Genomic DNA, 57,671 nt, shown 5'->3' with positions numbered 1-57,671 from the left:
GTGTCATAGCCACGGTAGTTATTGCGCTGAGAAATCTGTTTCAGCTGTTCACTTGAGGCCTGTCGCTGCGCCGCTTTCGTGCCCGGGCGAGCAGTCTGTGGGAAGGTTTTACCTGTCGATTTCTCCATCTGGCTCAGTGCCGCCTGACGCTGGCTATCGCGATTAACCGGTTGTTGCGTTGCACTAAGCCCCGTGGCCGTGTTGGTGGAGTGGAAACGCGTGTTGAGCTGGTTTGTCGGGTAGGGGACACCTTCCCGATAGGCCGGGTTGTGCTGCCAGGTACGGTTGGCGTCCGTCAGACGTTGTCCGCTGATTTTATTGAAGTTCTCAACGTTAATATTGATGTTGTTATCACCGTTGCGGTTGTAGCCGCCGTGATTATCCCAGTCACCGTCATGATGATGGTCCCAGTCATCGTCATCATCCCAGTCGATATTGCTGAAGATGGCATAAGTTGTGGCGACACCGAGGCTGAAACCTAAGCCGTTGACGAAGCTGTTGCCAAACTGCTCTCCGGGTGACGGCGGGAGATAGGTTGGCGGATAGGCGGTATTAGGCCAGGTCCCGTAAACCGTATTGGGATTATAGGTGGGGACGTAAACCACCTGCGGGTCGGCAGATTCAATTTTGATCACCGTCGGGGCCGGTGCGGACGTGGTGGTTGACGTTGACTCGGTGGTGCTGGTTTTTGCCGGTGCGGGTTTCGTTACCGTGGTGACCGTCTGCTGAGGCGTAGATTGCAAGGCGCCGGTCTTCTGCGCCAGCGCGCGCAACCGTTGCACCGAATCCATCACATCTTTCGGCTGGGCGAGAAACGCATCGCCCAGATTTTGTACCCACGGCGGATTCTCTCCCATCAGCGACATAAGCTGAGGAAACGCGACCAGGGATTTTACGCTGGGATCCCAGGGCTGGCTGGCAACGGCCTGAATCGCGGCGTCCCCTTCCATTTTGGGGTTGTCTTTGGACCACTGCGCCGCTTGAATCACGTTGGCCGGGTAGGTCGAGGCCATCAGGATCTGTGACAGCAGCGCGTCCGGGTAGAGCGCGATGGGGGCAACCCACTGATCGATTTGCGCGGCAGTGTAGGTTGGCGCGACGACAGGGGCCGGCTGGGCTGCGGTAGGCGCTGACGGTGGTTGCGCGACGGGGGCTGGCGCAACGGGTTCTGTTGCACGACTTTTGACAAACATGACGCCTGAGGCGGCAAACAGCCCGGCACTGCACAGAAGGACAAGCAGATGTGGCTTAAAGGGCAACTTCATAAAATGACTCCAACGAGACAGGCGCTGTGCCGTGAGGCGTTACGGTTGGCGTGAGTATTATTCACCCGTCTTTTACTGTTTTGACTTTTATTGGGAAGCGTCCGGTACGTCCGGATAAAGAGTGTGAGTATTTATTACACAATTATATGCGATGCGGGAAAAGGCGCCGGGAATTCAGAAGGCCGCTCTTACGAGCGGCCAGCAGCTAGTTGCCGAGGTTGACGACAAACAGCACCGTGATGTCGGATATGTTCCAGCCACCGTGCAGCGCGGTAAGCAGTAAACCAATTGCAACGATCAGCGCAGTGATTCGCATCTCCATTGCGTGCGTTCCTGTACAGGCTACGCGGGTTCCTTCTTCACCGGAAAAGGCAGAACCAGGCAAATGAGTACATTGCCGCGTAGGTTACGGAACTGCTTCCGGGCCCGGTGACTGGTTGCTACACCAGCGAAGCAGGCCGGGGGCAACAGTATTACAGCCGAAATGGACTGAAAAGAGGTGAAATGCAGTTTCATCCTTTTACATTCGAAACTGGATGGCGGCTCGTAAACACAAAACATGTGCTTGCGGATCTGCATACTCAGGAGCATTATTCATGCCGAGTGCATTGCCGCAAATCTGCCAACCCGGTGTGCTACCACCGCAAGGCAACAAAATAACCGCTATCAGGCGGTTTTTTTGTCCCCAAAATTCACCTCGCCTCCCCGCTACACCATGCTTAACGATTCAGCAAACTTTTTAATGTTGCTTTTTTGTAAACGGATTAACACTGTGCAGAAATCCTGCTATGCTGCCCGTCGCGGTATCGGGCATTTACCCTACAAACTGCTGTCTCACAGGAGCGTGAAGAGAACGCCCGCCGCATATGACAATGAGAGCGAGGAGAACCGTCGTGCTAGAAGAATACCGTAAGCACGTAGCAGAACGTGCCGCCGAGGGAATTGTACCCAAACCTTTAGATGCAACCCAAATGGCCGCGCTCGTCGAGCTGCTGAAGAACCCGCCTAAGGGCGAAGAAGAATTCCTGTTAGATCTGTTGATCAACCGCGTACCGCCTGGCGTAGATGAAGCTGCCTACGTAAAAGCCGGATTCCTTGCTGCTATCGCCAAAGGCGAAGCCACCTCCCCACTGGTTACTCCTGAAAAAGCCATTGAACTGCTCGGCACCATGCAGGGTGGTTACAACATTCATCCGCTGATTGACGCGCTGGATAACGACAAGCTGGCACCGATTGCCGCTAAAGCGCTCTCTTCCACGCTGCTGATGTTCGATAACTTCTACGATGTAGAAGAAAAAGCCAAAGCGGGCAACGTCTATGCGAAGCAGGTGATGCAGTCCTGGGCCGATGCCGAATGGTTCCTGAACCGCCCTGCGCTGGCGGAAAAAATTACCGTGACCGTCTTTAAGGTGACCGGTGAAACCAACACCGATGACCTGTCTCCGGCTCCGGACGCGTGGTCTCGTCCAGATATCCCGCTGCACGCCCTGGCGATGCTGAAAAACGCCCGTGAAGGCATTGAGCCGGATCAGCCGGGCGTGGTTGGCCCGATCAAACAGATCGAAGCGCTGCAGAAGAAAGGTTTCCCGCTGGCCTACGTCGGTGACGTTGTGGGTACCGGTTCTTCCCGTAAATCCGCCACCAACTCCGTACTGTGGTTCATGGGCGACGACATTCCGCACGTGCCGAACAAGCGCGGCGGCGGCCTGTGCCTCGGTGGCAAAATTGCGCCAATCTTCTTCAACACCATGGAAGATGCGGGCGCGCTGCCAATTGAAGTAGATGTGAGCAACCTGAACATGGGCGACGTGATTGACGTCTACCCGTATAAAGGCGAAGTGCGCAACCACGAAACCAACGAGCTGCTGGCAAGCTTCGAACTGAAAACCGACGTGCTGATTGACGAAGTGCGTGCTGGTGGCCGTATTCCGCTGATCATCGGGCGTGGCCTGACCACTAAAGCGCGTGAAGCGCTGGGTCTGCCGCACTCCGACGTTTTCCGTCACGCGAAAGACGTGGCAGAAAGCAACCGCGGCTTCTCGCTGGCACAGAAAATGGTGGGTCGCGCGTGCGGCGTCGCCGGTATTCGTCCTGGCGCATACTGCGAGCCGAAGATGACCTCCGTGGGCTCTCAGGACACCACTGGCCCAATGACCCGTGACGAACTGAAAGACCTGGCGTGCCTGGGCTTCTCTTCTGACCTGGTGATGCAGTCCTTCTGCCACACGGCGGCCTATCCGAAGCCGGTTGACGTGACCACGCACCACACGCTGCCAGACTTCATCATGAACCGCGGCGGCGTGTCACTGCGTCCGGGTGACGGCGTCATCCACTCCTGGCTGAACCGTATGCTGCTGCCGGATACCGTGGGTACCGGCGGTGACTCCCATACCCGTTTCCCAATCGGTATCTCCTTCCCGGCGGGCTCCGGCCTGGTGGCGTTTGCTGCAGCGACCGGCGTAATGCCGCTGGACATGCCTGAATCCGTGCTGGTGCGCTTCAAGGGCAAAATGCAGCCGGGCATCACTCTGCGCGACCTGGTTCACGCGATCCCGCTGTATGCCATCAAACAGGGCCTGCTGACCGTTGAGAAGAAAGGCAAGAAAAACATCTTCTCTGGCCGTATCCTGGAAATTGAAGGTCTGCCGGATCTGAAAGTTGAGCAGGCATTTGAGCTGACCGATGCATCCGCCGAGCGTTCTGCGGCTGGCTGTACCATCAAGCTGAACAAAGAGCCGATCATTGAGTATCTGACTTCCAACATCGTGCTGCTGAAGTGGATGATTGCGGAAGGCTACGGCGATCGTCGTACGCTGGAGCGTCGTATTCAGGGCATGGAGAAATGGCTGGCGGATCCGCAGCTGCTTGAAGCCGATGCTGACGCAGAGTACGCGGCGGTGATCGACATCGATCTGGCGGATATTAAAGAGCCAATCCTCTGTGCGCCGAACGATCCGGACGATGCGCGTCTGCTCTCTGACGTGCAGGGCGATAAGATCGACGAAGTGTTCATCGGCTCCTGTATGACCAACATCGGCCACTTCCGCGCCGCCGGTAAGCTGCTGGATACCCACAAAGGCCAGCTGCCGACCCGCCTGTGGGTGGCTCCGCCAACCCGTATGGACGCGGCTCAGTTGACCGAAGAGGGTTACTACAGCGTGTTCGGTAAGAGCGGGGCGCGTATCGAAATCCCTGGCTGCTCCCTGTGTATGGGTAACCAGGCGCGTGTGGCCGACGGTGCGACGGTGGTTTCCACCTCTACCCGTAACTTCCCGAACCGTTTAGGTACTGGTGCGAACGTCTACCTGGCTTCTGCGGAGCTGGCGGCGGTTGCGGCGCTGATTGGCAAACTGCCAACGCCGGAAGAGTACCAGACCTTTGTGGCGCAGGTGGATAAGACGGCGGTGGATACCTATCGCTATCTGAACTTCGACCAGCTTTCTCAGTACACCGAGAAGGCTGACGGGGTGATCTTCCAGACGGCAGTATAAACAGCAAAACCGTCTCTACGAGACGGTTTTTAGTGTTTGCACCCTCTCCCGTGGGAGAGGGACGGGGTGAGGGCGTCAGGCCGCAGGGCCTTGCTCTCACCTTTTTATTTTCATTCCTCCCACCTCTCCCGCTTTTTTTCTTTCCCTCTGCTGCGATAATTACCCTAATGGCTTTGCAGAGGAAAACGCTATGGATTACGAATTTTTGCGCGACATCACCGGCGTGGTGAAAGTGCGCATGTCGATGGGGCACGAAGCCGTTGGACACTGGTTTAACGAAGAGGTGAAAGAAAATCTCGCCCTTCTTGATGAAGTCGAACAGGCGGCAAATACGGTGAAAGGCAGTGAGCGCTCCTGGCAACGTGCCGGGCATGAGTACACCCTGTGGATGGACGGCGAAGAGGTGATGGTGCGCGCCAACCAGCTTGAGTTTTCAGGGGATGAGATGGAAGAGGGGATGAGCTACTACGACGAAGAGAGCCTGTCGCTGTGCGGCGTGGAAGACTTCCTGCAGGTAGTGAATGCCTATCGTGAGTTCATGAAACAGAAGTAACTCCCCGAAGCGTCCCTGCTCCGGGCAACACTTACACGGCCGGAATATTGCGGCCGTAGTAGATTTCGCGCATTTCTTTCCAGAGCAGGTCGGTGATGACCTTGCGCTCTTCTTCACTTAAATCTTCCGGTTTCGTGTGGAACATGTAGTGCTTAAGGTCGAACTCCTTAAGCATCATCTTGGTATGGAAGATGTTTTCCTGGTACACGTTCACGTCCATCATGTCATACAGCGATTTCATATCCTCAGACATAAAGTTCTGAATGGAGTTGATCTCGTGGTCGATGAAGTGCTTCATGCCGTTGATATCACGGGTAAAACCGCGCACGCGATAATCAATCGTGACGATGTCCGATTCCAGCTGGTGGATTAAATAGTTCAGCGCGTTCAGCGGGGAAATCACGCCGCAGGTCGACACTTCAATATCCGCGCGGAACGTGCACAGGCCACCTTCCGGGTGACTCTCCGGGTAGGTATGGACGCAGATATGGCTTTTGTCGAGGTGGGCGACGACCACTTCCGGAAGCGGACCCGGGTGTTCAGTTTTGTCGATAAGTTGCGGGTCGACCGGCTCCTCGCTGACCAGAATGGTGACGCTGGCACCCTGGGGCTCATAATCCTGTCGGGCGATGTTCAGAATATTGGCACCGATGATCGAGCAGGTTTCTGACAGGATCTCGGTCAGACGGTTGGCGTTGTAGAGTTCATCGATATAGGCGATGTAACCATCGCGTTCTTCCGCTGTTTTGGCATAGCAGATATCGTAAATACAAAAACTCAGGCTTTTAGTCAGGTTGTTAAAGCCATGTAGTTTAAGCTTTTTCAATTAGCTCACCCCCTTAGTGGATAATGCGTCTTGCAGATACTGCGGCAGAGCAAACGCTGCGGTATGAATAGCCGGATTGTAGTAGCGGCACGTGAGCCCGGCCTGATGGAAGCGGGCCTGGATTATTTCGGTAGAGAGATGACGCAGCACGTCGTTATCCGTTGCCCATGCAAAGGTCATGATCCCGCCGTAGTACGTCGGAATGGCCGCCTGATAGAAGCTGACGTCACCGAAATAGGTGCTGAGCTTGCGATGGCTGTCGAGGGCTTCATCCTGCTGCAGGAAGCAGACACCGTTTTGTGCGACGAAGATCCCGCCCGGGTTCAGGCAGCGCTTGCAGCCTTCGTAGAACGAGGAGGTAAACAGCGACGCGCCAGGGCCGATGGGGTCGGTGCAGTCAGAGATAATCACGTCGAAGGTCTGCGTGGTCTGGTTAACAAAGTTAACGCCGTCGTCGATAACCAGTTTAAAGCGCGGATCGTCATAGCTGCCGGCATTATGGTTGGGCAGGTACTGGCGGCAGAAAGAGACCACGCCCGCATCGATCTCAACCATGGTGATGGTTTCAATGGAACGATGACGTGAAACCTCGCGCAGCATTGCGCCGTCGCCGCCGCCGATAATCAGAACATGCTTCGCGTGTCCGTGGGCCAGCAGCGGAACGTGGGTCATCATCTCATGATAGATAAACTCGTCGCGCTCGGTCGTTTGCACAACGCCATCCAGGGCCATCACGCGGCCAAAGGCGGCGTTTTCGAAGATGATCAGATCCTGGTGATCCGTTTTCTCATGATAGAGCACGTTATCAACGGCAAAGTACTGACCAAACTGGTCATGCAGTGTTTCATGCCACAACGTGTGGTCGGCCATACGCGGACTCCTCCTTTGTTAACATCCGTAACGCTCACAAAAAATGAGCGAAACATGATAGCTAACTATAACCGTGGTTGCACGGGTATAGGTTGAACAGGGGGCGTCGGGAAGGTTATTTCACGTAGGCGAGCAGGCTGAGCGAATCGCGGGCCAGCGCTTTGCATTTTTTAGCCGTGGGAATGCCAATACCGCTCAAGTCACGGTAGCTGTCTTCACCGAGCGCCTTCATGTCAAAGCTGTCGTAATTGCTGAGATCCCACTGGTTCTGCTGGGCGAAAAAGACCAGCGCGCGGCGAATTTGCCCGTTGGGTAAATTCTGGTAGCCACAATCATTTTTCAGGAATACAAAAACCGCCGTTAAATCGGCCATATCTTCCGCTTCATTTTCACTGAGCGCATAGCTGTTCGCACACATTGCCATCAGGCTTCCGAACAAAATTGTCCTGAAAAACGTCTTCATTGCTTCTACCACTTCTTCACGGAAAATTAACGTTAGCACACTTGATGCCAGTGCGACGATCTTTATTATTGCCGCTTTACTTGACCTTCCGGTAAGGGGAGGGTTTATGCTCAAAAGATCGCCTGCTGGAAATAAGGAAATGAACATGCAACGTCGTGATTTTTTAAAATATTCCGCTGTGCTGGGGGTTGCCAGCGCATTACCACTCTGGAGCCGCGCGGTTTTTGCGGCTGAAAGGCCTGCCTTACCCATTCCTGACTTACTGACCGCAGACGCCCGTAGCCGTATTCAACTCGTTGTTCAGGCCGGTAAAACCTCCTTCGGCGGGCACAGCGCTACTACCTGGGGCTACAACGGCAATCTGCTCGGCCCGGCACTTCAGTTACGCAAAGGGAAAGCGGTGACGGTGGATATCCACAATACGCTTGCCGAGGAGACCACGCTGCACTGGCACGGGCTGGAAGTTCCGGGCGAAGTGGATGGTGGTCCCCAGGGCGTTATCAAGCCTGGGGGTAAACGCAGCGTAACCTTTACCCCTGACCAGCGGGCGGCAACCTGCTGGTTCCACCCGCATCAGCATGGCAAAACGGGCCATCAGGTGGCAATGGGGCTGGCCGGACTGGTGTTGATTGAGGATGACGAAAGCCGTCTCCTGCGCCTGCCAAAACAGTGGGGTATCGACGATGTGCCGGTGATTGTGCAGGACAAAAAATTCAGCGCGGACGGGCAGATTGACTACCAGCTGGACGTGATGAGCGCGGCGGTCGGCTGGTTTGGCGATACGCTGCTGGCCAACGGTGCGATCTATCCGCAGCACGCCGCCCCGAAAGGCTGGCTGCGCCTGCGCTTGCTTAACGGCTGTAACGCCCGCTCGTTGAACTTCGCCACCAGCGATAAGCGCCCGCTTTACGTGGTGGCAAGCGATGGCGGCCTGCTGCCAGAACCGGTAAAAGTAAGCGAGCTGCCGATGCTGATGGGCGAACGCTTCGAAGTGCTGGTGGACATCAGCGACGGCAAGCCGTTTGACCTGGTAACGCTGCCTGTCAGCCAGATGGGGATGGCAGTGGCGCCGTTTGATAAACCGCATCCGGTGCTGCGCATTCAGCCGCTACAGGTCACGGCCTCCGGTACGCTGCCGGACACCTTAGCCACGCTGCCAGCTCTCCCGTCGCTGGATGGGCTCACGCAGCGTAAGCTTCAGCTCTCCATGGACCCGATGCTCGACATGATGGGCATGCAGGCGCTGATGAAAAAGTATGGCAATCAGGCCATGGCGGGAATGCACCACGGCCAGATGATGGGCCACATGAATATGGATCACGGCAAAATGGGCGGTATGGATCACGGCGGTCACGGGTTCGATTTCCACAACGCCAACAAGATCAACGGCAAAGCGTTCGATATGAACACGCCGATGTTTGCCGCCACGAAGGGGCAGTTTGAGCGCTGGGTGGTTTCAGGGGAAGGGGACATGATGCTGCACCCGTTCCATATCCACGGCACGCAGTTCCGTATTCTGTCTGAGAAGGGTAAAGCGCCGGAAGCGCATCGAGCAGGCTGGAAAGATACGGTGAGAGTGGAGGGCGGCGTCAGCGAGGTGCTGGTGAAGTTCGACCACGAAGCGCCTGAAGAGTTTGCCTATATGGCGCACTGTCATCTGCTGGAGCATGAAGATACGGGGATGATGCTCGGTTTTACCGTATAAAAAAAGCCGGGTGGCGGCTTCGCCTTACCCGGCCTGGATTGCTAAAAACGGCAACTTTCGTTGCCGTTTTGCTTTTATTTGCCTTCGTCCGGCAATGCATACGCGACAATATAGTCGCCCATCTTCGTGCCAAACGAACCGTGACCACCTGCAGAGATGACAACGTACTGCTTGCCATTCACTTCATAGGTCATCGGCGTGGCCTGTCCACCGGCCGGCAGACGGCCTTGCCACAGTTTTTCACCGTTGGTCATGTTGTACGCGCGCAGGTAGTTATCTGCGGTTGCCGCGATGAACAGCACGTTACCGGCTGTGGAGATTGGACCACCCAGCATTGGCATACCCATATTGAACGGCACCGGAACCGGCATCGGGAACGGCATGCTGTCCTGCGGGGTACCAATACGTTTTTTCCACACGATCTGGTTGGTTTTCAGATCCAGACCGGAGATGTAACCCCAGGCAGGCTGTTTACACGGCAGACCAAACGGAGACAGGAACGGGTTCAGGGTAACGCCAAACGGTACGCCATACTGCGGCTGGATACCGGCTTCGGTCCCGCTGCCTTTCGCGTCTTTCGGCTGCTCCATCGGGTTACCCGGACCGCGTGGGATCAGACGGGAAACGAACGGCAGCGCCATTGGGTTGGCAATCGCCACCTGACGGTTAGGGTCGACGGAAATACCGCCCCACTCAAACATTCCCAGGTTGCCCGGGAAGACCAGCGTACCCTGCTCAGACGGCGGCGTGAAGATGCCTTCATAGCGCAGCTGATGGAACATCACGCGACACACCAGCTGGTCAAACATGGTGGCACCCCACATGTCTGCACCGCTGAGGTCTTTCTTCGGACGGAAGCTCAGGTCAGAGAACGGCTGGGTTTTGCTGACGTAGTCGCCTTTGGCCGCACCCTGCGGAACCGGTTTTTCCGGGGCAGGCACAACCAGCTTACCGTTGCTGCGATCCAGCACGAAGATGTTGCCGGTTTTAGCCGGAGCGTAAATGACCGGCACGGTTTTGCCGTTAACGGTAATGTCCGCCAGCGTCGGCTGGGACGGCATATCCATATCCCACAGATCGTGGTGAACGGTCTGGTAGCTCCAGGCCAGCTTACCGGTAGTCGCGTTCAGCGCCACGATAGCGCTCGCATAACGCTCCTGCTCCGGCGTGCGGTTACCGCCCCAGATATCTGGCGTGGTCACGCCCATCGGCAGGTAGACCAGGTCCAGCTTCGCGTCATACGCGGCTGGTGCCCAGGAGTTCGGCGAGTTGAAGGTAAAGGTGTGCTCGTCAGACGGGATCGCGTTTGGATCTTTCGCGCCCGGGTCGAAAGCCCACAGCAGTTTACCGGTGTTCACGTCGAAACCACGGATAACGCCGGAGGTTTCACGCGTAGAGAAGTTATCCGTTACCGAACCGGCAATCACGATGGTTTTATCGGTGATGATTGGCGGTGAGGTTGGCTCATACAGACCCGGCGTGGTGTCCGGCATGTTGGTCTGAAGATTCAGGATGCCTTTGTTGGCGAAGGTTTCACACAGCTTGCCCGTTTCGGCATTGATGGCGAACAGACGACCATCGTTCACCGGCAGCATGATGCGGCGAGGACAGTCGGCAATGACTTCCGGGCTCGCATTATCCGGGCGCGCTTCGTGATAAGAGACGCCACGACAGGTCACGTGCTGGAACGACGGGTTGGAGTTCAGCTGCGGATCGAAGTGCCATTTCTCTTTACCGGTGGCCGCGTCGAGCGCGAACAGACGCTGGTGCGCCGTACACAGATAAAGCATATCGCCGACTTTAATTGGCGTCACTTCGTTGGTCAGTTCACCGGGATCGTTCGGCATCTTCAGGTCGCCGGTACGGAATACCCAGGCTTCTTTCAGGTTCTTAACGTTGTCCGCGTTGATCTGCTTCAGCGGAGAGTAGCGCTGACCTTCCTGGTTGCGGCCATAGGCAGGCCAGTCGCCGTCAGCAACCTGAGAGATCGCCGCCGCAGGCGTCGATTCTGCGTTCAGCGTACCGTTGATCTCCTGCGGGTCGTTGAAGCCAGCCCAGGTCAGGATACCGCCGCTGATTAACAGCGCTACCACCAGCGCCGCGACCGCACCGCTGGACGGCACAATCAGGCGACGCCAGACGAACGGCAGGATCAGCCAGATGCCGAAGAAGACCAGGATGTCACTGCGCGGCGTCAGCGCCCAGAAGTCGAAGCCGACTTCCCAGACGCCCCAGATCATGGTGGCAAGAAGGAGTGCGGCATACAGCCACAGTGCAGATTGTTTTCTACGCCAGAGCAGGACGGTTACGCCAAGCATAACCAGGCCCGCAATCGGGTAGTACCAGGAGCCGCCGATCGCGACCAGCCAGACGCCACCGATTAACAGGTACAGGCCGCAGAAGGCGGCGAATAACGCTGTTAGTGTCACCAGTAGACGCGGCTGTTTAGAGTTTGTTTCAGCCATAGAAAGTGTACTCGTCAGTTTTTGTTAATAATTTGCTAGCAACTAATTATAGGTATTAACAAGTGTGATCGGAATCACAATATTTGCTTTTTATAACTCATACGCCAGGGTTATCCATTTGCTGATATAATGGCTGGCTTGCGTATCAGTGCTGGATATTAACTCATCCGTATTGAGAGATTTTCATTAAAATCATTTGGTTAGTAATATGAAACATACTGTTGAAGTGATGATCCCGGAAGCCGAGATCAAAGCGCGTATCGCCGAACTGGGTCGTCAAATCACCGAACATTACAAGGACAGCGGCAGCGAAATGGTGCTGGTCGGTCTGTTGCGTGGCTCTTTCATGTTCATGGCAGACCTGTGCCGTGAGGTGCATGTGCCCCATGAGGTCGATTTTATGACCGCCTCCAGCTACGGCAGCGGCATGTCCACCACCCGTGATGTGAAAATCCTGAAAGATCTGGATGAAGATATTCGTGGCAAAGATGTGTTGATCGTTGAAGACATCATTGACTCCGGCAACACCCTGTCAAAAGTGCGCGAGATCCTGAGCCTGCGTGAGCCAAAATCGCTGGCGATTTGCACCCTGCTGGATAAGCCTGACCGCCGTGAAGTGCAGGTGCCGGTGGAGTTTGTTGGTTTCTCTATCCCGGACGAGTTCGTCGTCGGTTACGGTATTGACTACGCGCAGCGTTATCGTCATCTGCCATACGTTGGGAAAGTGGTATTGCTGGACGAGTAATTGCGGTTTGTTGCCCGGTGGCGCTGCGCTTACCGGGCCTACGAATGGGCACATGTAGGCCGGGTAAGGCGCAGCCGCCACCCGGCTTTGTTTATTTATGGTTTACGTGCTTAAGCTGAAGGTTGGCAATGCCTGAACGGTAACGCTGCTCCAGCGTTTCGCGGTTGGTGGCGGTCACTTCCAGGTTGCGCAGCAGACCATCATGAATACCGTACGCCCAGCCGTGGATCGAGACCTTCTGCCCGCGCTTCCACGCCGACTGCATGATCGTTGAGTGGCCAAGGTTATACACCTGCTCCATCACGTTGAGTTCGCACAGGGTATCCATGCGGCGCTCCTGCGGCATTTCGCCCAGCAGTGAGCTATGTTTGAACCAGATATCGCGAATGTGGAGCAGCCAGTTATCAATGAGCCCCAGCTCCGTGTTTTCAACCGCCGCCTGCACGCCGCCGCAGCCGTAGTGGCCGCAGATGATGATGTGCTCGACTTGCAGAACGTCAACGGCATACTGAACAACAGAAAGACAGTTGAGATCGGTGTGAATCACCAGGTTGGCAACGTTGCGGTGAACAAACAGTTCGCCGGGCTCAAGGCCGGTCAGGCGCTCCGCCGGTACGCGGCTGTCGGAGCATCCAATCCAGAGAAAGCGTGGGTTTTGCGCCTGCGCGAGTTTTCCAAAAAATCCGGGGTCTTCCTCCACCAGCATTTTTGACCATAGTGCATTATTGCTGATGAGTGTATCTATGTTGTTCATGGAGGTTAGCGACCTGTAACCGAGTAATTGCGTTGCGCTACTATAGGGTAACCCGACTTTTAATGAAACCACACAACGTGTGTCAGAACTGAAGGTAAGTTAATTTCATGGCAATTGCACTGGAGCTTGAGCAGCTTAAAAAAACCTATCCGGGCGGCGTTCAGGCGCTGCGCGGAATAGATCTAAAAGTAGAGGCCGGGGATTTTTACGCGCTTCTGGGGCCGAACGGGGCGGGGAAATCCACCACCATCGGGATCATCAGCTCGCTGGTGAATAAAACGTCCGGACGGGTGAGCGTCTTTGGTTACGACCTGCAAAAAGATGTGGTAAACGCCAAGCGCCAGCTGGGGCTGGTACCGCAGGAGTTCAACTTCAACCCGTTTGAGACGGTGCAGCAGATTGTCGTTAACCAGGCGGGTTATTACGGCGTTGAGCGTAAAGAGGCGCTTGAGCGTAGCGAAAAGTATCTGAAACAGCTCGATCTGTGGGAAAAGCGTAACGAACGTGCGCGGATGTTGTCCGGGGGGATGAAGCGCCGCCTGATGATTGCCCGCGCGCTGATGCACGAGCCGAAGCTGCTGATCCTTGATGAACCCACCGCAGGCGTGGATATCGAACTGCGTCGTTCTATGTGGGGTTTCCTAAAGGATCTTAATGACAAAGGCACCACCATCATTTTGACCACCCACTACCTTGAAGAAGCAGAGATGCTGTGCCGCAACATCGGCATCATTCAGCACGGCGAGCTGGTGGAAAACACCTCGATGAAGAATCTGCTCTCCAAGCTGAAATCCGAAACCTTTATTCTGGATCTGGCGGCGAAAAGCGCCCTGCCGAAGCTGGAAGGGTATCAGTATCGCCTGGTCGATACCTCGACGCTGGAAGTAGAGGTGCTGCGCGAGCAGGGCATTAACAGCGTGTTCTCCCAGCTGAGCGCGCAGGGTATTCAGGTTTTAAGTATGCGTAACAAAGCGAACCGACTGGAAGAGCTGTTTGTCTCTCTGGTGCAGGATAAACAAGGAGACAAGGCATGACGCATCTTTACTGGGTCGCGCTGAAAAGTATCTGGGCGAAAGAGATTAACCGTTTTATGCGCATCTGGGTGCAAACCCTGGTGCCGCCAGTCATCACGATGACGCTCTATTTCATCATCTTCGGTAACCTGATTGGCTCCCGGATTGGTGAGATGCACGGCTTTACTTATATGCAGTTTATCGTGCCGGGGCTGATCATGATGGCGGTGATCACCAACGCCTATGCCAACGTGGCGTCGTCGTTCTTCAGCGCCAAGTTCCAGCGCAATATTGAGGAGTTGCTGGTGGCACCGGTGCCAACGCATGTGATCATTGCCGGTTACGTCGGTGGCGGCGTGGCGCGCGGTCTGTGTGTTGGGATCCTGGTGACGGCCATTTCGCTGTTCTTTGTGCCGTTCCAGGTGCACTCATGGCTTTTCGTGGCTCTGACCCTGCTCCTGACGGCGATCCTCTTCTCGCTGGCCGGTCTGCTGAACGCCGTGTTTGCCAAAACGTTTGACGACATCAGCCTGATCCCGACCTTCGTGCTGACGCCGCTGACCTATCTCGGCGGGGTGTTCTACTCCCTGACGCTGCTGCCGCCGTTCTGGCAGGCGCTGTCGCACCTGAACCCGATCGTCTACATGATCAGCGGTTTCCGCTTTGGCTTCCTCGGCATCACCGATGTGCCGCTGTTTACCACGGTGGCGGTGCTGGTAGTGTTCATCATCGTCTTCTACCTGCTGTGCTGGTATCTGATCCAGCGCGGACGTGGGTTGCGTAGCTAACCTTCTGCCCGGTGACGTTCTGGTTGCCGGGCACTTTCTTTGACAGTTATCACCGTAAACTAACCTTCACCTGGATAAACTACTCGCCTGCTAAGGAGAGACGATATGCTGGGATGGGTTATCACCTGCCACGATGAACACGCGCAGGATATGCTGGATAAGCTTGAAGCTAAATTTGGTCCGCTGGCGCAATGCCGTGCGGTGAATTACTGGCGCGGTTTAAGCACCAACATGCTGAGCCGCATGATGTGCGATGCGCTGCATGAAACCGACACGGGCGATGGCGTGATCTTTCTGACCGATAAGTCCGGCGCGGCGCCTTATCGTTCCGCCGCGCTGTTAAGCCACAAGCACGAAAACTGCGAAGTTATTTCCGGCATCAGCTATGCGCTGCTGGAAGCGATGTACCCGCTGCGTGAGACGCTGAGCAGCGCCGAATTTCGCAATACCCTCGTTAATATGCAGGTTCCGGGCTTAAGTAGCCTGTGGCATCAGCAGCAGAAAAACCCGCCTTTCGTCCTGCTTCACGATCTGTATAAGCATTAAACGTTGGTATTGATGTCGCATTTGTTACAATGGCGACTGATTTCCCGTATCGATTTATATCCCATGCTCATGCGCGTTGTTTTCCTGCTGTTACTGCTGATATCCGGCGGCGCATCTGCCAGTCTGATCAGTCAGCAAGGGCTTCCCGCCCGATATATGCAAACCACTGAAGATGCTGCCATTTGGGCTCAGGTAGGTAACGACGTGGTGAACGTCGGCAATATCCGCGCCGGGCAGATCTTAGCCGTTGTTCCCACTGCCGCCGATTATTACGAATTTCGCTTCGGCTTCGGAACCGGATTTATTGATAAAGGACATCTGGATGAGGTGCAGGGAAAACAGCGCGTTGAAGACAGCCTGGGCGATCTGAACAAGCCGCTCAGTAACCAGAACCTGATTACCTGGAAAGATACGCCGGTCTTTAACGCCCCCAGCAGCGGCAGCGCGCCTTTTGGCACGCTAAGCGCCAACCTCCGCTATCCGATCCTGACTAAACTGAAAGATCGCCTGAACCAGACCTGGTATCAGATCCGTATTGGTAACCGCCTGGCATGGATCAGCAGCCTGGATGCGCAGGAAGATAACGGGCTTCCGGTCCTCACCTACCATCATATTTTACGTGATGAAGAAAACACGCGCTTTCGACATACCTCAACGACCACCAGCGTAAGGGCGTTCAATAACCAGATGGCCTGGCTGCGCGACCAGGGCTACACCACGCTGACGATGTATCAGCTGGAAGGGTATGTGCGTAATAAAATGAACCTGCCTGCTAAGGCGGTGGTGATCACCTTTGATGATGGCCTGAAATCGGTCAGCCGCTATGCGTACCCTGTTCTGAAAGAATATGGCTTCAACGCCACGGCGTTTATCATTTCGTCACGTATCAAAGGCCATGCGCAGAAGTGGGATCCTAAATCACTGCAGTTTATGAGCGTCCAGGAGATCAAGGGTATTCAGGATGTCTTTGACATTCAGTCTCACACCCATTTCCTGCACCGCGTGGACGGAAATAAACATCCTATTTTATTGAGTCGTACCTATCACGTGATCCTGTTTGACTTTGAACGCTCCCGCCGCGCGCTGGCGCAGTTCAACCCGCGGGTGCTTTATCTGTCGTATCCTTTTGGTGGCTATGACAACAAAGCGATAAAAGCGGCGAACGACGCCGGTTTCCATCTGGCGGTGACCACGGTAAAAGGGAAGGTGAAGCCGGGGGATAATCCGTTCTTACTGAAGCGCCTGTATATCTTAAGAACGGATTCGCTGGAGACGATGTCGCGGCTGATCAGCAATCAGCCGCAGGGGTAGCTTATTCGTAGGTGATGTTGAAGGTAATAGTGGTACCGAAACGGCCTACGGTAACGGGTTCGCTGCCGATCTTAACCAGTTGAGCCCAAATGGTTGTGTCCAGAACGGTAGGCGGGGTACCGTCATAGTCGGTTACAGCAATAGGTAATTTCCAGCTATCTGCTTTCACGGGGTAATTGTCTCCCGGGTTACTCAAAATCCTGACGCCGACGCCTCCGGCCGCGGCTACGCCATCTTCCTCAACGGCGTTAGTAAAATATGTCTTATCAGCGGTAGTATGCGCGGAAGATAACGTATACATAACTTGTTTTGTGTTCGCGCATGTACCCGTAATCTTAAACGCCACTTTGCTGGTCGTACCACTCTCGACGTCTGCAGGGCTCCATTCTCCCAGATCCACCGTTGTCGGGGCGCGCAGTACGCATGCTGGACGGTTTAAGGGAATGCTGAATGACATCTGGGACATATTTACCGTGGGACGTGGATGATCGCTAACTGAGCCATTTGGACTACCAAGAAGAATTTGGCCAATCGGACCGCTACTTGCGGTCAAGAAGTTTTGATCGAGGGGTATCCCCTGAAAGGCATTGGTCTGCCAGAACTCCATGCTGACATGCCAGGTTTTCCCATCGACAATATATTCCTGATCGTGTTCGAGATCGCCGGTAAGGTAAAACTGTCCATTTGCATTGGGTGGAAACCAGGCCGTTACACCTTTACCATCCGGATAAAATGCCAGGGTATAAAAAATCCCAGGGACGTTAGTACGAAAAATGGCTTTTCCATCAATCTCCCCTGCATGCATAGCACTGTTAGTCAACTGCCAGACGTCTTCAGTGTCATCACCTACCGAACAAGAGGATCTCAACGATGGGGTTGTCTCCATAATGATGGCGTTACTGATCTGCACGGGGGACGTTACCGTACCTGGGGGTAAGGGGGTAATCACAGGTTGTACGCCTGGAGACATAATTAACAACGGATCGTTGCTATTAAATCGACATTCTACTGCTGCATGCGAGGCGCCAGAAATCCCGAACGTCACGAACGCTAATATCTTAAAGAGTTTCTTCATTATAAATCCTTTTATTCGTAGCTAACATTGACCAGAACGCTACTCACCACAGTGCCGCTGGTGATAGTGCCAACGTTCTGGTAACGTGCGTAAAACCCATAATCCTTTATATAACTCTCGCTACTTCCACTGACATCGTAAATAATGTTAGACGTTCCGTCAGTTTTCAAAACATTGGTTTTGTATTTTTCAGAGAAAATAACGATACCCACATTTTCAGCCGCACCGGCTGTGGCTTCGTTTTTAAACACCTGCTTTTGGTTATTCCAGAAACCATTCTGCGGTGCAAAACTGAATTTTAGTTGGCTAATACCTGTGCTTTCTCCACCGCTCGCGTAGCAGTTATCTACGTGAATAGTGAAGGGCGTGCCTGCTACATCATCGGTCGGCGTTAAACGGTCGCTCTTATCGCTATTATAAAACCAGTCTCGGGTCGCGGTAGGCAAATAGATCTCCCCGCCGTTTTCGACGCTGAGCTGGCATGTGTTATTAACAATGTTTGCCGTCAGGTTTACATCCATACCTGAACCTGCCTGGCATAAGCCAGGCAGAGTGCTACCAGCCAGACCGATAAGCAACATCAGACCGGGCTGGTGTAAAATAAACGGTGATTGTTGCATAGTGATCCCTGGAATTATTGATAGGCGATAGTAAACGTGACCGGTGCGGAAACAGCACCAGTGCCAACATCAGTAATGCTTTGACCCTGTCCGACTACGATACGGGAATTCATCAGGAACTCACCGGTGCCATTGGAAATGGTCACTTCCTGTGCTGCCGGAGGGATGTTGCAGCTCATCAGAAGACCGGTATCAACAACGCCCGACCAGATCTCAAAGCCTGTCGCTAAACCGCCAGAATACGAGTCGCCGTTTTTACTTGTGCCACTGCATTCTCCGCCGGCGCCTTTAGCGGCAGCTACCGTTGCCTTTGCTACCCCAGAACAGTTGGAAAAGGCAATTTTGAGCGGCTTAACGCGAGTTTTGTTCACCAGATCGGATTTGAATACTTCGCCAAATGCAATTTCACTGGATTCAGTACCTGCATCGTTAAGTACTTTTGCTGTACATGTGCCTGATACGATTTTGGTTTTAATCGTCATCTCGACGCTGCTGGTACCAGTAATCGCTGCACTTGCCATTCCAGAGAACAGAAGGCCAGAAACGGTCAGGGCGATAAAAGTGGATTTAAATTTCATGATGTTGCTCCGTTTTCCTGCACCAATTACTCGTAACTAAATTCAAAAGTCGCTACAGCCTGAAAATCACCCAGCGTCATGCTGTCTGTTCTGGTTTCACGCATTGTGGCCACCAAAGAAACTTCTTTATTCTGGATTTCTGTTGTACTCCAGACCAGGCGCTCCGCATCCACGGTAGAGTTAGGGGTGAATGGAGCACTTGGGGAGCTAGCTCTGGCGATTTGAACCGCAGCGTACTCTGCACCTCCGCTGGCTTTTTGTATCTGGTTAGCAAGGCCAGAGAGCAAATTCGTGTCTTGTGTTCCTCTAATTGTGGTTTTCAGTGATTTCAACGATGCAGGGCACTCAACGATCATGATTTTGAAAGTGGCATTTGCATTACCCGCTTTGATGTCGTCGATACGCGCCTGGCCATTGTTACCAATGGTCAGCGTTTGCTGCGAGTCGGAACCCGTACCACCAGCCAGTTTCATATCACAGGTGGTTTCGCGAATATTGGCGGTGAAGTTCACATCCAGAGTGGTGCTTTCTTCGGCTAACGCTGAGCCTGATAACGCCAGCATCACCATGGCAAGTGCTGACAGGTTAAGATTTTTTTTCATGCTTACTCTCATCTATTTTCCTGAATAATTACATTTGGCACTGTTGGTTATGAAGTACCGTTGTAAGTCCTACTTTTTGAGCATTTGGTAAAACCTGATAGCGGACGTCACATTGACTGTCTTTATTATTTCCCCAGACCACATGCAGGACACCCCGGTCATCGACGCCACGGATATAGGCTTGTCCGGCCTGACCGACGGTACCGACAGATTCATTTTTTTCGTTTAATACATCGGCACCCAAAGGAATAAATCCTTTATCGGTTCGCTGGAGTTCTAATATTATTGAACGACCTTCGTCCGTTTCAAAATTAACCAGCACGACAGCGCCGCTACGAGGCACCTTAACTTCACTGGTGTTCTTTATTTCAACGTCATTTTCCAGCGTGCTAATATCCAGATAAACGCGGTTTTCACGATAAGCCGACATATAAGGGAAAATACCGTAGCCAGAATCGCCAATTTGGCTACTGCCGAAACCAATACCTGCGCCTTTCGCTCCGCTGGCTTTGACCAACGCCAGTGAGTCGTTGTCCCCGATGCTGCCTGGCGCAAATGCGACGCCCCCTGAATGCACCACCATTCCCCCGCTATAAGAGGCGGAATACTGCTTGCTGTTATCGTCTGCGAAGGAGGCAGATAAACTAAGAGGGCCATAGGCGCTATTCAGTGAGCCATAACCGCTTATCTGGTTCAGGTTGCCGTAATTGCCTCCGTTTGATGCGGCATTGACGGAATAACTAACCTTATTATCTTGTGTGTTGCCGCCCGCGGAAGTATTAAAGCTCGTGCCGCCTTTAAGATCGGAACGTAAGCCCATATTAACGTTAGAAAAACCGCCTGAACGCGAACCGTCATGTGAAAACACGTTGAATGGAATACTCAGACTTAAATATACGCTGTCGTCTTTTGTTCCATACTGGTCATACGTTCGCTGGAATGACAGGCTGTAACTGCCATAGGTGAAGCTATTGTTATATCCAATGTTGTAGTTGGACGTTGATCCTGTGGCGTTCCAGTAGTCTTCCCATGTACCGCTTACGAACAGAGAACCATAATTATTCTCTCCAGAATTCAGCGGCTGGTTGAGACTTAACTGAACCTGGTTTTTGGTTCGTTGATAGTCTGCATAGAGTTTTTCGTTGGTATCATAGCTGCGGTTAGAGTATTTCTGCCGCTTGATACTGTCCTGGAGCTGTGCCGCATCGTTAAGGCTGAGGTAATCCTCCGTCGAGAAGCGATAGGCCGCAACGTTAAGGGACGTATTTGTCGCTTCAATCATTTTACTGAAGGTCAGGCGATAACTTTGACCGCTAAGCGTGTCAAGACCCTCAATATCAGCATGGGATTGCGTGACATCGGCTGCAAACGCACCGATCGAGGTGTTCATCGCCAGGCCTAAAATGCCCGCGTAAAAATCCATATCGCTGTATTGCGCGCCGATATAGCCTGTAAAGGTGTTATTCAGACCATAGTAAAACGTGCCATAACCGATTTTCGGCGTATCCAGCAGGGAATCGTCGTTGAGTTCGCCTACGCCCACATCCCAGCGCGTTGCCCCCGGACGGAGCATCTGGGTAACGGATGAAAAAGGAACGGTAAAGGAACGTTTGCTGCCATCAGCTTCTTCAATCGTTACCTCTAAGTCATTACCATAACCTGTTGTGCTCAGGTCATTGATCTCAAACGACCCCGGTGGTACGGATGTTTCGTAAATCTTATTACCACTTTGAGTGACGCTAACTTTGGCATTGCTGTTCGCGACCCCTCGGATTACTGGCGCGTAGCCTGTCGACCCCATCGGCAACATGCGATCATCGCTGTACATACGCGTACCGCGCAAACTCAACGAGTTAAAGGCTTCGCCGCGCGTATAGGAGTCGCCGATGACGAACTGTGCGCTGAGCGGGGTAATATCCCGCTGCAAATAGATATCCTGGCTGTTATATTTCGTACCGTTATCTTTGTCCCAGTTGAAGTTTCCGCGGGAACGCAAGCGCCAGGGCCCCATATTGAGCCCGTAGCGTAAATTCAGATAGGCGCTTTCCGAGGTATTGCCGTTGCCTTCGCTATGCCAGGCGTTCATGTCATAAGAGAGCAAGGCGGCCGGAACGCCGTTATCCCACAATGAGGGGTCGACATAACCCGCCGGACGTTTCAGGACATAGATCTGCGCAAAATTGAGATCCAACGTCTGCGTACTGCTTTCATAGCTTATTGAGGAGCCGGGGAACGCCTTTTTAACATTGATGCAGGTTGTGTCATCTACCGCTTCTTCAGCGAGTGCGCTGGTGTCGACACCCGACTGCGTCAGCAGCAGTTTGGTTATGCATGGCGTTGCGCGAGGGGTGCCGTTATCTTTAAACGTCACTTCAACTGTTGATTTTAATTTACCGTTCAGGTTGATATTGGTGCGATAAATGCCTGGCAGGATCGGGTTACCATGAGCGAAACGGTTAATATCAACATTTGAGCTACCGTTCAGAAGAAACTGTTCGTTAAACTCAATGGCTTCTTCATTATCAGGTAACTCTTCAGCTGAAGTGGTATTTTCTGCACAAGCATAAAAAGGTAATGCTGCGCTTATAGCAAGGCATAAGAGAGAACGTTTAAATAACATGGCAGATCCACTTAATCAGTGTAGAGAGTAATACTCTCTACAGAGTTAATGCTATCGATTATTATATGTACAGAGGTCTTTCTTTTATTTAAGTCCGGCTTCGAAATCGTCTGTTCCGCCATAGTCATTTATGGCTTCATACTGCACGTTGCCATTTGCTGTGGAAGCTAAACCTTTTACTGTCATTGTGGTGTCGCTAAACGGTTTCACCGCCTGATGCTCAACCTCATATGTTTTTGGGCCGGATTTAATGGTTACTTTAGAAACAGAGACGTTATACGGTGAGTTATTGTGCGCGATGAGCTTAACCGTATTTCCTTCTTTCTTCTGCGTCCAGGTCAAATTTTTAGCGGCATCGCCGGGCGTGCCTTTTAATCCGTCAGGACGGAAGAAGAACTTAATGCGGGTTCGGAATGCGAGTTGGAGCTGATTAAGGCTCTCTTTATCCGTGTTTTTAGTTTTTGGCGGAATTTCCAGAACATTGAACCAGAAAAGCGATTCACGATCCTGCGGTAATGGCGTGCCTGTGTAGGTAATACGTACGGACTGGCCTTTTTTCGGGTCAATGCGTGATACCGGCGGGGTAATAATAAAAGGGAGCTTCAACTCCTGCGGGTTGACGTCAACGCGGCCATCATCAAGCCATGTTTGCACTAAAAGAGGTTTATTACCGTGGTTATCGAGATTCACCACAACATCTTTAGTTGATTGTGGATATACGATACGCGTGCCGGAAATAACGATATCCGCGCATGCATTTGACGCGGAAAAAAAAGCAGTGACGAGCAATGCGGCTTTTAAGCCTTTACTGAATACTAAATGAGACATTTTTCCACTTCCTTTTGGAATCAAACAAGCAATCCCTCATTAATAATGAGAGATTGCTCAATTAGTTAAGGCTTACGAATTTCTTATTCGTATTGCATGGTAAAGGCAACTTGCGCCTGCACGGTACCAGCACTTACTGGGTTAGACGTTGCATCCCAACCCTGACCCTGGGTGTAGGCTACGCGATAGTAGAGGTTAGCCGCGCCAGCCGTACTAATATCAGCCTTCTGAGTGTTGTTAACCTGGTCAACTTTGATCTGATCGGTTGCGGTACTGCTGGCGTTTGACAGCACCAGGTTTACGTTCTTAGCAGAACCCAGAGCATTGCTTGGCGGAACCAGCAGACCACCTTCAGTTGAAGAGCTACCAGCCCATGAATCGAACTGTGCAGAAACTTTCTTAACAGTTTCATTATCACAACCGGTCAGTGACAGAGAGAATTTCTTCTCGCCCAGGGTGCTGGTAGTACCCAGGGCGCTTGAGAAATCAGCTACTTTCACTGTGTCGAGGGTTACGTCGAAATCGTTACCTTTCTGGTCGATTTTCTGATCCAGGGAAACCTGACAGGTGTTGTTAGAAACCATACCGTGGAAAGTGATGGTACCGGTATCAGATCCTGCTGCTACTGCGGAACCCGCGCTTAGAGCCATTGCTACAGCCACAGCCATGCCATATTTCTTAAAAGACATTTTTATATCCATATATAAAAGTTAATAGTACCGACAAGACATATAACATTTTTATATCTGTGATATGCCTTGCAATTGAAATATTCTATTTCGGCGCGGATTTTAATTGCCTGCAGATGGAAATAAAAGGCTTCGTTGCTTATTAAATATAAATGTTGTTTTTAGATTTGATTAAAGGATTCATTGGGTGAATATCTTTAGAAAAGCAATAAAGTGTGGTTTATATTTGTGGGGTGAATAGATTGAGGATGTCCCTGTATTACATCGCAGGGATACATTAGACAAGGAATTTACTCATCGAAAAAGAATTTCGATGAGTAAAATTATCTTTAAGCAACCTGAACTGGAATCGCCTTCGCGGTGCGTTTCATCTCGTTGTCGCCTTCGAAATAAACGACTTTGGGCTGCCAGCGGCGCGCTTCTTCGTCAGACATCATGACGAAGCTGGCGATAATAACGATATCGCCGACGTCCGCGCAGTGTGCCGCCGCGCCGTTGACGGAGATAATTTTAGACCCGCGCTCGGCGGCAATCGCGTAGGTGGAAAAACGCTTGCCGTTATTCACATTCCAGATATCAATGGCTTCATTTTCGAGAATACCCGCCGCGTCGAGAAAATCCTGGTCAATGGCGCAGGAACCTTCATAGTGCAGGTCGGCCTGGGTGACTTTCACTCGGTGAAGCTTACCTTGCAGCATTTTGCGAATCATTACGTATACCTATAATTATCAAGGGTGAAAGAACTACGCCAGCTCAACCACTTTATTATCGATAAGGCGTGCCTGGCCGAGCCATGCCGCCACCAGAATCACCGCGCGTTTGCTGGTTTCCGTCAGCTCAAGCAGGGTATCAGCATCGCGGATTTGAATATCATCAGCGCGGAAGCCTTTGTCGTTCAGCGCCTGCTCTGCAAGGGCGACGATCTCTTCCGCGGCCAACTCTTTCGCCAGCAGCTGTTCTGCCATGGTGTTCATCACCTTGCTTAAGCCCGGCGCGATTTTACGCTGATCGGCGGTCAGGTAACCGTTGCGTGAGCTGAGCGCCAGGCCATCTTTGGCTCGTACGATCGGCACGCCGACGATTTCGATATCGTAACCCATATCGGCAACCATCTTGCGGATCAGCGCCAGCTGCTGGAAATCTTTTTCACCGAAACAGGCGATATCCGGCTGCACCAGGTTGAACAGCTTGCTGACGATGGTGGAAACGCCGCGGAAATGGCCCGGACGGCTTGCTCCTTCCAGCATGGTCGAAATCCCCGGGACATCCACATAGGTCGCCTCTTCCGTACCCTGCGGGTACACATCGGCAGGTGCCGGAGAGAACACGATATCCGCATGACGTTTTTTAAGCTTTTCGCAATCTTCCTGAAGAGTGCGCGGATAGCGTGCCAGATCGTCGGCGCGGTCAAACTGCATGGGGTTCACGAAGATACTGACCACCACGATATCTGCTCGCGCACGGGCTTCGTCGACGAGCTTCATGTGGCCGTCATGCAGGTTGCCCATGGTCGGGACCAGTGCGATACGTTTACCTTCCTGACGCGCGCGGCGGATATGCTGGCGAAGCAGCGGCAGGGTTTCAATGATTAGCACAACGAGACTCCTTAATGGAAACTGTGTTCTTCACCCGGGTAAACACCGGATTCAACGTCGGCAATATACTGCCTGACCGCAGCGCGCATGTCGCCCGCTTCAGTGAGGAAATTTTTGGCAAATTTCGGGATATGCCCGCCAGTAATACCAAAGGCGTCGTGCATCACCAGAATCTGACCGTCGGTCACGTTGCCTGCACCAATACCAATCACCGGAATGGAGAGTGCGTCGGTGATGCGTTTCGCCAGCTCAACCGGCACGCACTCAAGCACCAGCAGCTGGGCGCCTGCGGCTTCCAGCGCCAGGGCATCCTCAAACAGCGTCTGCGCTGCGTCGCCGCGGCCCTGCACCTTATACCCGCCAAAGATGTTGACGGACTGCGGGGTCAGGCCCAAATGACAACACACCGGCACGGCGCGTTCGGTGAGCATTTTCACCGTCTCCACCAGCCAGGCGCCGCCTTCAATTTTGACCATGTTAGCGCCAGCGCGCATCACTGCCGCCGCGTTTTCAAATGCCTGCTCTGGCGTGGCATAAGCCATAAACGGCAGGTCGGAAAGCAGAAGGCAGCTTGGCGCACCGCGGCGTACCGCACGGGTGTGATATGCAATATCTTCAACCGTGACCGGCAGGGTGGAATCATGTCCTTGTACCGTCATCCCTAACGAATCTCCGACCAGCATGACGTTGATACCCTCTTCGGCAAACAGTTTGGCGAAGCTGTAGTCATACGCGGTGATGGTGGCGAAGCGTTTTTTTTCCTGTTTGCATTTCTGCAGTAAGGAGATGGTGGTTGGTTTCATACTGTTTCCTGATAGCCCAAAAGCGAATCTTTGCGCATTCTAACAGTAACATTCGAGGGAACAATGATTTTAGGCAACCGGTTAGCCACAATTATTTTGTGGTTAACCGGTGAGGGAAGAGGATCACCAGCGAGCGGGTCTTTCCGCGTTCAGGTTGTCCAGAACGGCCTTGAGCGGGATGCCTTCCGGGAAGGTGAGATCGGGCGCCACTTCAAAGAGCGGCCAGAGCATAAAGCCACGATTTTTCATGTCGTAATGCGGTACGGTGAGGCGTTCAGTGTTAATCACCTCATGGCCGAACAGCATAATATCGAGATCAAGCGTGCGCGGCCCCCAGCGTTCGGCTTTGCGTACGCGCCCCTGCTGCAGTTCGATGCGCTGAGTGTTGTCCAGCAGCGTTTCGGCATCGAGGGATGTTTCCAGCACCACGGCGGCGTTCAGATAATCAGGCTGATCCTGCGGGCCTAGCGGCGGCGTGCGGTAAAAGGAGGAGACCGCCACGATACGGCTTTGCGGGATCTCACCCAGCGCCTGTACGGCAGCATTCACCTGCTCCAGTGGAGAGGCTAAATTGCTGCCGATGGCGATATACGCGAGGGTCATGCTGTCCCTTCACGACGCGGTGCGCGTTTGCGCGGACGACGATGACGGCGACGCGGGGCAGGTTCTTCATCCAGCCCGGTCAGCATATCTTTCTGCTCCGGCGGGGCGGAAACCTGGAATTCGGCCCACCACTGCGCCAGGCGCTGCAGCTCCTGATTGCGTTCAGTTTCCGCACGCAGCGACAGCAGGTCGAAGGCGGCGCGGAACTTTGGATGCTCCATCAGCTTCCAGGCACGTTTGCCCTGACGACGGGACATGCGCAGCTGAAGCTGCCAGATATCGCGCACCAGGGTGGTAATACGTTTCGGAATAGCGAGCGTACGGCACCCTTCGTCCAATACATCGTTCGCGGCCAGCGCGAAGGCATCGTAATAGGCGAGGCCGCTCTCCTGGGTGATTCTTTGAGCCGTTTCCAGCAGCGGGTACCAGAACATTGCCGCAAACAGGAATGCCGGGTTCACGCGCATATCGTTATGGATGCGGGTGTCGGTATTTTTCAGCACCTGCGCAATCATCCGCTCCATTGGACTGTCACCGTTTTCGGTGAAGTAACGGGTAATGGTCGGGAACAGCGGCTGGAACAGGTTGTATTCGCGCAGCAGATTGTAGGTTTCGAACCCGTAGCCGGCCTGCAGCAGCTTCAGCGCCTCTTCAAACAGGCGTGCAGGCGGCACGTCGTTAATCAGCGTCGCCAGACGCGGGATCGGCTCTGCGGTTTCCGGGCTGATGCGCATGTTCAGCTTGGCGGCAAAACGCACGGCGCGCAGCATGCGCACCGGATCTTCGCGATAGCGCGTTTCCGGCGTGCCGATCAGGCGGATCAGACCCTCTTTCAGGTCCTGCATGCCGCCGACGTAATCACGCACGGTGAAATCCGCCACACTGTAATAAAGGCTGTTGATGGTGAAGTCGCGACGCTGGGCATCTTCTTCGATAGAGCCGAAGATATTGTCGCGCAGCAGCATACCGTTCTGGCCGCGCTGTGACGTGGTGCGGTCGGATGCACCCGCTTCGTGGTGGCCGCGGAAGGTCGCCACTTCGATGATTTCCGGCCCAAACATCACGTGAGCCAGACGGAAACGGCGGCCAACGAGACGGCAGTTGCGGAATAATTTACGCACCTGCTCGGGCGTGGCGCTGGTCGTCACGTCGAAATCTTTCGGTTTTTTGCCCAGCAGTAAATCACGCACCCCACCGCCAACGAGATAGGCCTCGTAGCCCGCTTTATTCAGACGATAGAGTACCTTGAGGGCATTTTCACTGATATCTTTGCGGGAAATATTGTGCTGCTCACGCGGAATAACCGACATGTGTGGCTGTGCAATAGCGTCGTTCGCCATGCTCTCTTCGCGGCTTAGCACTTTACGGCAAAAATTAGCGACTCGGGTAAAAATGGTACACCTCGTAGTGTGTTTTGTTATGAAAAAAGCGGCTAATCATAGCTCAGCGCAACGCATTTGAGAATGCTGGATTTTTGGCACTGCCGCGAGCGTCCAGTTGGCAATGGCTATTTTCAGCAATTCGTCAATGCGCAGATCCTGCCATTCGTTGGTTACATTCTGGTTGAGAAATCGCAGCGCGTCGATCAAAACAGGACGCGGATCGCCGTCTGGCAGGGCCGGGGCGTGGTTCTGCTTGGAGAGCTTAACGCCCTGCGCATTGACCGCCAGCGGCAGATGAATGTAATCCGGCGCGGTCCAGCCAAACTGATGATAAAGCGAGATTTGCCGTACGGTCGGTTCGACCAGGTCCGCCCCGCGCACAATTTCCGTCACGCCCTGGAAATGATCGTCGACGACCACCGCCAGGTTATACGCAAACAGACCATCACGACGGTGAATAATAAAATCTTCACATGCCAGACGTTCATCCGCCCTAATCTCACCGGAGAGCCGATCGTGGAAGCGAGTGATGGGCGCGCGCTGTAGCAAGCGTACGGCGGCATTTTCCGGGGGAAGATTCAGCGTGCGGCAGTGGCCGTCATACACACCTCCCACGCTCTGGATACGCGCGCGGGTGCAGGTGCAGTTATAGGAGAGCCCCTGAGCGCTGAGCCAGGCCAGACGTTCCCGATAAGCCTCATGTCGTTGTGACTGCCACAGAACGTCGCCGTCCCAGTGAAGACCGTAATGTTCCAGCTGACGTAGAATGGTGTCTGCAGCACCGGGAACTTCACGCGGAGGGTCAATATCTTCGATGCGGACGAGCCATTTACCCTGACTGGCGCGAGCCTGCAGGTAGCTGCCAAGCGCGGCAATTAATGAGCCGAAGTGTAATTCACCGGAAGGAGATGGCGCAAAGCGCCCAATATAGTGTGATTCAGACATATCAACAGTAACAAGGCGGGAGAGACTCCCGCCTTTGAAGTGTATAAACAGCGCTGGCGTTAGCCGGCCATCTGTTTTTCGCGGATTTCGGCCAGCGTTTTACAGTCGATGCACAGATCGGCGGTTGGACGCGCTTCCAGGCGACGAATACCGATTTCAACACCGCAGGATTCGCAGTAGCCAAAATCTTCGTCTTCGACTTTTTTCAGCGTTTTCTCGATCTTTTTGATCAGCTTGCGTTCGCGGTCACGGTTACGCAGTTCGAGGCTGAACTCTTCTTCCTGAGCGGCACGGTCTACCGGATCCGGGAAGTTAGCAGCTTCATCCTGCATATGCGAAACGGTGCGATCCACTTCATCCCTGAGTTGATTACGCCATGCTTCAAGAATACGCTTGAAGTGCGACAGCTGGGCTTCGTTCATATACTCTTCGCCCGGCTTCTCTTGATACGGCTCCACCCCAGCGATGGCGAGAATACTCAGGGACGATGTTTTACGGTTTTGCCCTTCTTGCATGTTGCTTCTCCTTAACACGCACTATCGATCCCCGTGTTGGGGGAAAAATCAGGTCGCTATAAATAGCAGATGCTTTTCCGTATGGCAATTATCTAAACGTAACACTTGACAAGCCTGTGAGGAAAAGCGTATTTGCGCACGCGGCCAGAACACTTATTCATCAATCGTCTAATCCCTTATAAGACAATGGGAAGAGACGATCTCAGAGTCATATTATCGGCAGAAAGTTCCGCTTTATAAGCTAAAACCTCTACCCCCTGCTTTTGTGCCTCATTCAACAGTTGTGCGTATTTAGGATCGATATGGCGGGCAGGGGAAAACCGTTCAATCGCTGTATGCAACACCGCAAACAGCAATACGGCGCGTTTGCCCGCCGCCGCAACACTCATTAGCTCTCGCAGATGCTTCTGCCCGCGTAGCGTTACCGCATCCGGAAAGAAGCCGTTTTCCTGTTCCGCTAACGTCACTGATTTTACTTCAATATAGCACTCAGGACGGCCTTCCGCCTGTAACATGAAGTCAATTCTGCTGCCTTCATCGCCGTATTTCACTTCTGTTTTATGCGTACCGTAACCCACCAGTTCGGGAATGGCGCCATTCGTCAGCGCTTCCTTAACAAGCTGATTTGCACGCAGAGTATTAACACAAATAAACGCCCCGTTTTGCGTTTCGGTTATTTCCCAGGTATGGGGATATTTGCGTTTAGTATTTTCTGAAGTGGAATACCAGACCGTGTCACCCGGTGCGGCGCAACCGGTCATGGCGCCGGTGTTGGGGCAGTGCAGGGTGAGCTCTTCGCCTTCCGGCGTCACCACGTCGGCGAGGAAGCGTTTGTAGCGTTGGATCAGCGTGGCGGACTGGAGTGCAGGACTAAACTTCATCGGAATTCCTTGTGGTGTCGCCCAACGTCCAGCGCTGTAGCGGCCTGTAGCGGGTGCGTCCCCGTGCAAAGACGGATTCATAAAGCGCGAATTCATTAACCGGAAAAGCCCAGTGAAAACCCGGCGGCGGAATAGCAACGGCCTGACCGGCATCGCGCAGCAGCGTGACGTGCGGATGAAACGGCTGCGGGCTCTGGTAACAGCCGCTGCGCGCTGCCTGCGCGCGCAACATATTGGCGAGCTGTAACAACCCGCGCGGCGGCTGGCGCGTACCCAGCCAGACCACGCGCGAACGCAGCCACTGACCCGCATCGTCAAGGTGCAGCGTAAACGCCGGCTGGACAATACGCCCGGCCATGGCGGCTAATGCCCGCTGTTTTTCGGCGCTCACGTCACCCAAAAAGGCCAGCGTCAGGTGCAGGTTTGCCGCCGCAACGGGCCGGCCCGCTTCCGGTGGAAAATGTTCCGCGCGCCAGCGAACGATTTGCCGCTGTAGGGTGGTGGGCAATTCAATGGCAAAAAACAGCCGTTTCGACTCAGACATACGGGGGACTCGGTAATGATATGCGCCGATGCTACAATGTACGCCGACTAATGTTAACCCTCTGGAGCTGTTAGTGTCCTCATTGCCGGTCGCCGTCGTTCTTCCTGAGCTTCTCGCTGCCTTACAACATGCCCCGCAGGTTTTGCTTAACGCGCCTACGGGGGCGGGTAAATCTACCTGGCTGCCGCTGCAGATCCTTAAAGAGGGGAAGATTGCCGGGAAAATTATCCTGCTGGAGCCGCGCAGGCTGGCCGCGCGCAACGTGGCGCAGCGCCTGGCGGAACTGCTGAATGAAAAACCGGGCGAAACGGTAGGCTACCGGATGCGCGCCGAAACCTGCGTCGGCCCGTCCACGCGGCTTGAGGTGGTCACCGAGGGCATTCTTACCCGCATGCTGCAAAACGACCCGGAGTTGAACGGTGTCGGGCTGGTGATCCTGGATGAATTCCACGAGCGCAGCCTGCAGGCCGATCTGGCCCTCGCGCTGTTGCTCGACGTTCAGCAGGGGCTGCGCGACGATCTGCGGCTGCTGATTATGTCGGCGACGCTGGATAACGAGCGACTACGACAGGCATTACCCGATGCGCCGGTCATCAGCTCAGAAGGACGGGCATTTCCTGTTGAGCGTCGCTATCAGCCGCTTCCTGCCCATCAGCGCTTTGACGAAGCGGTAGCTATTGCCACTGCTGACCTGCTTCGCCAGGCGCCCGGCTCGCTGCTGCTGTTTTTGCCCGGCGTGGGGGAGATTCAGCGCGTGCAGGAGCGGCTGGCCTCCAGGGTGGGCAGTGACGTACTGCTTTGCCCGCTCTATGGCGCCCTGTCGTTGACCGAGCAGCGTAAAGCCATCCTTCCCGCCCCGGCGGGGCAGCGTAAAGTCGTCCTGGCAACCAACATTGCCGAAACCAGTTTAACCATCGAAGGCATTCGCCTGGTGGTGGATAGCGCGCAGGAGAGGGTGGCGAGCTTTGATCCGCGCACCGGGCTGACTAAACTGCTGACACAACGCATCAGTCAGGCGTCAATGGTGCAGCGCGCGGGCCGTGCGGGGCGTCTTGAGCCGGGTATTTGCCTGCATTTGACCAGCGCGGAGCAGGCTGAACGGGCGGCACAGCAAAGCACGCCGGAGATTTTACAAAGCGATCTCTCCGGGCTGGTGATGGATCTCCTGCTTTGGGGCTGCCCGGATCCTGAACAGCTCACCTGGCTTAATCCACCGCCTGTCGTGAATCTCGCCGCCGCGCGCAGCCTGCTCACCCAGCTTGGCGCGCTGGAAGGTGAACGTCTGACGGCGCGCGGTCAGAAAATGGCGGCGCTGGGCAACGATCCGCGTCTGGCGGCGATGCTGGTGGCCGCGCAGGGCGAAGATGAAATTGCCACAGCGGCGAAACTGGCGGCTATTCTTGAGGAGCCGCCGCGCGGAGGCAGCAGCGATCTGGGGCAGGCGTTTTCGCGCAATCAGGGAAACTGGCAGCAGCGGGCGCAGCAGCTGTGCAAACGCCTGAACTGCCGGGGCGGTTCACCTGACGGCGATAAGATTGCCTCCCTTCTGGCGCTGGCCTTCCCGGACAGGATTGCGCGCCGCCGCGGGCTGGATGGACGCTACCAGCTGGCAAACGGCATGGGGGCGATGCTGGACAGCGATGATGCCCTGACGCGACATGAATGGCTGATCGCGCCGCTCCTGCTTCAGGGCAGCCAGTCTCCTGATGCCCGTATATTACAGGCGATTGCCGTGGACATAGATGCCCTGACGCGTACCTGCCCGCAGCTGCTTCAGCAATCGGACATCGTGGAGTGGGACGATGCCCAGGGTACGCTGAAGGCGTTTCGTCGTAGCCAGATTGGCAAACTGACGCTCGGGACGAAACCGCTGGCGAAGCCGTCGGAGGAAGAGTTACACCAGGCGATGCTGAACGGCATTCGGGAAAAGGGCCTTAACGTTCTGAACTGGACGCCGGAAGCTGAACAGTATCGCATTCGTCTGCACTGCGCCGCGAAGTGGCTACCGGAATACGCCTGGCCCGCGGTGGATGATGAGACGCTGCTCGCGACGCTTGAGCAGTGGCTGCTGCCGCAAATGAGCGGCGTGCACTCTCTGCGCGCCCTTAAGGCGCTTGATGTTAAGACCGCGTTACAGAATTTACTGGACTGGTCATTACGTCAACGTCTGGATAGTGAGCTTCCTGGGCATTACACTGTGCCCACCGGGAGCCGGATTGCCATTCGTTATCATGAGGATAATCCTCCGGCGCTGGCGGTTCGGATGCAGGAGATGTTTGGTGAGGCAACCACGCCGTCTATTGCCGAAGGGCGGGTGCCGTTGGTGCTTGAGCTGCTCTCACCTGCGCATCGTCCGTTGCAGATCACCCGCGATCTGGGGGCGTTCTGGGCGGGAAGCTACCGTGAAGTGCAGAAAGAGATGAAAGGGCGCTACCCCAAACACGTCTGGCCGGACGATCCGGCGAATACGGCGCCGACGCGGCGGACGAAGAAGTATTCCTGACAGGAAAGTCTTGCTGTTTATTTTGAGAGATTTCTTCTTTCACAGGCCTGTGGAAGAAAAGAAAATCTGGCCTTTGCGCCTGAAAGTTGCGGAGAAAAAGCATGGCGGGGAATGACCGCGAGCCAATAGGACGTAAGGGAAAACCCGCGCGTCCGGCGAAAGAAAAGGTAAGCCGTCGTCGCCTCAGAGATGAGGAGTATGACGATGACTATGAAGACGATTATGAGGATGAAGAACCCATGCCGCGTAAAGGAAAAGGCAAAGGGCGTAAGCCTCGTGGGAAGCGCGGCTGGTTCTGGCTGCTGCTGAAGCTGTTCATTGTTTTTGTTGTGCTGATCGCGATTTACGGCGTTTATCTGGATCAGAAGATCCGCAGCCGTATCGACGGGAAAGTCTGGCAATTGCCCGCGGCAGTGTATGGTCGCATGGTGAACCTTGAGCCGGACATGTCCATCAGCAAGAACGAGATGGTGAAACTGCTGCAAGCTACGCAGTATCGTCAGGTCACGAAAATGACCCGCCCGGGCGAATTTACCGTCCAGGCGAAGAGCATTGAGATGATCCGCCGCCCGTTCGACTTCCCGGACAGCAAAGAGGGGCAGGTGCGCGCGCGTCTGACTTTTGACGGCGATCGGCTGGAAACCATTGAGAACATGGACAATAACCGCCAGTTCGGTTTCTTCCGTCTTGATCCGCGTCTGATCACCATGCTCTCGTCCGCCAATGGCGAACAGCGCCTGTTCGTGGCGCGTAACGGCTTCCCGGATCTGCTGGTGGATACCCTGCTGGCAACCGAAGACCGCCATTTCTACGAGCACGACGGTATCAGTCTCTACTCCATCGGCCGTGCGGTGCTGGCGAACCTGACTGCGGGCCGTACCGTGCAGGGGGCGAGTACGCTTACCCAGCAGCTGGTGAAGAACCTGTTCCTCTCCAGCGAGCGTTCTTACTGGCGTAAAGCCAACGAAGCGTACATGGCCGTGCTGATGGATGCGCGCTACAGCAAGGATCGTATCCTTGAGCTGTACATGAACGAGGTGTACCTCGGCCAGAGCGGCGATAACGAGATCCGCGGCTTCCCGCTGGCGAGCCTGTACTACTTTGGCCGTCCGGTGGAAGAGCTCAGCCTTGACCAGCAGGCGCTGCTGGTGGGCATGGTGAAAGGGGCGTCCATTTATAACCCGTGGCGCAACCCGAAACTGGCGCTGGAGCGTCGTAACCTGGTACTGCGTCTGCTGCAACAGCAGCAGGTGATTGACCAGGAATTATACGACATGCTTAGCGCACGTCCGCTGGGCGTGCAGCCGCGCGGTGGGGTGATCTCTCCGCAGCCTGCTTTCATGCAGATGGTGCGCCAGGAGCTGCAAAGCAAGCTCGGTGATAAGGTCAAAGATCTCTCCGGCGTGAAGATCTTCACAACCTTTGACTCGGTAGCCCAGGACGCTGCAGAAAAAGCGGCGGTGGAAGGCATTCCGGCGCTGAAGAAACAGCGCAAGCTCTCCGATCTGGAAACCGCGATGGTGGTGGTTGACCGCAATACCGGCGAAGTTCGCGCGATGGTGGGCGGCGCAGAGCCGCAATATGCGGGCTACAACCGCGCGATGCAGGCGCGTCGTTCGATTGGCTCTCTGGCTAAACCAGCGACCTATCTCACCGCGCTGAGCCAGCCGAATTTGTATCGCCTGAACACCTGGATCGCCGATGCGCCAATCTCCCTGCGTCAGCCTAACGGCCAGGTCTGGTCACCGCAGAACGATGATAAACAGTTCAGCGGCCAGGTGATGTTGGTGGATGCGTTAACCCGCTCCATGAACGTACCTACGGTTAACCTCGGTATGGCGCTGGGTCTGCCGGCCATTGTCGATACCTGGCAGAAGCTGGGCGTACCGAAAGATCAGCTGCACCCTGTTCCGGCGATGATTCTGGGGGCGCTTAACCTGACGCCGATCGAAGTGGCGCAGGCGTTCCAGACCATTGCCAGCGGGGGTAACCGCGCACCGCTCTCTGCCCTGCGTTCGGTGATTGCCGAAGATGGCTCCGTGCTGTATCAGAGCTTCCCGCAGGCTGAACGTGCCGTTCCTGCGCAGGCGGCCTACATGACGCTGTGGACGATGCAGCAGGTTGTGCAGCGCGGTACCGGTCGTCAGCTGGGGGCGAAGTATCCTGGTCTGCATCTGGCGGGTAAAACCGGGACCACCAACAACAACGTCGATACCTGGTTTGCCGGTATTGATGGCCGTGAAGTGGTGATCACCTGGGTAGGTCGTGACAACAACCAGCCGACCAAACTTTACGGGGCGAGCGGGGCGATGTCGATTTACCAGCGCTACCTGGCGAACCAGTCACCTGTGCCGCTGAACCTGGTCGCGCCGGAAGATATCGTCGATATGGGCGTGGATGGTTCCGGGAACTTTATCTGCGGCGGCGGGATGCGAACCCTCCCGGTCTGGACGACCAACCCGGACTCACTGTGCCAGCAGAGCCAGCCTGAACAGCCAACGGGCAACCCGTTCGATCAATCTTCTCAGCCGCAGCAGCCGCAGCAACAACCGGCCCAGCAGCAGAACGAGAAGAAAGACAGTGATGGCGTGGCCGGCTGGATCAAGGATATGTTTGGTGGGAATTAATTAATTCCCTGAATAAAAAGCCGCTTTAATATAAAGCGGCTTTTTTGTTTTTTACATTCTGCAATTTTTAAAAAAATTAAATATCTAATTTAGAATTTTTAAGTTCTCATTTTTTTCATCTAAAACATGCATTTGAAATCTTCTACATGTTGCGTAACTTTATCCTCTCTGGACACAATGAAGAATAATCTGATGTAATCGCCATAAGAAATTCACTGGCTCAAAGGATATTCCTATTTAGTCAGTCATGTGTAACATGCTGGATAACATTTCGACTCAAAATATTTGTAGTGCGAATGGATGCCACAATTGTCAAATATAAGGATATTTTTCATGAACAAAAAAATTGTCGCTACATTTTTAGCCGGAAGCGTTATGGCCGCGCTGTCTCTGCCTGTATTTGCATCAAACGATTCCGGTACGGTGAACTTCGCCGGAAAAATTGTTGCCGATACCTGTGAAATTAACGTTGATGGCACAGGGACTAACGCTTCCACCGTCACTTTCGCAGATACCTATCCTTCGGATTTTGGCGCTGACGGTACGGTTGGCACCTCAAAAGCCTTTAAGATTGAAGTGAAAAAATGTGACCCGCTGGTCGCTAAACTGAACCTCAAGTTTAGCGGCACGACAACAGACGCCGCTAACAAGCGTTTGAAGAACGATCTGACTGGCGCAGGCAATGCGACCAACGTTGGCATCATCGTCAGCAATGAGAACGGCGCTAAAGGCGATGTTGTTTTCGACGGTTCAGTACCGGATGCGGGTACCGATGTGAACAACGACGCAACCGGGGCAACGGCTTCTGTCTTTAACTACACCGCGAAAGTGATTCAGGTGGGGGATACCGCGCCAACCGCGGGCCATTACTCCTCCTCTGCAACATTCGAGGTTGTCTATCGCTAAGCAATGACGGGCAGCCTGAACGGCTGCCTTTTTGGAACATTGTATGAAGACTTTATTTAAATTGTTATGTGGTTGTTTAATTATTTCCTGCTGTTCAGTACAGGCAAGTGTTGTTCTCGGTGGTACGCGAATTATTTATCCATCGAATAAATCAGAAGTTCAGATAGCACTTAAAAATAAAGATCCGCATACACGTTATCTGGTGCAAAGCTGGGTCAGTTACCCCAATGATGCGAAAGCGCCGTTTATTATTACTCCCCCTGTTTACAAATTGCAGGAAAATCGTCAAACCCTTTTGCACGTTATTTTTACCGGCGATAAAAAAAGCCTGCCCGCAGACCGGGAATCTCTGTTTCTGGCAAACGTTAAATCCGTATCGGCACTCTCGCCGGAGCTGAAAGAGAAAAACACGCTGCAATTTGCGATGAAAACGCGCCTGAAGCTTTTCTGGCGTCCGGCTCAGCTGAAGGAAAGCGATGCCCTGGAAGCCTACGCAAAAATCACATTCCAGCGTCAGGGCGACACGCTAATTGCAAACAACCCGACCCCGTTTTACGTCTCGTTTGGCGAGCTTGCCGTTGGTGGGAAAAGTGTTCCGGTGAAAGAGACCAAAACCACGCCAGGCGCCATTTCAATGATGGTGGCTCCGTTCAGCGAGCAGCGTTTCGCGTTACCGAATTCAGCAAAGGGCGCGGTGACCTGGACGGCAATCAATGATTTCGGTGGGCAAACCCCACAGCGCAAGCAGGCTCTTTAAATCATCATGTTGGTATTTTATGTCGTCACCTCTGCTTCACAAACAGGTACTGTACGGGATCGCGCTGACGCTGCTCGCCGCGATCCAGCCTGCCTGTGCTGATGACGAATTTAACCTGCGGATCCTTGAGCTGGATACGCCCCTCGAAAATACCTCTACATTAAAAAACTTCATTAACGATAACGGGCTACTTGCCGGAAGCTACCTTACGACTGTTATGTGGGATCGGGACGTTGTGGATAAACGTCCCATCGCTTTCGTGCTGTCTGACGATAAACAGCGCCTGCTGCCGGAGCTGACGAAAGCGGATCTGCGCGATTACGGCGTGAAAGTCGACACGATCCCGGACTTAAAAGATCTGGATGACGGCGCTTACGTCCGCGATATCTCCCATTTCATTGAAAATGCCCGTTACGAATACAATCAGGATGACCAGGCCCTGAAGCTGGTCATCCCGCAGGCGTACCGCGACCATGCTGCCGCTGGCGCGATACATCCAAAATTCTGGGATGACGGCGCGCCTGCCGCCTGGACAAGCTATCAACTCAGCGGTTCTCAGCAGCACTACAGTTCGGGCAAAACCTCTTCGACCTGGCTTGGCCTGGAGTCGGGGATTAACCTTGGGGCGTGGCGGCTGAGGAATAACAGCACCTGGAGCGACGCTTCTGGCTGGGAGGGCATTGCCAGCACGTTACAACGCGACATCAAAACGCTGAAAAGCCAGCTTGAGATTGGTCAGACATATACCAATGGTGAACTTTTTGACAGCGTCCAGATGACCGGCGTGAAGCTGGAAACGGATACTTCTATGCTGCCTGTTAGTCAGCAGGGCTTTGCGCCCGTCGTGCGCGGTATTGCCAATAGCGATGCGAAAGTCACTATCAAGCAAAACGGCTACACCATCTATCAGACAAACGTCTCACCGGGGCCGTTCGAGATCCGCGATTTAAGCCAGGTAACATCCGGAGCCGATCTGGAAGTGACCGTCGAAGAGGCGGACGGCAGCGAGCATAGCTTCATCCAGGCCAGCGCGTCGGTGCCGGTGTTACAGCGGGAAGGCGGCTTTAAGTATTCGCTGGCCGCAGGGCGCTATCGCGGTAATGAAGGTGAAGACGAACCCACCTTTGCGCAAGGCACAGCCATCTATGGTCTGCCTTACGGCGTCACGGCGTATACCGGCGCGCTGGGTTCATCACTGTATCACGCGCTACTGCTGAGGCTCGGTGCCGATCTGGGGCATTTCGGCTCCGCCTCTGTCGACCTCACGGCCGCGCGTACCGCGTTTGATGACGGGCGTGACGATGCCAGCGGTTTATCCTGGCGGGCGCAGTATTCAAAAGATATTCCCGACACGGATACCACCATCACGCTTGCCAGCTATCGCTACTCCACATCGGGGTTCTACACCTTTCAGGAAGCTATCGATCAGCGTGACAGCGAAATCGATGACGGCATTTATACCTACCGCAGAACTAATAACCGCCGTAGCCGCATGCAGCTCAACCTGTCCCAGCGTATTTCAGACTGGGGCTCGGCCTATCTCAACGGCTATCAGCAGGACTACTGGGATATGGACGGCCATGAGCGTAGCGTCAGCGCGGGGTTCAGCTCCAGCTGGCGCGACATCACCTGGTCGATAAGTTACAACCTGACCCGCACGCCAGATGCCGATACCGACCGGCAAATGGCGTTGACGGTCAACATTCCGTTATCAAAGTGGCTGCCGAATTCCTGGGCAACCTATAGCGCGAACTCCGCCAGCGGTGGGTTTGTCTCGCATCAGGTCGGGCTCGGCGGTACTGCTCTCGAGGACAATAAGCTGAGCTATAACCTCCAGCAGACCTATGCCAACCAGGATACGGGCTACGGCGGCAGCCTGTCAGGACGTTATCGCGGGGCTTCCGGTGAGGTAGGGATGGGGTACAGCTACGGTGGTAACAATCGGCAGTGGAACTACAGCGCTCAGGGGTCAATCGTTGCTCACGAGCATGGCGTGACGCTGGGGCAACCCGTACGCGACGCCTTCGCCATTGTGCACATTAAAGATGGTGATAACGTCAAAGTGCAAAACGGGCGCGGTATCACGACGGACCGTTTTGGTAACGCGATTGTTCCTTCTCTGACGGCCTATCGGCACAACATCATCACCGTGAATACGCAGGATCGAGAAGATATTGATATCGACGCGGCAACGCTGGATCTCGTGCCGACAAAAGGCGCTGCGCTGAGCGCAACCTTCGATGCGCGCGTTGGACGACGCGCGCTGGTGACTCTGCGTTACGCGGGTAAGCCCGTGCCGTTTGGTGCCGTGGTGGCGCTGGATAACACCTCGGCCATCGTCGGGGATGACGGCGAGGTTTACCTCACCGGGCTGTCCGGCAAAACAACGTTTAGCGTGCAGTGGGGAGAAGAGCGCGATCGGCAGTGCCAGGGGACGCTGGACATTTCCACGCAGAGCCCGACAGGGATCGTGAAAGCCACGGTCAACTGCTATTAACAGAGGTATTTCATGCATCTACGTCGTTCGGTCAACACTTTTCTTTTACCCGTTCTGCTCGTGCTGACGGGGGCCTTTTTCCATACAGCCAGAGCAGACTGCACCTTTAACGGCAGTTCTGATGTGGATGCCGTGGTGACGTTTCAACTTCCTCCGGTGATCGTTGTTGCGCCCGACACGCCCGTCGGCACCGTCATTTATGACGCCAGCGTTGAGAGTAAAGCGGTGACGGTGGACTGTAGCGGTGATGCGCAAGTACGGCGAGGGTATCTGTACCTCACGGATACCGATGCACGAGAAGATGTCATGCCCGGGGTTTATCAGACTAATGTGCCGGGTATTGGCATCCGCGCGGCTGCGTCGAGTGAACGCTTTCCCGGTTACAATGAAGAGGATATTGTCCGGCCTATCCACTATCTGGGTTCGATACATGGTTATTCGCAGAGCACATCGACGTTTCGCGCCGCTGCACAGCTGGTCGTGACGGGCGATATCCAGGAGGGGGATTTGGATACGTCGCGATTAACGTCAATGGATATCTTGGGCAACGCGGCGATCGGTGAAATGCGCTTTTCTCCTGCCAGCGTCCACATTACGACCAATACCTGTAATCTGGTCGACCGGAACATCTATGTGCCGCTAAGAACGGTCAATACGCAGGATTTTACCGGCCAATATTCCGACGTACTCACTGACGGTAGCTTTAAGATTGAAATCACCGACTGCGCGGCAGGGACGAAGGTTGATTATCAGTTCACGAGCGCGGGCTCGACGGGCGTAACGAACGGCAATATTTTGGGCATCGCTAGCGGAGACTCTGCCGCCGAGGGCGTTGGCATTCAGATCCTCGACCAGAATAATACCGTGCTGCAGTTTGATCGGAACTACACGGCGATAACCAGCACGCAGGACAAGGTTCCTGTCGAAATTCCCCTCAAGGCGCGCTACGTCAAAACGGGAGAGGTTAAAGCGGGCAAAGTCGACTCCGTCGCCACGTTCGAGGTGTTTTACCGTTAATTCTCTCTGCCCGTTTCGGCGGGCTTAAGCGATCATTTTGCTAACCTCATTAACCCTCTCTTTTCATCTGGTTAATTCTTAAACCCTTAAATCTTGTAGGGCCGCTTACTGCTTGCTATGCAACCAGCGTTTCGCATATTATTCTGCGGTCATAATAATAATTCTCGTTTACGTTATCATTCACTTTTCCATCAGAGATAAACATGGCGCTTTCCAATACTGCTCAGCCAATTAACACGTCGCTGCGTAAAGTCGCGGTTGTCGTAGCCACAGCGGTTGCCGGCATGTCTGCATTTGCTAACGCTGCCGAAACCCCGAAAAAAGAAGATACTATTACCGTTACCGCTGCACCTGCTGCACAGGAAAGTGCCTGGGGACCTGCTGCGACTATCGCCGCTCGCCAATCTGCGACCGGTACCAAAACAGACACCCCAATTCAAAAGGTTCCACAGTCTATTTCTGTGGTAACTGCCGAAGAGATGGCGCTGCATCAGCCACGTTCGGTGAAAGAAGCCCTGAGCTACACGCCGGGCGTTGCGGTGGGTACCCGAGGTGCTTCGAATACCTATGACTACCTCGTGATCCGCGGTTTCGCGGCCGACGGCCAGAGCCAGAATAACTACCTCGACGGCATGAAGCTGCAGGGCAACTTCTACAACGACGCGGTGATAGACCCTTATATGCTGGAGCGCGCTGAAATCATGCGCGGTCCGGTTTCCGTTCTGTACGGTAAAAGCAGCCCGGGCGGCCTGCTGAACATGGTAAGTAAGCGCCCAACAACCGAGCCGCTGAAAGAGATCCAGTTTAAAGTGGGTACCGACAGCCTGTTCCAGACCGGCTTTGACTTTAGCGATGCGATCGATGATGACGGCGTTTATTCATACCGTCTGACGGGCGTTGCACGCTCGAACAATTCGCAGCAGGAAGATAAGGGCGAGCAGCGTTATGCCATCGCGCCATCCTTCTCCTGGCGTCCGGATGATAAAACCACCTTCACGTTCCTCTCCTACTTCCAGAACGAGCCTGAAACGGGCTACTACGGCTGGCTGCCAAAAGAGGGGACGGTTGACCCGCTGCCAAACGGCGATCGTCTGCCGACTAACTTCAATGAAGGCGCAAAGAACAACACCTATTCCCGTAACCAGAAAATGGTGGGATACAGCTTCGACCACGAATTCAACGACACTTTCACCGTGCGTCAGAATCTGCGCTTTGCCGAGAACAAAACCTCGCAAAACAGCGTATACGGCTACGGCATGTGTTCCGATCCGCTCTATTCGAGTAATCCGGCATCCAGCCCTTGCGCGAGCATTCCTCAGTCACAATGGGGGCATACGCTGACTCGCCAGTATGTGATCGATGACGAGAAGCTGCAAAACTTCACCGTTGATACGCAGCTTCAGAGCAAGTTCGCGACGGGGGCTCTCGACCATACCCTGCTGACAGGCGTTGATTTCATGCGCATGCGTAATGACATTAACTCCTGGTTCGGCTACGCCGGCTCCGTTGCGCCATCCGATATTTACGATCTCGATCGTGGCGATTTCGATTTCGGTTCACACCCTGGACCGTCTGGTGCTTACCAGGTGCTGAACAAGCAGAAGCAGACCGGCGTTTACGCTCAGGATCAGATCGAATGGGATAAAGTGCTGGTGACACTGGGCGGCCGTTACGATTGGGCCGATCAGGAGTCCTACAACCGCGTATTAAATACCACCGCCAAGCGTGATGATACTCAGTTCACCTGGCGTGGCGGCGTTAACTACCTGTTCGACAACGGGGTAACTCCTTATTTCAGCTACAGCGAATCCTTTGAACCGGCTTCCCTGACCGATGCTCAGGGTAAACCGTTCTCGCCGTCTAAAGGCAAACAGTACGAAGCGGGCGTGAAATACGTGCCGAACGATCGTCCGATCGTGATCACCGGTGCAGTGTATCAGCTGACCAAAACCAACAACCTGATGGCTGACCCAACTGGCTCACCCTTCTCCGTTGAAGGCGGCGAGATCCGCGCCCGTGGCGTAGAGCTGGAAGCGAAAGCGGCGCTCTCTGCCAGCGTGAACGTTGTCGGTTCTTATACCTATACCGATGCGGAATACACCACCGACACCAACTACAAAGGCAACACGCCGGCGCAGGTGCCAAAACATATGGCATCCCTGTGGGGTGATTACACGATGTTTGACGGCCCACTGTCTGGCCTGACGCTGGGTACCGGTGTGCGTTATACCGGCTCCAGCAAAGGTGACCCGGCGAATAGCTTCACTGTTGGAAGCTATACACTGGTTGATGCACTGGTCAGATACGATCTGGCGCGTGTAGGCATGGCCGGATCAAACGTCGCGCTTCACGTGAACAACCTGTTCGATCGTGAGTACGTTGCCAGCTGCTTCAACACCTACGGTTGCTTCTGGGGTGCTGAACGCCAGGTTGTCGCCACCGCGACCTTCCGCTTCTAACCTCTTTATGGGCACGGTTCGCCGTGCCCTTTTTATTTAAGTTGGCTGACATGCAGGATAATAAAACGCAATCCGACACCACCTTTACGCTCAATAATCTCTCCTTTCGCGTACCCGGGCGCACCCTGCTGCATCCGCTCTCTCTGACGTTTCCTGCCGGTAAAGTGACGGGCCTGATTGGCCACAACGGTTCCGGTAAATCCACACTGCTCAAGATGCTGGGACGCCACCAGCCACCTTCTGAAGGGGATATTCTGCTGGACGATCGGCCGCTGGAGGGCTGGAGCAGTAAAGCCTTTGCCCGCAAGGTGGCCTACTTGCCGCAGCAGCTGCCACAGGCGGAAGGGATGACGGTGCGTGAGCTGGTAGCGATTGGCCGCTATCCGTGGCACGGGGCGCTTGGCCGCTTCGGCGTCTCCGACCGGGAGAAAGTAGAAGAGGCGATTGCGCTGGTAGGGCTAAAACCGCTGGCGCATCGCCTGGTGGATAGTCTGTCCGGCGGTGAACGTCAGCGGGCGTGGATTGCGATGCTGGTGGCGCAGGACAGCCGCTGCCTGCTGCTGGATGAACCGACCTCGGCGCTGGATATCGCCCATCAGGTCGACGTGCTGGCGCTGGTGCATCGCTTAAGCCAGCAGCGCGGCCTGACGGTGATCGCTGTCCTGCACGATATCAACATGGCGGCACGCTACTGTGACTACCTCGTCGCGCTGCGCGGCGGTGAAATGATCGCTCAGGGCACGCCGTCTGAGCTGATGCGCAGCGAAACGCTGGAACAGATTTATGGTATTCCGATGGGTATTCTGCCTCACCCGGCCGGGGCTGCACCGGTGAGCTTTGTCTACTGATGCTGGATTCAACATACATTAGCCGCCGTCGCCTGCTGACGGCCATGGCGCTCTCGCCGCTGCTGTTGAAGATGGCCCCGGCCCGCGCCGCCGCTATCGATCCGCACCGCATCGTGGCGCTGGAGTGGTTACCCGTCGAGCTGATGATGGCCCTGGGTATCACGCCCTACGGCGTGGCCGACATTCCCAACTACACCCTGTGGGTGAATGAGCCAAAACTGCCGGACTCGGTCATCGACATCGGTCTGCGCACGGAGCCAAACCTTGAGCTTCTCACGCAGATGAAACCGTCTTATTTATTCTGGTCTGCGGGGTATGGCCCGTCGGAAGAGATCATGGCGAAGATTGCGCCGGGACGAGGCTTTTCCTTTAGCGACGGTAAAAAGCCGCTGACCATGGCAAAAAATTCCATCCACGAGATGGCCCAGTTCCTCAACCGGGAAGCGGAAGCAAAACAGCATCTCGATGAGTTTGACGCGCTGATTGAGTCTCTTAAGCCGCGCTTTGCCCGCCGTGGCGATCGGCCTTTGCTGATGGTGACGCTGCTGGATGCCCGCCATATGCTGGTCTTTGGAAAGAACTGCCTGTTCCAGGAAGTGCTCGACAACTTCGGCATTCGCAACGCCTGGGAAGGCGAGATGACGTTCTGGGGAAGCACCGCCGTGGGCATCGACCGCCTGGCGGCGTTTCGCGACGTCGACGTGCTGTGCTTTGACCACGGCAACGAGCGTGAAATGCAAACCCTGATGGCGACCCCGCTCTGGCAGGCGATGCCGTTCGTGCGCGAGCAGCGCTTCCTGCGCGCCCCTGCGGTATGGTTTTACGGCGCGACGCTGTCGGCAATGCACTTTGCCCGCGTGCTGGACAACGTGATGGGGGGCAAAGCATGAGTACGCGTATTGCTCGTTTCCCGGCGCTGCTGCTGGGGCTGATTTTTCTGGCGGCGCTGGCGCTAACCGGGTTCAACCTCTCCACGGCACTGCCGCGCGAGCAGTGGGCGGCCGCGTTTGCCGCTCCGGATATCGACAATATTCAGCAGATGTTGTTCCACTACAGCCTGCTGCCGCGTCTTAGCATCTCCCTGCTGGTCGGGGCGGGGCTGGGGCTGGTGGGCGTGCTGTTTCAGCAGGTGCTGCGTAACCCGCTGGCGGAGCCAACCACGCTGGGCGTGGCGACGGGGGCACAGCTGGGGATCACCATCACCACCCTCTGGACGCTGCCGGGGGCATTAACCTCGCAGTTTGCCGCGCTGGCAGGTGCCTGCGTCGTGGGCGCGCTGGTCTTTGGCGTGGCCTGGGGAAAACGTCTCTCGCCGGTCACGCTGATCCTCGCCGGGCTGGTCGTCAGCCTCTACTGCGGCGCGATCAACCAGCTTCTGGTGCTGTTTCACCACGACCAGCTGCAAAGCATGTTTATGTGGAGCACCGGCACGCTCACCCAGACCGACTGGAGTATCGTCCAGCGCCTGTGGCCACAATTGTTTGGCGGCGTGGTGCTCACGCTGCTGCTGCTGCGCCCGCTCACTCTAATGGGGCTGGATGATGGCGTGGCGCGCAACCTGGGGCTGGCGCTGTCGCTGGCTCGTCTGGCGGCGCTCACGCTGGCGATTGTGCTGAGCGCTCTGCTGGTTAACGCGGTTGGCATCATCGGGTTTATCGGCCTCTTTGCGCCGCTGCTGGCGAAAATGCTCGGGGCGCGTCGCCTTCTGGCACGTCTGCTGCTGGCGCCGCTGATCGGGGCGCTGATCCTCTGGCTTTCCGATCAGATCATTCTCTGGCTGGCGCGCGTCTGGATGGAAGTGTCTACCGGGTCGGCAACGGCGCTTATCGGTGCGCCGCTGCTGCTGTGGCTGCTCCCGCGTTTGCGCAGCATCAGCGCCCCAGCGATGGACGCGGGCGATAAAGTCTACGCTGAACGTCAGTCGGTGCTGTGGTTCAGCCTTGCCGGTCTGGCGGTGTTGCTTATCGCCTCGTTTGCCGCCCTCGCGTTTGGGCGCGATGCCGCAGGCTGGCACTGGGCAACGGGTGACTTACTCAACGAACTGCTGCAGTGGCGCTGGCCGCGTATTCTCTCCGCGCTGATTGCCGGGGTGATGCTGGCGGTGGCGGGCTGTATTATTCAGCGTCTGACCGGTAACCCGATGGCAAGCCCTGAAGTGCTGGGGATCAGCTCCGGCGCAGCCTTTGGCGTGGTGCTGATGCTCTTCCTGGTGCCGGGCAATGCGTTTGGCTGGCTGATGCCTGCCGGGAGTATCGGTGCGGCGGCCACGTTGATGATTATTCTGGTTGCCTCTGGCCGCGGCGGATTTTCTCCGCACCGCATGCTGCTGGCCGGTATGGCGCTCAGCACCGCCTTTACTATGTTGCTGATGATGCTGCAGGCGAGCGGCGATCCGCGCATGGCGAAGATCCTGACCTGGATTTCCGGCTCAACGTACAACGCCACCGCCAGCCAGGTTGCCTGGTCAGGAAGCGTTATGATCGTGCTGCTGGCGATGGTACCGCTGTGCCGTCGCTGGATGACCATTCTGCCGCTGGGGGGCGAAACCGCGCGTGCGGTTGGCTTAGCGCTGACGCCAACGCGCGTCGCGCTTCTTCTGCTGGCGGCGTGTCTGACGGCAACCGCCACCATGACCATCGGTCCACTAAGCTTTGTAGGGTTGATGGCGCCGCATATCGCCAGAATGATGGGTTTCCGACGGACGATGCCACATATTGTGATGTCGGCCCTGACGGGCGGGGTCATTCTGGTGTTTGCCGACTGGTGTGGAAGGATGGTGCTGTTCCCGTATCAGATCCCGGCGGGTCTGCTGTCGACCTTCATTGGTGCGCCGTACTTTATTTATCTGTTGAGGAAACAGAGCAGATAAAAAAAAGCCGGGTGGCGCTGACGCTTACCCGGCCTACGTTTCTGGCGCGGTTTACAGTTTCGCAAACACCTTACGCGCCGCGTCGATGGTGTTATTGATATCTTCTTCGCTGTGCGCCACGGACATAAAGCCCGCTTCGAACGCGGACGGTGCCAGGTACACGCCTTCTTCCAGCATCAGGTGGAAGAAGCGCTTGAAGCGTTCAACGTCGCACTTCACCACATCCTGATAGCGGGTCACGGTTTTCGCATCGGTGAAGAAAATCCCGAACATCCCGCCCACGTGGTTAACAACCAGCGGAATTCCCGCTTCTTCTGCGGCTTCCAGCAGACCGTTTGCCAGCTGCGTGGTACGGTCCGTCAGGGTTTCATGAATACCCGGCTGCGCCACTTCGGTCAGACAGGCGAAGCCTGCAGCCATGGCAATTGGGTTACCGGAGAGCGTGCCCGCCTGGTAAACCGGTCCGGTTGGCGCCAGGGCTTCCATCACGTCCTTACGACCGCCGAAAGCACCGACCGGCATGCCGCCGCCGATGATTTTGCCGAGGCAGGTCAGGTCCGGCTCAACCTCATAATAAGACTGGGCGCCCGCCAGTGCCACGCGGAAGCCGGTCATCACTTCATCGATGATCAGCAGCGCGCCGAACTCATCGCACAGCGCGCGCAGGCCCGGCAGGAAGTCAGGCTGCGGAGGGATGCAGTTCATGTTGCCCGCAACCGGTTCAACGATAATGCAGGCGATCTCCTGCGGATACTGCTCGAACGCCGCGCGAACGGTGTTCAGATCGTTGTAGGTGCAGGTCAGGGTGTGCTTCGCGAAATCAGCAGGTACGCCAGGCGAGTTTGGCTGGCCGAGGGTCAGCGCGCCGGAGCCCGCTTTCACCAGCAGGCAGTCCGCATGGCCGTGGTAGCAGCCTTCGAATTTGATGATTTTGTCGCGACCGGTAAAGCCGCGCGCCAGACGGATGGCACTCATGGTGGCTTCGGTACCGGAGTTCACCATACGCACCATGTCCATGGTCGGCACCAGTTCGGTAACCAGCTCCGCCATTTTCACTTCCATCTCGGTCGGCGCACCGAAGCTCAGGCCGCGCTGCGCGGCTTCGATGACCGCGTTACGAATGGCAGGATGGTTATGTCCGAGAACCATCGGCCCCCAGGAACCGACGTAATCGATATAGGCTTTGCCATCGACATCATACAGATACGCGCCGTCAGCACGTTCAATAAACAGCGGCGTGCCGCCCACGCCGGTAAAGGCGCGTACTGGCGAGTTCACGCCACCGGGGATTAGCTCGCGGGCTGCACTGTAGAGGTTTTCAGACTTGCTCATGGCGTCGTTCCTGGTTCGTATAAAATGATTAAGCCCACTATTCTAAGTGATTCGGGGAAGGTTATGAAATTTTTAGCCTGGTAATGCTTTAAGATTTGTTAAGTAATTTTCAGGAGACAGTGAGGCAGTCTCTGGTAAAATCCACGCGGCTTTTGTATGACGAATAAGTACAGGACATGAAATCAGATTCTCCGTCTTTTGAAGAACAACAGTTTACGCGCGCCAAGCATCGAATCAGTATCCGCCGGCTGCTCAATCGCGATAAAACGCCGCTGGCGATCCTGCTGGCCGCTGCCGTGGTGGGTACCCTTGCAGGGCTGGTTGGCGTGGCGTTTGAAAAAGCGGTTAATGCCGTACTCAACTGGCGAGTCGGTACCGTAGCCGGTTTTGCCGATCGCGAATGGCTGGTCTGGGTAGCGGCATTCGGCCTGTCTGCGCTGTTTGCCATGGTGGGGTATTTTCTGGTGCGTAAATTCGCCCCGGAGGCGGGCGGGTCTGGCATCCCGGAAATTGAAGGCGCGCTGGAAGAGCTGCGCCCGGTGCGCTGGTGGCGGGTGATCCCGGTTAAGTTTATTGGCGGCATGGGGACGCTGGGCGCAGGGATGGTGCTCGGCCGGGAAGGGCCAACGGTGCAACTGGGGGGGAACGTCGGCCGCATGGTGGGCGATCTGTTCCGCATGCGCAGCGCCGAGGCGCGCCATACGCTGCTGGCCACCGGTGCAGCGGCGGGGCTTTCTGCGGCGTTTAACGCGCCGCTGGCCGGTATTTTGTTCATCATCGAAGAGATGCGCGCGCAGTTCCGCTACAACCTGATCTCCATTAAAGCGGTGTTTACCGGCGTCATTATGTCGAGCATCGTCTTTCGCATCTTTAATGGCGAAGGGGCGGTGATTGAAGTCGGTAAACTGACCAACGCACCGGTTAATACCCTGTGGCTGTACCTGATCCTCGGCATGATTTTTGGTGTGGTGGGCCCGCTGTTTAACACCTTTATCTTACGCGCTCAGGATATGTTCCAGCGCGTTCACGGCGGCAATACCACGAAATGGGTGCTGATGGGCGGCCTGCTGGGCGGCATTTGTGGCGTGCTCGGCTTTATCGAACCGAATGCCGCGGGCGGCGGTTTCGGGCTGATTCCCATTGCCGCAGCCGGGAATTTCAGCGTGGGTTTGCTGCTGTTTATGTTTTTCTCCAGGGTCATTACGACGGTACTGTGCTTCTCCTCCGGCGCGCCCGGCGGGATTTTTGCCCCGATGCTGGCGCTGGGAACGCTGCTCGGCACCGCGTTTGGTATGGCGGCTGAGGCAGGTTTCCCCGCTTACCACCTGGACGCCGGCACCTTTGCAGTGGCCGGGATGGGGGCGCTGCTGGCCGCCTCCCTGCGCGCGCCGTTAACCGGCATCGTGCTGGTGCTGGAGATGACGGATAATTACCAGCTCATTTTGCCAATGATCATTACTTGTCTCGGCGCGACACTATTAGCCCAATTCCTGGGTGGAAAACCGCTATACTCCACCATCCTCGCGCGTACCCTGGCAAAACAAGAGGCGGAGCGGGCCGCCACGCAGAATACTTGAATGAATTACCAGGGTATTAGATAATGACGAAAAGAATTGGGTGAATTTTACCCAATAGCAGTATTCATGGGAGCATAAGATGAGTGATGACGTAGCTGTGCCGCTGGAGTTTACCGAAGCAGCAGCCAACAAAGTGAAAACCCTGATTGCCGACGAAGACAATCCGGATCTGAAACTGCGTGTCTATATTACCGGTGGCGGCTGCAGCGGCTTCCAGTACGGTTTTACCTTTGACGATCAGGTGAACGACGGCGATATGACCATCGAGAAGCAGGGCGTCGCGCTGGTAGTTGACCCGATGAGCCTGCAGTATCTGGTGGGCGGTTCGGTGGATTACACCGAAGGTCTGGAAGGTTCGCGTTTTGTGGTGACCAACCCGAACGCAACAAGCACCTGCGGGTGTGGTTCTTCGTTCAGCATTTAAGCCTGAATGCGGATTGTAGGCCCGGTAAGCGAAGCGCCACCGGGCTTATAAACGACGCCTATCTTGACGTTTCATCCAGCGCAAACGTCGGCAGCTTCAGGTGCCAGCGTATCGCCGCTAAACGTATCACCAGCGTCACGACCATCCCCAGCATCGCGGCGTTTTCCAGCGGAAGTGCAAACGTGTAGTACGCGGTCGCGTGGACAATGCCGCCCGCAATACAGGCCGTTGCGTAAATTTCAGTACGCAGGATCATCGGCACCTCACGCGCCAGAATGTCGCGAATGATGCCGCCGCCCACGCCGGTTAATACCCCCATGCAGATCGCCACCATCGGGCCGGTGCCCGCATTAAACGCCTTATTGACGCCAATACCGACAAACACGGCCAGACCGACGGCATCCAGCACCGGCAATATCCATTTGGGTAATCGGCGGGGCTGGCGAACCAGCACAATGGTTAACAGACAGGTGACCATCGCGACCACAAGATCGGTAGGATCTTTCACCCAAAACACCGGGCCATTTGCCAGCGCCATATCGCGGATTGTCCCGCCGCCAACGGCGGTCACCACGCCAAGCACCAGCACGCCAAACGGATCCATGCGTAGTTTTCCGGCGAGCAGGACGCCGGAGATAGCAAAAACGGCTGTACCAAGAATATCCAGCCAATAAACGAGCATCGTTAAATCCTCGAACGTATGTTAATGACCCTCTGCCAGGGCGGCACAGAGCTGTTTTGCGGCGAGGATAATACGCGGGCTGGCGCGTTCAAACCAGTCACCGTTGAGTGGGATCACCGGAATTTTTAGCTGGCTCTGCCAGAATTGTTTAATTTTAGGAATCTCGCTCGCATTTCCGACCACGACGATGGCCTGCGGCTGGCGCGCCAGAACCTGCTCACGGCTCACCTGAGGCCACGGTACCCGGCTGGCAGCAAAGATATTTTCACCGCCGCACACTTCCAGCACCTGGTTCTGAATCGAGCCTTTTCCGGTGGTAAACAGCGGCTGGCTGCCGAACTGCAGGAAGATGCGCTTTTTGGCTGGCGTATCGTATTGGGCTTTCAGCGCGGCATAGTCGCTGAGCATCTGGTTCGCCGCACTCTCGGCTTTTTGAGGCGCAGGGCTATAAGGGGCCAGGGCGCGCAGAGCCTGAGCGACCTGCTCAATACTTACCGCGTCAACCCACATGACCTTGATGCCAAGCGAGGTGAGCTGGTTAACCTGCCGCTCGGCGTTACCGCCGCGCCAGGCCAGCACGAGATCCGGCTTAAGCGCCACAATGCGCTCAAGATTCATCCCTTGCCAGGTTGCCACTTGCTCAATGCCGGCCGCCTGTGGGGGGTAATCTGAAAAGCTGCTGACGCCAATGGGGGTGATCCCGGCGGCAAACGCCAGTTCGGTATTAGCGGGAGAGAGGGTAATCACACGCGGCGCGGCGAACAGCCACGCCGGTGCAAGCAGCAGCAGGGCGGCCAGCGCCCTGATAGACCGTTTAGCCACGCGCCAGGTTCTGCACCAGGCGTTCCACCATCACGGTGGACTGTTTTGCCGCAACGGCCAGGAACTCGTCGAAGCTGATGTGAGACTGCTGGTCTGCCACGTCAGAGATGGCGCGAACCACCACGAACGGTACGCTGAAATTGTGGCAAACGTGCGCAATCGCGGTCGCTTCCATCTCTACGGCAACCGCCTGCGGGAAGTTATGACGGATTTTCGCCAGACCGACGGAGCCATTGATGAACGCATCACCGCTGACAATCAGGCCGCGTACCGCGTTGAGATTGAGCTCAGCAATGCAGGCTTCAGCCGCCGCTATCAGTTGATCGTCAGCTTTAAACCCTGCCGGGCAGCCCGGAAGCTGGCCATACTCGTAGCCGAACGCGGTGACGTCAGCATCGTGGTAACGCGCTTCGTCGGAGACAACGATATCGCCCACTTTCAGCGTCGGTGCCAGACCGCCTGCTGAGCCCGTGTTAATGATGACGTCCGGCTTGCAGCGCTCAAGCAGCAGGGTCGCACCCAGCGCAGCAGCCACTTTACCGATGCCTGATTTCAGCAGAGCCACCTCAACACCGTTCAGCTGTCCGGTGTAGATCTCACAACCCCCGAGAGAGAGGGTCTGACGGTTCTCAATTTTGTCACGCAGGAGCGTAACTTCTTCTTCCATTGCACCAATAATGCCGATTTTCATAGATTTACTCGCGATGTGCCTTGTTAAGAGGCATAGTCTATCATGCGGTTAAGGGGAAACGCATTCTCACGCGGGGGAGCACATGTCACCAATCGATTTTCGTACCAAAATTAACTGGCACCGACGTTTCCGTTCGCCGCAGGGCGAAAAGAGCGAACATGAGATCCTGCGTATCTTCGAAAGCGATCGCGGCAGGATTATTAACTCGCCCGCCATCCGGCGTCTGCAGCAAAAGACCCAGGTATTCCCGCTGGAGCGTAACGCCGCGGTGCGCACGCGCTTAACCCACTCCATGGAAGTGCAGCAGGTCGGGCGTTATATTGCCAAAGAGATTTTAAGCCGCCTCAAAGAGCAGCGTTTACTGGAAACCTATGGCCTGGATGAGCTGACGGGGCCCTTCGAGAGCATCGTTGAGATGGCCTGCCTGATGCATGACATCGGCAACCCGCCTTTTGGCCATTTTGGCGAGGCGGCTATTAATGACTGGTTTAAACAACGGCTTTATCCGTCGGATGCGGCAAGTCAGCCACTCAGCGATGACCGCTGCATCGTGCGCGATTTACGCCTGCGTGAAGGCGAAGAAGGGCTGAACGATCTGCGCCGCAAAGTGCGCCAGGATCTCTGTCACTTTGAGGGCAACGCGCAGGGGATCCGGCTGGTGCACTCCCTGATGCGCATGAACCTGACCTGGGCGCAGGTTGGCTGCATTTTGAAATATACGCGTCCCGCGTGGTGGATGGGGGAGACGCCTGCATCCCACAGCTATTTAATGAAAAAACCGGGCTATTACCTTTCCGAAGAGGCCTATATAGAACGGCTGCGTAAAGAACTTTCCCTGACGCCAAACGGCCGATTCCCATTGACGTGGATTATGGAAGCCGCCGACGATATTTCCTATTGCGTGGCTGACCTGGAAGATGCCGTTGAGAAAAGAATATTCAGCGTCGAGGAGCTTTATCAGCATCTTTATGCGGCATGGGGAACCCATGAAAAAGGATCGCTGTTTGCGCAGGTTGTCGAAAATGCCTGGGAAAAATCGCGCTCAAATACGTTGAGCCGCAGTACGGAAGATCAGTTCTTTATGTATTTGCGGGTCAATACATTAAATAAACTGGTGCCGTATGCCGCCTCGCGCTTTATTGATAATTTGCCGCAAATCTTTAGCGGGGAATTCAATCATGCGCTGCTGGAAGATGACAGCAGTTTCAGCCAACTCCTTGAGCTTTATAAACATGTGGCGATGCGGCATGTGTTCAGCCATCCTGATGTCGAGCAGCTGGAACTGCAGGGATACCGTGTAATCAGTGGATTACTGGAAATTTATTCACCGTTGCTGCAACTCTCCGTCGAGGAGTTTAGCGAGCTGGTGGAAAAAGAACGCGTGCGGCGAATTCCTATCGAATCCCGGCTTTATCAGAAACTTTCTACCCGCCATCGGCTGGCGTATGTCGAAGCGATGGGTAAGCTGGATCGCCACGCTCTGGAATGGCCGGTGATGGAATATTATTATCGCTGCCGTCTAATCCAGGACTATATCAGCGGCATGACCGATTTGTATGCCTGGGATGAATACCGCAAGCTCATGGCCGTGGAATAATTCCGGAGTTTTGTAAAGAAGGCCAATAAATTTTTACCTTTTCCATAAACTTATGGCCGGAACTAAGCGGTATAAAATGAATCTGAGTTACACAGCAATTTTGCGTTACCTGTAAATCGAGATTGAGAAACATGAAAAAAACCACATTAGCAATGAGTGCACTGGCTCTGAGTTTAGGTTTAGCGCTGTCTCCTCTGACTGCTACTGCAGCCGAGACCGCGTCGTCGGCAGCAACCGCGCAGCAGATGCCAAGCCTGGCACCGATGCTCGAAAAAGTGATGCCATCGGTGGTGAGTATTAACGTTGAGGGCAGCACGACCGTCAATACGCCGCGCATGCCGCGTAACTTCCAGCAGTTCTTCGGTGACAATTCACCGTTCTGCCAGGACGGTTCGCCATTCCAGAGTTCTCCGTTCTGTCAGGGCGGTGGCGCAGGGGATGACGGCCAGGGCGGCGGCCAGCAACAGAAATTCATGGCGCTTGGTTCCGGTGTGATTATTGATGCCGCAAAAGGCTACGTGGTCACCAACAACCACGTTGTGGATAACGCCAGCACCATTAAAGTTCAGCTGAGCGATGGTCGTAAATTCGATGCTAAAGTGGTGGGTAAAGATCCGCGCTCCGACATCGCGCTGATCCAGATTCAGGATCCGAAGAACCTGACGGCGATTAAAATTGCCGACTCCGATGCGCTGCGCGTGGGCGATTACACCGTCGCTATCGGTAACCCGTTCGGTCTGGGTGAAACCGTGACCTCCGGTATTGTCTCTGCGCTGGGCCGTAGCGGCCTGAATGCGGAAAACTATGAAAACTTCATCCAGACGGATGCGGCCATTAACCGTGGTAACTCCGGCGGTGCGCTGGTGAACCTGAACGGCGAGCTGATCGGTATCAACACCGCTATTCTGGCACCGGACGGCGGTAACATCGGTATCGGCTTTGCTATCCCGAGCAACATGGTGAAAAACCTGACCGCGCAGATGGTGCAGTATGGCCAGGTGAAACGCGGTGAGCTGGGTATCCTCGGTACCGAACTGAACTCTGAACTGGCGAAGGCGATGAAGGTTGACGCCCAGCGCGGGGCATTCGTCAGCCAGGTGATGCCGAACTCCTCTGCGGCGAAGGCGGGCATTAAAGCGGGTGATGTGATCACCTCTCTGAACGGTAAACCGATCAGCAGCTTTGCCGCCCTGCGTGCGGAAGTGGGCTCGATGCCAATTGGCAGCAAAGTGACCCTTGGCCTGCTGCGTGACGGCAAACCGGTTAACGTAAGCCTGGAGCTGCAGCAGAGCAGCCAGAATCAGGTGGACTCCAGCACCATCTTCAGCGGAATTGAAGGCGCAGAGATGAGTAACAAGGGCCAGGACAAAGGCGTGGTGGTGAACAACGTGAAAGCAAATTCACCTGCTGCCCGTATCGGCCTGAAAAAAGGCGATGTGATCATGGGGGCTAACCAGCAACCGGTGAAAAACATCGCTGAACTGCGCAAAATTCTCGACAGCAAACCGTCCGTGCTGGCGCTGAATATCCAGCGCGGTGACACCTCAATTTACCTGCTGATGCAGTAATTCTCTTAAGCCCCTGTACGCAGGGGCTTTCTTGTTTCTGTGACGCCTACCGCAACTCCATACTTTCCCCTCTCACTTTGTGCATTCGCACAATGCAGTCGCTGCTGAACTTCCCTATGCTTGAGCTCTGCTCACAGGAGGGTTACATGGCTGGCTGGCATCTAGATACCAAAATGGCGCAGGATATCGTGGCGCGCACCATGCGCATCATTGATACCAATATCAACGTAATGGATGCCCGCGGGCGCATTATTGGCAGCGGCGATCGCGAGCGTATTGGGGAATTGCACGAAGGAGCCCTGCTGGTGCTCTCTCAGGGCCGCGTGGTTGATATCGATGATGCGGTAGCGAAACACCTGCACGGCGTGCGTCAGGGGATCAACCTGCCGCTGCGTCTGGAAGGGGAAATTGTTGGCGTCATCGGCCTGACGGGCGAACCGGAATCCCTGCGTAAATACGGCGAGCTGGTCTGCATGACGGCGGAAATGATGCTGGAGCAGTCGCGCCTGATGCATCTGCTTGCCCAGGACAGCCGCTTACGTGAAGAGCTGGTGATGAACCTGATTCAGGCGGAAGAACATACGCCTGCACTCAGCGAATGGGCGCAGCGTCTGGGGATCGATCTGAACCAGCCGCGCGTGGTGGCGGTGATTGAGGTCGATAGCGGACAGCTTGGCGTAGACAGCGCGATGGCCGAGCTGCAGCAACTGCAAAATGCGCTGGCGACGCCGGAGCGCGACAACCTGGTGGCGATCGTCTCGCTGACGGAAATGGTGGTGCTCAAACCGGCGCTCAATGCGTTTGGCCGCTGGGATGCTGAGGACCATCGTCGTCGCGTGGAACTGCTGATTTCCCGTATGCAGGAGAACGGCCAGTTGCGTTTTCGCGTTGCCCTGGGCAATTACTTTACCGGGCCGGGCAGCATCGCCCGGTCCTGGCGTACCGCGCGCACCACCATGATGGTGGGCAAGCAGCGGATGCCGGAGAGCCGCAGTTATTTCTATCAGGATCTGATGCTGCCGGTGCTGCTCGACAGCCTGCGCGGCGGCTGGCAGGCCAATGAGCTGGCGCGGCCACTGGCGCGCCTGAAAGCCATGGACAACAACGGCCTGCTGCGCCGGACGCTGCAGGCGTGGTTTCGCCATAACGTGCAACCGCTGGCGACCTCAAAAGCGCTGTTTATTCACCGCAATACGCTTGAGTACCGGCTAAACCGGATCTCGGAGCTGACGGGGCTGGATTTGGGGAACTTTGACGACAGGCTGCTGCTCTATGTCGCGTTGCAGCTGGACGAACAGAGATGACTGAGTGCGGTCTGGTGCCCTCACCCTATCCCTCTCCCACGGGGCTGAGGGATCCCCAGTAATATGGTCATGCCTCCATGACCATATTACTGTACTCTTTTCCCAGCTTTTTCATC

At 55.2% G+C, this 57,671-nt stretch carries 49 protein-coding genes (1 of these 49 running past the window's edge); 23 read left to right on the top strand and 26 right to left on the bottom strand.

All coding sequences use genetic code 11. From position 1 onward, the window contains the following. On the bottom strand, window positions 1-1,265 hold the 5' portion of the coding sequence (locus IM299_RS11015; RefSeq protein ID WP_193357484.1) for a DUF3300 domain-containing protein. The gene continues 283 nt to the left of window position 1, outside the view; 1,265 of the gene's 1,548 nt are visible here — the first part of the coding sequence; its start codon is at window positions 1,263-1,265; its stop codon lies beyond the left edge, outside the window. A gap of 893 nt (window positions 1,266-2,158) precedes the next feature. Here IM299_RS11015 and acnB point away from each other — a divergent pair. Both acnB and yacL read left to right on the top strand, forming a co-directional pair. Next, complete coding sequence (gene acnB, locus IM299_RS11010) at window positions 2,159-4,756, top strand: bifunctional aconitate hydratase 2/2-methylisocitrate dehydratase (protein WP_045631164.1); 2,598 nt, start codon at window positions 2,159-2,161, stop codon at window positions 4,754-4,756. Window positions 4,757-4,946: 190 nt separating this feature from the next. Next, window positions 4,947-5,309 carry a protein YacL gene (yacL, locus tag IM299_RS11005; protein WP_041911228.1) on the top strand — a complete coding sequence of 121 codons (363 nt, stop codon included), beginning with the start codon at window positions 4,947-4,949 and terminating at the stop codon, window positions 5,307-5,309. 31 nt (window positions 5,310-5,340) lie between these two features. On the opposite strand, the gene speD is transcribed toward yacL, so the two are convergent. From speD to IM299_RS10990, 3 genes are all read right to left on the bottom strand, one after another. After that, a complete protein-coding gene (speD, locus tag IM299_RS11000; RefSeq protein WP_028015535.1) occupies window positions 5,341-6,135 on the bottom strand; it encodes an adenosylmethionine decarboxylase in 795 nt (264 codons plus the stop codon). Continuing rightward, window positions 6,136-7,005 (bottom strand): polyamine aminopropyltransferase, encoded by an 870-nt coding sequence (gene speE, locus IM299_RS10995; protein WP_048957891.1) that lies wholly within the window; start codon window positions 7,003-7,005, stop codon window positions 6,136-6,138. Window positions 7,006-7,120: 115 nt separating this feature from the next. Further along, on the bottom strand, window positions 7,121-7,468 hold the full coding sequence (locus IM299_RS10990) for a YacC family pilotin-like protein (RefSeq protein ID WP_014882582.1): 348 nt from the start codon (window positions 7,466-7,468) through the stop codon (window positions 7,121-7,123). A 145-nt stretch (window positions 7,469-7,613) separates the two neighbouring features. On the opposite strand from IM299_RS10990, the gene cueO reads away from it, so the two are divergent. Continuing rightward, window positions 7,614-9,173: a multicopper oxidase CueO gene (cueO, locus tag IM299_RS10985; protein ID WP_193357483.1), complete on the top strand. Its 1,560-nt coding sequence runs from the start codon at window positions 7,614-7,616 to the stop codon at window positions 9,171-9,173. A 74-nt stretch (window positions 9,174-9,247) separates the two neighbouring features. Here cueO and IM299_RS10980 read toward each other — a convergent pair whose 3' ends face one another. Beyond that, a complete protein-coding gene (locus IM299_RS10980; protein ID WP_045631166.1) occupies window positions 9,248-11,638 on the bottom strand; it encodes a glucose/quinate/shikimate family membrane-bound PQQ-dependent dehydrogenase in 2,391 nt (796 codons plus the stop codon). Between the two features lie 208 nt (window positions 11,639-11,846). On the opposite strand from IM299_RS10980, the gene hpt reads away from it, so the two are divergent. Next, the gene (hpt, locus tag IM299_RS10975) at window positions 11,847-12,383 is read left to right on the top strand and encodes a hypoxanthine phosphoribosyltransferase (RefSeq protein WP_008501948.1); all 537 of its coding nucleotides are present in this window, start codon (window positions 11,847-11,849) and stop codon (window positions 12,381-12,383) included. 91 nt (window positions 12,384-12,474) lie between these two features. Here hpt and can read toward each other — a convergent pair whose 3' ends face one another. After that, window positions 12,475-13,137 carry a carbonate dehydratase gene (gene can, locus IM299_RS10970; RefSeq protein ID WP_008501947.1) on the bottom strand — a complete coding sequence of 221 codons (663 nt, stop codon included), beginning with the start codon at window positions 13,135-13,137 and terminating at the stop codon, window positions 12,475-12,477. 107 nt (window positions 13,138-13,244) lie between these two features. Here can and IM299_RS10965 point away from each other — a divergent pair, with 107 nt between their 5' ends. The 4 genes from IM299_RS10965 to IM299_RS10950 all read left to right on the top strand — a co-directional run bounded on the left by IM299_RS10965 (window position 13,245) and on the right by IM299_RS10950 (window position 16,795). Further along, entirely contained in the window at window positions 13,245-14,171 is a 927-nt protein-coding gene (locus IM299_RS10965) for an ABC transporter ATP-binding protein (protein ID WP_041911223.1), read from the top strand. Beyond that, entirely contained in the window at window positions 14,168-14,938 is a 771-nt protein-coding gene (locus tag IM299_RS10960) for an ABC transporter permease (RefSeq protein ID WP_008501945.1), read from the top strand. Before IM299_RS10965 ends, IM299_RS10960 begins: the two co-directional genes overlap by 4 nt. A 105-nt stretch (window positions 14,939-15,043) precedes the next feature. After that, entirely contained in the window at window positions 15,044-15,484 is a 441-nt protein-coding gene (locus tag IM299_RS10955) for a PTS sugar transporter subunit IIA (RefSeq protein WP_041911222.1), read from the top strand. Between the two features lie 63 nt (window positions 15,485-15,547). Beyond that, window positions 15,548-16,795, top strand: coding sequence for a polysaccharide deacetylase family protein (locus IM299_RS10950; protein ID WP_153656823.1), 1,248 nt, complete (start codon window positions 15,548-15,550; stop codon window positions 16,793-16,795). A gap of 1 nt (window position 16,796) precedes the next feature. On the opposite strand, the gene IM299_RS10945 is transcribed toward IM299_RS10950, so the two are convergent. The 16 genes from IM299_RS10945 to thpR all read right to left on the bottom strand — a co-directional run bounded on the left by IM299_RS10945 (window position 16,797) and on the right by thpR (window position 31,075). Continuing rightward, window positions 16,797-17,870, bottom strand: coding sequence for a fimbrial protein StkG (locus IM299_RS10945; RefSeq protein WP_193357482.1), 1,074 nt, complete (start codon window positions 17,868-17,870; stop codon window positions 16,797-16,799). An 11-nt stretch (window positions 17,871-17,881) separates the two neighbouring features. Beyond that, entirely contained in the window at window positions 17,882-18,490 is a 609-nt protein-coding gene (locus tag IM299_RS10940; RefSeq protein ID WP_193357481.1) for a fimbrial-like protein, read from the bottom strand. Window positions 18,491-18,504: 14 nt separating this feature from the next. Then, complete coding sequence (locus tag IM299_RS10935) at window positions 18,505-19,068, bottom strand: fimbrial protein (RefSeq protein ID WP_193357480.1); 564 nt, start codon at window positions 19,066-19,068, stop codon at window positions 18,505-18,507. Between the two features lie 26 nt (window positions 19,069-19,094). After that, on the bottom strand, window positions 19,095-19,670 hold the full coding sequence (locus IM299_RS10930) for a fimbrial protein (RefSeq protein ID WP_048957911.1): 576 nt from the start codon (window positions 19,668-19,670) through the stop codon (window positions 19,095-19,097). 28 nt (window positions 19,671-19,698) lie between these two features. After that, the gene (locus IM299_RS10925) at window positions 19,699-22,290 is read right to left on the bottom strand and encodes an outer membrane usher protein (protein WP_193357479.1); all 2,592 of its coding nucleotides are present in this window, start codon (window positions 22,288-22,290) and stop codon (window positions 19,699-19,701) included. Window positions 22,291-22,374: 84 nt separating this feature from the next. Then, window positions 22,375-23,118, bottom strand: coding sequence for a fimbrial chaperone (locus tag IM299_RS10920; protein WP_193357478.1), 744 nt, complete (start codon window positions 23,116-23,118; stop codon window positions 22,375-22,377). An 83-nt stretch (window positions 23,119-23,201) separates the two neighbouring features. Further along, a complete protein-coding gene (locus IM299_RS10915; protein ID WP_153656672.1) occupies window positions 23,202-23,807 on the bottom strand; it encodes a fimbrial protein in 606 nt (201 codons plus the stop codon). A gap of 329 nt (window positions 23,808-24,136) precedes the next feature. After that, window positions 24,137-24,517 carry an aspartate 1-decarboxylase gene (gene panD, locus IM299_RS10910; RefSeq protein ID WP_193357477.1) on the bottom strand — a complete coding sequence of 127 codons (381 nt, stop codon included), beginning with the start codon at window positions 24,515-24,517 and terminating at the stop codon, window positions 24,137-24,139. Window positions 24,518-24,550: 33 nt separating this feature from the next. Next, a complete protein-coding gene (panC, locus tag IM299_RS10905) occupies window positions 24,551-25,402 on the bottom strand; it encodes a pantoate--beta-alanine ligase (protein WP_041911214.1) in 852 nt (283 codons plus the stop codon). 11 nt (window positions 25,403-25,413) lie between these two features. After that, entirely contained in the window at window positions 25,414-26,205 is a 792-nt protein-coding gene (gene panB / locus IM299_RS10900; protein ID WP_193357476.1) for a 3-methyl-2-oxobutanoate hydroxymethyltransferase, read from the bottom strand. Between the two features lie 123 nt (window positions 26,206-26,328). After that, the gene (folK, locus tag IM299_RS10895) at window positions 26,329-26,808 is read right to left on the bottom strand and encodes a 2-amino-4-hydroxy-6-hydroxymethyldihydropteridine diphosphokinase (protein ID WP_047367349.1); all 480 of its coding nucleotides are present in this window, start codon (window positions 26,806-26,808) and stop codon (window positions 26,329-26,331) included. Further along, on the bottom strand, window positions 26,805-28,202 hold the full coding sequence (gene pcnB / locus IM299_RS10890) for a polynucleotide adenylyltransferase PcnB (RefSeq protein WP_028015552.1): 1,398 nt from the start codon (window positions 28,200-28,202) through the stop codon (window positions 26,805-26,807). The genes folK and pcnB overlap by 4 nt, the downstream gene beginning before the upstream one ends. Before the next feature lie 42 nt (window positions 28,203-28,244). Further along, complete coding sequence (gene gluQRS / locus IM299_RS10885) at window positions 28,245-29,135, bottom strand: tRNA glutamyl-Q(34) synthetase GluQRS (protein WP_041911211.1); 891 nt, start codon at window positions 29,133-29,135, stop codon at window positions 28,245-28,247. A 59-nt stretch (window positions 29,136-29,194) separates the two neighbouring features. Continuing rightward, the gene (gene dksA, locus IM299_RS10880; protein ID WP_013095632.1) at window positions 29,195-29,650 is read right to left on the bottom strand and encodes an RNA polymerase-binding protein DksA; all 456 of its coding nucleotides are present in this window, start codon (window positions 29,648-29,650) and stop codon (window positions 29,195-29,197) included. A gap of 176 nt (window positions 29,651-29,826) precedes the next feature. Beyond that, complete coding sequence (gene sfsA, locus IM299_RS10875) at window positions 29,827-30,531, bottom strand: DNA/RNA nuclease SfsA (protein WP_041911210.1); 705 nt, start codon at window positions 30,529-30,531, stop codon at window positions 29,827-29,829. Continuing rightward, window positions 30,521-31,075, bottom strand: a complete 555-nt coding sequence (gene thpR, locus IM299_RS10870) for an RNA 2',3'-cyclic phosphodiesterase (RefSeq protein WP_045259483.1) — start codon at window positions 31,073-31,075, stop codon at window positions 30,521-30,523. The genes sfsA and thpR overlap by 11 nt, the downstream gene beginning before the upstream one ends. Window positions 31,076-31,148: 73 nt before the next feature. On the opposite strand from thpR, the gene hrpB reads away from it, so the two are divergent. From hrpB to fhuB, 10 genes are all read left to right on the top strand, one after another. After that, on the top strand, window positions 31,149-33,578 hold the full coding sequence (gene hrpB / locus IM299_RS10865; RefSeq protein WP_193357475.1) for an ATP-dependent helicase HrpB: 2,430 nt from the start codon (window positions 31,149-31,151) through the stop codon (window positions 33,576-33,578). A gap of 101 nt (window positions 33,579-33,679) precedes the next feature. Further along, window positions 33,680-36,205: a bifunctional glycosyl transferase/transpeptidase gene (mrcB, locus tag IM299_RS10860; RefSeq protein ID WP_045631651.1), complete on the top strand. Its 2,526-nt coding sequence runs from the start codon at window positions 33,680-33,682 to the stop codon at window positions 36,203-36,205. A gap of 333 nt (window positions 36,206-36,538) precedes the next feature. Next, a complete protein-coding gene (locus tag IM299_RS10855; RefSeq protein ID WP_045631190.1) occupies window positions 36,539-37,111 on the top strand; it encodes a fimbrial protein in 573 nt (190 codons plus the stop codon). Between the two features lie 43 nt (window positions 37,112-37,154). Continuing rightward, window positions 37,155-37,868 (top strand): molecular chaperone, encoded by a 714-nt coding sequence (locus IM299_RS10850; protein ID WP_041911205.1) that lies wholly within the window; start codon window positions 37,155-37,157, stop codon window positions 37,866-37,868. Between the two features lie 19 nt (window positions 37,869-37,887). After that, window positions 37,888-40,365 (top strand): fimbria/pilus outer membrane usher protein, encoded by a 2,478-nt coding sequence (locus tag IM299_RS10845; protein ID WP_193357474.1) that lies wholly within the window; start codon window positions 37,888-37,890, stop codon window positions 40,363-40,365. Between the two features lie 12 nt (window positions 40,366-40,377). Further along, a complete protein-coding gene (locus IM299_RS10840; RefSeq protein ID WP_080339198.1) occupies window positions 40,378-41,382 on the top strand; it encodes a fimbrial protein in 1,005 nt (334 codons plus the stop codon). A gap of 203 nt (window positions 41,383-41,585) precedes the next feature. Then, entirely contained in the window at window positions 41,586-43,841 is a 2,256-nt protein-coding gene (gene fhuA / locus IM299_RS10835; RefSeq protein WP_193357473.1) for a ferrichrome porin FhuA, read from the top strand. A gap of 50 nt (window positions 43,842-43,891) precedes the next feature. Beyond that, the gene (fhuC, locus tag IM299_RS10830) at window positions 43,892-44,689 is read left to right on the top strand and encodes a Fe3+-hydroxamate ABC transporter ATP-binding protein FhuC (RefSeq protein WP_193357472.1); all 798 of its coding nucleotides are present in this window, start codon (window positions 43,892-43,894) and stop codon (window positions 44,687-44,689) included. Continuing rightward, on the top strand, window positions 44,689-45,579 hold the full coding sequence (fhuD, locus tag IM299_RS10825) for a Fe(3+)-hydroxamate ABC transporter substrate-binding protein FhuD (protein WP_028015564.1): 891 nt from the start codon (window positions 44,689-44,691) through the stop codon (window positions 45,577-45,579). The genes fhuC and fhuD overlap by 1 nt, the downstream gene beginning before the upstream one ends. After that, entirely contained in the window at window positions 45,576-47,558 is a 1,983-nt protein-coding gene (gene fhuB, locus IM299_RS10820) for a Fe(3+)-hydroxamate ABC transporter permease FhuB (protein ID WP_047367358.1), read from the top strand. The genes fhuD and fhuB overlap by 4 nt, the downstream gene beginning before the upstream one ends. Before the next feature lie 51 nt (window positions 47,559-47,609). Here the strand turns inward: fhuB and hemL are convergent, their stop codons facing one another. After that, a complete protein-coding gene (hemL, locus tag IM299_RS10815) occupies window positions 47,610-48,890 on the bottom strand; it encodes a glutamate-1-semialdehyde 2,1-aminomutase (RefSeq protein WP_041911201.1) in 1,281 nt (426 codons plus the stop codon). A 176-nt stretch (window positions 48,891-49,066) separates the two neighbouring features. On the opposite strand from hemL, the gene clcA reads away from it, so the two are divergent. Both clcA and erpA read left to right on the top strand, forming a co-directional pair. After that, a complete protein-coding gene (gene clcA / locus IM299_RS10810) occupies window positions 49,067-50,467 on the top strand; it encodes a H(+)/Cl(-) exchange transporter ClcA (protein ID WP_193357471.1) in 1,401 nt (466 codons plus the stop codon). 79 nt (window positions 50,468-50,546) lie between these two features. Next, entirely contained in the window at window positions 50,547-50,891 is a 345-nt protein-coding gene (gene erpA, locus IM299_RS10805) for an iron-sulfur cluster insertion protein ErpA (protein WP_008501923.1), read from the top strand. 58 nt (window positions 50,892-50,949) lie between these two features. Here erpA and IM299_RS10800 read toward each other — a convergent pair whose 3' ends face one another. From IM299_RS10800 to mtnN, 3 genes are read right to left on the bottom strand one after another with little or no spacing between them, the layout of a single operon-like run. Continuing rightward, window positions 50,950-51,573: a TRIC cation channel family protein gene (locus IM299_RS10800; RefSeq protein WP_028015568.1), complete on the bottom strand. Its 624-nt coding sequence runs from the start codon at window positions 51,571-51,573 to the stop codon at window positions 50,950-50,952. Window positions 51,574-51,594: 21 nt separating this feature from the next. After that, window positions 51,595-52,395 carry a vitamin B12 ABC transporter substrate-binding protein BtuF gene (gene btuF / locus IM299_RS10795; RefSeq protein ID WP_193357470.1) on the bottom strand — a complete coding sequence of 267 codons (801 nt, stop codon included), beginning with the start codon at window positions 52,393-52,395 and terminating at the stop codon, window positions 51,595-51,597. Then, window positions 52,388-53,086, bottom strand: coding sequence for a 5'-methylthioadenosine/S-adenosylhomocysteine nucleosidase (mtnN, locus tag IM299_RS10790; protein ID WP_193357469.1), 699 nt, complete (start codon window positions 53,084-53,086; stop codon window positions 52,388-52,390). The genes btuF and mtnN overlap by 8 nt, the downstream gene beginning before the upstream one ends. 82 nt (window positions 53,087-53,168) lie before the next feature. On the opposite strand from mtnN, the gene dgt reads away from it, so the two are divergent. The 3 genes from dgt (at window position 53,169) to cdaR (ending at window position 57,555) form a co-directional block, all read left to right on the top strand. Continuing rightward, complete coding sequence (dgt, locus tag IM299_RS10785) at window positions 53,169-54,683, top strand: dGTPase (RefSeq protein ID WP_028015571.1); 1,515 nt, start codon at window positions 53,169-53,171, stop codon at window positions 54,681-54,683. Between the two features lie 131 nt (window positions 54,684-54,814). Then, window positions 54,815-56,251, top strand: a complete 1,437-nt coding sequence (gene degP, locus IM299_RS10780; RefSeq protein WP_047363510.1) for a serine endoprotease DegP — start codon at window positions 54,815-54,817, stop codon at window positions 56,249-56,251. A 146-nt stretch (window positions 56,252-56,397) separates the two neighbouring features. Continuing rightward, window positions 56,398-57,555, top strand: a complete 1,158-nt coding sequence (cdaR, locus tag IM299_RS10775) for a DNA-binding transcriptional regulator CdaR (protein ID WP_032644978.1) — start codon at window positions 56,398-56,400, stop codon at window positions 57,553-57,555. Window positions 57,556-57,671: the final 116 nt, after the last annotated feature.

The sequence above is a fragment of the Enterobacter cloacae complex sp. P47BA genome (genome assembly GCF_014930485.1).
GTDB lineage: Bacteria > Pseudomonadota > Gammaproteobacteria > Enterobacterales > Enterobacteriaceae > Enterobacter > Enterobacter bugandensis.
This window is presented reverse-complemented; position numbering and strand designations above follow the sequence as displayed.

What these genes read in the sequence shown, in the direction of transcription:
- panB (WP_193357476.1), bottom strand. Translation starts at nt 26,205, where the DNA reads ATGAAACCAACCACCATCTCCTTACTGCAGAAATGCAAACAGGAAAAA.
- sfsA (WP_041911210.1), bottom strand. Translation starts at nt 30,531, where the DNA reads ATGAAGTTTAGTCCTGCACTCCAGTCCGCCACGCTGATCCAACGCTAC.
- IM299_RS10945 (WP_193357482.1), bottom strand. Translation starts at nt 17,870, where the DNA reads ATGAAGAAACTCTTTAAGATATTAGCGTTCGTGACGTTCGGGATTTCT.
- IM299_RS10955 (WP_041911222.1), top strand. Translation starts at nt 15,044, where the DNA reads ATGCTGGGATGGGTTATCACCTGCCACGATGAACACGCGCAGGATATG.
- IM299_RS10965 (WP_041911223.1), top strand. Translation starts at nt 13,245, where the DNA reads ATGGCAATTGCACTGGAGCTTGAGCAGCTTAAAAAAACCTATCCGGGC.
- fhuD (WP_028015564.1), top strand. Translation starts at nt 44,689, where the DNA reads ATGCTGGATTCAACATACATTAGCCGCCGTCGCCTGCTGACGGCCATG.
- IM299_RS10990 (WP_014882582.1), bottom strand. Translation starts at nt 7,468, where the DNA reads ATGAAGACGTTTTTCAGGACAATTTTGTTCGGAAGCCTGATGGCAATG.
- IM299_RS10925 (WP_193357479.1), bottom strand. Translation starts at nt 22,290, where the DNA reads ATGTTATTTAAACGTTCTCTCTTATGCCTTGCTATAAGCGCAGCATTA.
- erpA (WP_008501923.1), top strand. Translation starts at nt 50,547, where the DNA reads ATGAGTGATGACGTAGCTGTGCCGCTGGAGTTTACCGAAGCAGCAGCC.
- IM299_RS10930 (WP_048957911.1), bottom strand. Translation starts at nt 19,670, where the DNA reads ATGAAAAAAAATCTTAACCTGTCAGCACTTGCCATGGTGATGCTGGCG.
- fhuA (WP_193357473.1), top strand. Translation starts at nt 41,586, where the DNA reads ATGGCGCTTTCCAATACTGCTCAGCCAATTAACACGTCGCTGCGTAAA.
- clcA (WP_193357471.1), top strand. Translation starts at nt 49,067, where the DNA reads ATGAAATCAGATTCTCCGTCTTTTGAAGAACAACAGTTTACGCGCGCC.
- gluQRS (WP_041911211.1), bottom strand. Translation starts at nt 29,135, where the DNA reads ATGTCTGAATCACACTATATTGGGCGCTTTGCGCCATCTCCTTCCGGT.
- IM299_RS10845 (WP_193357474.1), top strand. Translation starts at nt 37,888, where the DNA reads ATGTCGTCACCTCTGCTTCACAAACAGGTACTGTACGGGATCGCGCTG.
- IM299_RS10915 (WP_153656672.1), bottom strand. Translation starts at nt 23,807, where the DNA reads ATGTCTTTTAAGAAATATGGCATGGCTGTGGCTGTAGCAATGGCTCTA.
- cdaR (WP_032644978.1), top strand. Translation starts at nt 56,398, where the DNA reads ATGGCTGGCTGGCATCTAGATACCAAAATGGCGCAGGATATCGTGGCG.
- cueO (WP_193357483.1), top strand. Translation starts at nt 7,614, where the DNA reads ATGCAACGTCGTGATTTTTTAAAATATTCCGCTGTGCTGGGGGTTGCC.
- IM299_RS10855 (WP_045631190.1), top strand. Translation starts at nt 36,539, where the DNA reads ATGAACAAAAAAATTGTCGCTACATTTTTAGCCGGAAGCGTTATGGCC.
- IM299_RS10960 (WP_008501945.1), top strand. Translation starts at nt 14,168, where the DNA reads ATGACGCATCTTTACTGGGTCGCGCTGAAAAGTATCTGGGCGAAAGAG.
- fhuB (WP_047367358.1), top strand. Translation starts at nt 45,576, where the DNA reads ATGAGTACGCGTATTGCTCGTTTCCCGGCGCTGCTGCTGGGGCTGATT.
- folK (WP_047367349.1), bottom strand. Translation starts at nt 26,808, where the DNA reads ATGACCCTCGCGTATATCGCCATCGGCAGCAATTTAGCCTCTCCACTG.
- dgt (WP_028015571.1), top strand. Translation starts at nt 53,169, where the DNA reads ATGTCACCAATCGATTTTCGTACCAAAATTAACTGGCACCGACGTTTC.
- speE (WP_048957891.1), bottom strand. Translation starts at nt 7,005, where the DNA reads ATGGCCGACCACACGTTGTGGCATGAAACACTGCATGACCAGTTTGGT.
- dksA (WP_013095632.1), bottom strand. Translation starts at nt 29,650, where the DNA reads ATGCAAGAAGGGCAAAACCGTAAAACATCGTCCCTGAGTATTCTCGCC.
- IM299_RS10940 (WP_193357481.1), bottom strand. Translation starts at nt 18,490, where the DNA reads ATGCAACAATCACCGTTTATTTTACACCAGCCCGGTCTGATGTTGCTT.
- yacL (WP_041911228.1), top strand. Translation starts at nt 4,947, where the DNA reads ATGGATTACGAATTTTTGCGCGACATCACCGGCGTGGTGAAAGTGCGC.
- degP (WP_047363510.1), top strand. Translation starts at nt 54,815, where the DNA reads ATGAAAAAAACCACATTAGCAATGAGTGCACTGGCTCTGAGTTTAGGT.
- IM299_RS10800 (WP_028015568.1), bottom strand. Translation starts at nt 51,573, where the DNA reads ATGCTCGTTTATTGGCTGGATATTCTTGGTACAGCCGTTTTTGCTATC.
- IM299_RS10950 (WP_153656823.1), top strand. Translation starts at nt 15,548, where the DNA reads ATGCTCATGCGCGTTGTTTTCCTGCTGTTACTGCTGATATCCGGCGGC.
- mtnN (WP_193357469.1), bottom strand. Translation starts at nt 53,086, where the DNA reads ATGAAAATCGGCATTATTGGTGCAATGGAAGAAGAAGTTACGCTCCTG.
- panD (WP_193357477.1), bottom strand. Translation starts at nt 24,517, where the DNA reads ATGATTCGCAAAATGCTGCAAGGTAAGCTTCACCGAGTGAAAGTCACC.
- hemL (WP_041911201.1), bottom strand. Translation starts at nt 48,890, where the DNA reads ATGAGCAAGTCTGAAAACCTCTACAGTGCAGCCCGCGAGCTAATCCCC.
- mrcB (WP_045631651.1), top strand. Translation starts at nt 33,680, where the DNA reads ATGGCGGGGAATGACCGCGAGCCAATAGGACGTAAGGGAAAACCCGCG.
- thpR (WP_045259483.1), bottom strand. Translation starts at nt 31,075, where the DNA reads ATGTCTGAGTCGAAACGGCTGTTTTTTGCCATTGAATTGCCCACCACC.
- IM299_RS10935 (WP_193357480.1), bottom strand. Translation starts at nt 19,068, where the DNA reads ATGAAATTTAAATCCACTTTTATCGCCCTGACCGTTTCTGGCCTTCTG.
- hpt (WP_008501948.1), top strand. Translation starts at nt 11,847, where the DNA reads ATGAAACATACTGTTGAAGTGATGATCCCGGAAGCCGAGATCAAAGCG.
- IM299_RS10920 (WP_193357478.1), bottom strand. Translation starts at nt 23,118, where the DNA reads ATGTCTCATTTAGTATTCAGTAAAGGCTTAAAAGCCGCATTGCTCGTC.
- can (WP_008501947.1), bottom strand. Translation starts at nt 13,137, where the DNA reads ATGAACAACATAGATACACTCATCAGCAATAATGCACTATGGTCAAAA.
- IM299_RS10850 (WP_041911205.1), top strand. Translation starts at nt 37,155, where the DNA reads ATGAAGACTTTATTTAAATTGTTATGTGGTTGTTTAATTATTTCCTGC.
- fhuC (WP_193357472.1), top strand. Translation starts at nt 43,892, where the DNA reads ATGCAGGATAATAAAACGCAATCCGACACCACCTTTACGCTCAATAAT.
- IM299_RS10840 (WP_080339198.1), top strand. Translation starts at nt 40,378, where the DNA reads ATGCATCTACGTCGTTCGGTCAACACTTTTCTTTTACCCGTTCTGCTC.
- IM299_RS10980 (WP_045631166.1), bottom strand. Translation starts at nt 11,638, where the DNA reads ATGGCTGAAACAAACTCTAAACAGCCGCGTCTACTGGTGACACTAACA.